Source organism: Microbacterium galbum (assembly GCF_032464915.1).
In the GTDB taxonomy this organism is placed as follows: Bacteria; Actinomycetota; Actinomycetes; order Actinomycetales; family Microbacteriaceae; genus Microbacterium; species Microbacterium galbum.
Genome location: NZ_JAWDIS010000003.1, coordinates 623,289 through 679,383 on the forward strand (window position 1 = coordinate 623,289; position 56,095 = coordinate 679,383).

The window sequence follows — 56,095 nt, forward strand, 5'->3', positions numbered from 1 at the left end:
GTCGCCCTTCTTGATGACCTGCGATCGCACCTCGGTCGGGGCGTCGCCGGCGGGGATGACGACACCCGGCTGACCGTCGGGCGCGCGCACGACGGAAGGCATGCCGGAGTCGGCGTTGTACTGATCGGCCCCGTCGGCCGCGGGCAGGAACACCTTGCGCACGTCGAAGACGAAGATCGCGCCGTCGCCCTCGGTGACGCCGAGCGCCTTCGCCCCGTCGGCCCCGAGGTCGGAGCCCGGGATCGCGACGGCCACGCGCGAGCCCTCGGCCACGCAGTTCAGCAGCGGAGCGATCGAGGGCACGGCCTGCGTCAGGCGCGGGAGCGGCGTCGCGGTCGCGAGATCGGCGTCGTACTTCGTGGCGACGAGCTGCTCGCCGGTCGCCGCGTCGAGCACGGTGACCTCGACCAGCGCGAGCTGCTTGTCGCTCGTGATGCGCTGCCCGTCGCCCGCGATGAGGGTGTCGGTGCCGGCCTGCTCCGGGAAGAAGGGCGAGCGCACCGTCACGGTGGGTGCAGAGCCGAGATCGCCGGTCGCCTCGACGACCGAGGCGACGCTCGCATCGGTGGGGGTCGGGCACGACGAGGCGGCGGATGCCGAGCACCCGACGAGGCCGAATCCGGCCAGAGCGGTCACGGCAACGAGAGCGGGAAGTCTGCGCACCGGAACAGTTTAGGTGCTCGCGCGGCTCTCGCCCGCCGCCCCACCCTGGTCACTCCGGCGCAGGGGCACCCTCCGTGGGCGCGGCCGCGCCCGCCACCGACTGGCGGACGCCCTCGGCGGACTTCTGCGCCTCGCGCACCCGCTTGCGCAGGTTCTTGTCGGTGATCTCACGATCGCCGACGGCGCCCGGCGTCCACAGCTCGACGTCCTCGTCGCCGTAGCTCGACTTCGACGCGCGGCGCTTGACCTCGGGCGGGATCGCGCCCGGCGCCAGACGACGGGCGGTGATGAGGAAGCCGGTGTGGGCGACCATGCGGTGGTCGGGGCGCACGGCGAGGCCCTCGACGTGCCACCCGCGGATCATCGTCTCGCTGGCATCCGGTTCGGTGAACAGGCCCGTCGCGCGGATGTACTCCGCGACACGGCTGAGCTGCGTCGCGGTGGCGATGTAGCAGAGCACGACGCCGCCGGGAGTCAGCGCGTCGGCCACGGCGTCGATGCACTCCCACGGCGCGAGCATGTCGAGCACGACGCGGTCGACGGAGGCCGGAGCCACGGCGTCCGGGAGGCTCTCGACGAGATCGCCGACGACGACCTCCCAAGTGGCGGGGTGCTCGCCGTGGAAGGTCTCGACGTTGGCGCGGGCCACCTCGGCGAACTCCTCGCGGCGCTCGAACGACAGCAGGCGACCGGCCGGGCCGATCGCTCGCAGCAGCCACAGCGAGAGGGCACCGGAGCCGACGCCGGCCTCCACGACCGTCGCGCCGGGGAACACGTCGGCCTGGGCCAGGATCTGCGCGGCGTCCTTGGGGTAGACGATCGCCGCTCCGCGCGGCATCGACATGACGAAGTCGCGCAGCAGGGGGCGCACGGCCAGGTAATCGTGGCCGGAGCTGTTGGTGACGACGCTGCCATCGGGCTGCCCGACCAGGAGCGAGTGCTTCAACACGCCGTTGTGGGTGTGGAGCTCTCCCGCCTCGCGCAGGGTGATCGTGTGCATGCGGCCCTTCGGTCCGGTCAGCTGCACGCGGTCGCCGATGCGGAAAGGTCCGCTCAGGTGGGGGGTCTCGCTCATGGGTTCACTCGCGTTTCGGGGAGTCGGGTCGGGGTGTGCGCATCGTGGAGGGCGCGGAGATCGGCGGCGGTCCGCCCCTCGAGGCTCGACCAGAGCGCGTGCGCTCCGACGCCATCGAGCGGGACCATCAGGGGGACGCCGAGCGAGACCGCGCCACTGGCGATCGCCGATCGCAGGCCGTTGGGGCTGTCTTCGATCGCGAGGGAGTCGCGGATGTCCACACCGAGGGCATCGGCCGCCTGCAGGTAGGGATCGGGGTGGGGCTTGGGCCGCTCGACGTCGTCGCCGGCGACGACCAGGTCGAAGGCGGGGAAGTCGATGAGGTCGGCGATCGACAGCGCCATGCGCCGCATCGACATCGTCACCAGTGCGGTCTTGACCCCGTGCGCCTTGAGGTCGGCGAGCAGCTCGCGCGCGCCCGGGCGGAACGGCACGCCCGTGCTCGCGAGCTGGCGCAGCACCTCGTCGGTCAGGTGAGCGATGATCTCGTCGACGCCCCACGGCACGCCGGCGTTCTGCAGCAGGCGCGCGGAGTCCTCGAGCGCGAGACCCACCATGCCCAGGGCCTGTTCGTGCGACCAGGTGCCCCCGAACCGCTCGACCAGCGGCACCTCGGCAGCCATCCAGTAGGGCTCCGTGTCGACGAGGGTGCCGTCCATGTCCCACAGGACCGCAGCGAGGGCGGAAGAAGTCATCGTTCCATCTTATGGAAGGTGCGGCTCCTCCCCCGCGCCCGCGGGGTCGCCCGGTCCGACCGCCTCCGCGCGGGTGCGCCTATCCTGGAACGAAGCCCCGACGGGGCAGAGGAGGTTGCGTGGACGCACTGGGTCGCCGGATCATCGTCGCCGCTTTCGACGGCTGGAACGACGCCGGAGAAGCCGCGTCCGCCGCGGCGGCGCTTCTGCGCGCCGACGCGGAGTACGAGGTCGTGCACACGGTCGACCCCGAGCTGTACTTCGACTACCAGTACACACGCCCCCAGATCGGATTGGATGCCGAGGGTCGGCGCACGCTCACCTGGCCCGAGGCCAAACTGCTGCGTCCGACCGAGCGGTCTGGCGATGCGGAGATCTGGCTGCTGGTCGGCGTGGAGCCCGCGCGCGCCTGGCAGGCGTTCGCGGCGGAGTTCATCGACGTCGCTCTGCGGGAGGACGTGACCGGCTTCGTCGCGCTCGGATCGATGATGTCCGACGTACCGCACACGCGCCCGATCTCGGTCTTCGCCGGCAGCGACAACGACGGCGTGCGGCAGTCGCTCGGACTCGAGCGGAGCCTCTACGAGGGGCCCGTCGGCATCCTGAGCGCGATCGGTCACGCCTCGGAGCAGGTCGGCATCCCGACCGCCAGCCTCTGGGCCAGCGTCCCGCATTACGTCGCGGGACACACCCCCTCTCCCAAGGCCACGCTCGCGCTGCTCGAGAAGCTGGAGGCGATCACCGGCATCACCGTTCCGCGCGGCGACCTCGAATCCGAGTCGCGCCAGTGGGAGGCGTCGATCGACGCCGCCGCGGCCGATGATGAGGAGATGAGCGACTACATCCGCCAGCTCGAGCAGACCCGCGACACCTGGGACTCTCCCGAGGCGTCGGGCGATGCCATCGCCCAGGAATTCGAGCGCTATCTGCGCCGCGGGGGCGAAGGTCCCTCCAAGCCCGGTCGCGACGACCCGCCGCGTCGCTAGCCTCCGTCGCGAAACACCCGGTCCCTTCGACACGCTCGGGGACCTCGCACCGACACACGGACCGAACCGAGGTGGCTGAGCCCGTCGAAGCCATCGGCACCCGCCTCGCCCGCATGTGACGACGGCGCCGTCCCGAAAGGGGCGGCGCCGTCGTCATGGCATCCCGGGATCAGCTGGTCATGACCGTCGACACCGCGGGGATGACGCCGGTCAGCAGCAGGGCGATGATGAGCAGACCCAGCGCGATGCGGTAGACCACGAACGGCAGGAAGCTGCCGCGCTTGAGGTACTGCATGAGGAAGGCGATCACGAGGTAGCCCACCACGAACGCGATGACCGTGGCGATCGCGGTCTCACCGAGGTTGTACGGGCCGGTGCCCTCGTCGAAGCTCTTGTAGAGCTCGAACAGACCACTCGCGAAGACGGCGGGCACCGCGAGCAGGAACGAGTACTCCGCGGCGGCGGTGCGCTTGTACCCGAGGGCGCGGCCGAGCGTGGTCGTCGCCCCCGAGCGCGAGACGCCGGGCACGAGGGCGAGCGCCTGCGCGAAACCGTAGGCGATGCCGTGCGGGTAGGTGAGGTCGTCGAGGTCGCGACGGCGCTTGCCGTAGTGGTCGGCGAGACCCAGCAGGATCCCGAAGACGATCAGCACGATCGCGGTGATCCACAGGCTCCGGAAGTTGTCGCGGATGAGGCTCTGCAGCAGCACGCCGAGCAGGGCGATCGGGATCGTGCCGAGGATGACGAGCCAGCCCATGCGGGCGTCGGGGTCGTTGCGCGGCACCTTGCCGCTGAGCGAGAGGAACCAGCGCGAGATGACGCGACCGATCTTCTTGCGGAAGTAGATCAGGACGGCGAGCTCGGTGCCGATCTGCGTGATGGCGGTGAACGTCGCGCCCGGGTCGGTCTGCGACGGCAGGAACTCCCCCACGATGCGCAGGTGCGCGCTGGAGGAGATGGGGAGGAACTCGGTCAGGCCCTGGACGAGCCCGAGGATGATGACCTCGAAGATATGCATGCGGTCCTTCAGTACGTCCGGAGGAGGTCGGCGAGAACACGTCGACCGAACTCGAGCGCGTCGACGGGGACGCGCTCGTCGACACCGTGGAACATCCCGGTGAAGTCGAGACCGGCGGGGAGTCGCAGCGGTGCGAATCCGTAACCGGAGATTCCGAGGGTCGACAGCGCCTTGTTGTCGGTGCCGCCTCCCATCAGGTACGGCACGACCGGCACGCCGGGGTCGTGACGGCCGAGCTGCGCGACCATGGCGTCGACGAGGTCGCCCGAGAAGGGCACCTCGAGGCCGATGTCCTGATGAACGATCTCGATCTCGACGCCGTCGCCGACGATGCGGCGGATATCGGCGAGGGCGGCCTCTTCCGTACCGGGCAGCACACGCACGTCGACGAGAGCCTCCGCGCGGTCGGGGATGACGTTGTGCTTGTACCCGGCGGTCAGGCCCGTGGGGTTGGTCGTGGTGCGCAACGTCGAGCGGATGAAGCTGGATGCCGCGCCCGTGCGCTTCGCGAGGGTGTCGGGATCGCCCCCGTCGTCACCCGTGATCTCGGCGAGGCCCGCCAGAAGCGCACTCGTGGTGTCGGTCAGCCGGATCGGCCACTCGGTGCGGCCGAGGGCAGCGACGGCCTCCGCGAGGCTCGTCACCGCGTTGTCGACGTGAAGCCCGCTACCGTGGCCGGCCCGGCCGCGGGCGACGAGCTTGATCCACATGAGGGCCTTCTCGCCGACCTGCAGCAGGTAGGCGCGCCGGTCACCGACGGAGATCGAATACCCGCCGACCTCGCTGATGGCCTCGGTGGCGCCGGCGAACCACTCGGGGCGGTCCTTGACGACGCGCGCCGATCCTTCGACGCCGCCGTTCTCCTCGTCGGCGAAGAACGTCACGATCACGTCGCGCTCGGGCTGCTCCCCCGCACGCAGCAGCTCGGCGACGGAGGTGAGGATCATGGCATCCATGTCCTTCATGTCGACCGCGCCGCGGCCCCACAGGATGCCGTCGCGGATCTCTCCCGCGAACGGATCGACGCTCCAGTCCTCGGCGACGGCGGGGACGACGTCGAGGTGTCCGTGCAGGATCAGCCCCGGCTTGTCGCGGTCGCGTCCCGGGACGCGGGCGCAGACGTTGGTGCGCCGCTCGACCGGCTCGTAGTAGGCCGTGTCGAGACCGAGACCCTCGAGGTAGGCCCCGACGTACTCGGCCGCCTCGCGTTCGCCGTTCGCGCGACCCCCGCCGTAGTTCGAGGTGTCGAAGCGGATGAGGTCGGATGCGATGCGGGCGACCTCGGGGACGTCGGTTTCGAGCTCGGGCATGCGCACTACGGTACCGGCGGCCGGGGCGCTCCCCCGACGCGCGTCGTCAGGAGACGAACGTGATGCGGGGTGATCTCCGGACCCGGACGCGCCCGGGCGTCACCGTCGGTTCGAGGCGGGGCCCGGGGCGTGGTAATGTCGTTCCTCGTTGCGAAAGCGACAAAACACCCAGATGCGCGGGTGGCGGAATAGGTAGACGCGCTAGCTTGAGGTGCTAGTGCCCGTATAGGGCGTGGGGGTTCAAGTCCCCCCTCGCGCACAGAATGAGAAAGACCCCCGGGGTTCATCCCCGGGGGTCTTCTTCGTTTTCACGCGAGGAGCAGGGCTGGCACCCCATGCCGTGACCGCGAGGAAACACCGGCGTGACATGGCGCGCCTAGCGTCGAGGCGTCCCCGGCAGATCGGATCACGCATGGCTCGCTTCCACGTCCCCACCATCGACATCTCGGCATGGGTGGGCCCCGGCTCGCTCGACGCCCGATCGGCGGTCGTGGCGGCGATCGACCACGCGTGCCGCACGGTGGGGTTCATGCAGATCGTGGGGCATGGCATCCCGAATGTCGTCCTCGACGACCTGCAGCGCGGTCTCGACGAGTTCTTCGCGCTGCCACTGGAGGCGAAGAAGAAGTACGTGCGCCCCGGCGGCGAGAACCGCGGGTACAGCCCGCCGAAGAGCGAATCGCTCAGCTACAGCCTGGGGGTCGACCCGGTCACCCGCATGAACGACTTCTTCGAGGCGTTCAATGTGGGCACGTCGTGGCGCGAGTACCCGGATACGACGGCGACCGTCGAGGACTACGCCGAGAACACCTGGCCCGACGACGCCGACGGCTTCGAAGCCGCCGTCACCGCCTACTACGGCGAGGCACGTCGGGTGGCGCAGACCCTCACCCGCATCTTCGCCGCCGCCCTGCGGGTGCCGGAGGAATTCTTCGGCGACGTCACCGACCACTCGATCGACGTCCTGCGCATGAACAACTACGCCCTGCCGCCCGGCTCGATCGAGCTGGGCGCCGAGCTGACCGGCATGGGCGAGCACACCGATTTCGGACTGGTGACGGTGCTGTGGGCGGATCGCGTCGCGGGCCTGCAGGTGCTGGGACTCGACGGGTCGTGGAACGACGTCTCACCCGCCGAGGGCGCCCTCCTGGTGAACCTGGGGGATGTGGCCGCCCGGCTGACCAACGACAAGTGGCTCTCGACGCTGCACCGAGTGAAGCCCCCGGTGATCGACGGCACCATCGAGCGGCGGCGGTCGGCGGCGTTCTTCCACGACGGCAACGCGGACGCCGTGATCGCCCCGCTCCCGAGCTTCGTCTCGGAGGAGGCGCCCGCGCTGTATGAACCGGTCACCGTGCGCGAGCACATCGCCGCGAAGCTCGCCGGTTCCCGCGCCGGACGCAAGAACGTGAGCGCGGTGCGCGAGGCCGCGCGGGTGGCGGCGGCAGGACGGGGCTGATCCCGGGGCCCGCGCGGAGCGGGCCTGCGCGGAGCGGGCCACGGCGGGGGCGGCGCGCGGCGGGCACGGCGGGGGCGGGGGCGGCGCGCGCGGCGGGCTGCGGCGACCGCGCGGGCGGCGCACCACGCATAAACGCCATTCTTGTGGGGAAACGCGCTGTCACCGCGTTTCCCCACACAGATGGCGTTTATGCGTGAGGGTGACGCCCCGCGCCCAGGTGACGCAGGTCAGGCCGCCGACACCCCGAACAGCAGACCCAGCACGTAGGTCACCGCGGCGGCGCCGAAGCCGATCGCGAGCTGACGCAGGCCGCGCTTCAGGGGCGAGGCGCCCGAGAGCAGACCGACCATCGCACCGGTGGCCATGAGCGCGATGCCGACGAGGCCGAGGGCGAGGGCGACGGCGCCGAAGCCGCTCATGCCGAAGATCCACGGCAGCACCGGAATGATCGCGCCCGAGGCGAAGAACAGGAAGCTCGACAGCGCCGCACCCCACGCGCTGCCGACGACGTCGTGCGAGGACTCCCCCGGGGCCGCGGCGACGGGCGCGCTGCCGGCCTGGGCGGCGGTGACGACCTCGCGCGCCTTGTCGAGGGCGGCGTCGGGATCCATGCCGCGCGTGCGGTACACGAGGGCGAGCTCGTTGGCATCCAGGTCGAGGTGGGGAAGGGCGGAGTCGGCGAAGTCGCTCTCCTCCGTGGCTTCGAGCAGCTCGCGCTGCGAGCGCACCGAGACGAACTCGCCCGCGCCCATCGACAAGGCGCCCGCGAGCAGGCCCGCGACGCCGCTGAACAGCACGAAGCTGGGTGCCACGCCGGTGGCGCCGACGCCCATCACGAGGGCGAGGTTGGAGACCAGGCCGTCGTTGGCGCCGAAGACGGCGGCGCGGAAGGTTCCGGAGAGGCGTCGACGCCCGCGTGCGGCGAGCCCGCGGACGACTTCGTGGTGCACGCGCTCGTCGGCGGCCATCGCGGCGGTGGCGTAGGGCTCGTCGGCGTAGGGCGATCGCGCCTCGGCGTTCTGCGCAAGGGCGAGCACGAAGATCGACCCGAAGCGGCGGGCCATCCACGCCAGCAGGCGCGTGCCGATCCCGGGCGACGGCAGGCGCTTCGGGGTCTCCCCCAGCAGGTCGATCCAGTGCTGCTCGTGTCGCCCCTCGGCCTCGGCGAGCTCGAGCAGGATGTCGCGCTCCTCGCCGGTGCGACGAGACGCCAGCTCGCGGTACACGCGGGCTTCAGCGCGTTCGTCGACGAGATAACGCGCCCAACGGCGACGGTCGCGGGCGGTGGGTGTGGCGGAGGTCGTCACGGGGGCTCCTTCGGGTCGTCCCCACCGTAGTGAGCGGGAATCCGACCCCCGGGCGCGTCGATCGATACTGACAGCATTTCGGGCTTCCGAAGCCCGGAACGACGCGGATGCCGAGGGGCGGATGCCAGCATTTCGGGGGCGCGAAAGCGGTCTCGCGAGACCCACGGCTCCTCCGGCGTCGAGACGGCACGTGGCTGACATCTCGGTTGCATGATGTCGCCGAGACGTCGGCGGGGTGCTGTCTCGTGCCCACGAGAGGGGGCGGATCCGGCGCGCGCCGCGGCGCGGCATCCGGTGGTCAGGAGCGCACGCGCTTGCGCAGCAGGTCGATGCGCGCCTGCAGCTGCGCCACCGTGGCGTGCGAGACGGCGGGTCCGCCGCACAGGCGCCGGAGCTCGGCGTGCACGAGTCCGTGCGGCTCCCCGGTCTGACGGGCGTAGAGCCCGACCATCGTGTTCAACAGCTGACGCTGCTCCTTGAGCGTGCGGTGCAGGGGACCGGGAAGACCCCCCTCGTCGACCGACGGCGGCTCGACGCCGTTCTCCTTCTCGTGCGCCTCGCGCGTGGAGCGGTGGCGCGACTGACGCGTGGCACGCGACATCAGCACCTCGTGCACCTGCTCGGGTTCGAGGAGCCCGGGGATGCCGAGGAACTCCTCCTCCTCGATCGTCCCGGGCACGGCCAGCTGACCGAACTCCTGCCCGTCGAACATCACGCGATCGAAGTGCGCGAGGGAGCCCAGGGCCTGGTACTCGAACTCCTGCTCGAGCGCGTCGGAGGCTTTGTCCTCGCGCTCGGCGGCATCCATCATGTCTTCTTCGGCGTTCCACTGGTCGTCCGCGTCGCTGTCGCGGTCGAGGGCGTGCTCGCGCTGCGCCTCCATCTCACCGGCGAGCGCGAGCAGCTGCGGGACGTTCGGGAGGAACACGCTCGCCGTCTCACCCCGGCGGCGGGCGCGGACGAAACGGCCGATGGCCTGCGCGAAGAAGAGCGGCGTCGAGGCGCTCGTGGCGTAGACGCCGACGGCGAGGCGCGGAACGTCGACGCCCTCCGACACCATACGGACGGCGACCATCCACCGGCTCGTGCCCTTCGAGAACGTCTCGATGCGGCCCGAGGCCTCCGCCTCGTCGGAGAGGACGACGGTGACCTTCTCGCCGCTGATGTCTTCGAGGATGGCGGCGTAGGCGCGCGCGGCGGTCTGGTCGGTCGCGATGACCAGGCCCCCGGCATCCGGGACCGTCTCGCGCACCTCGGTGAGGCGACGGTCGGCGGAGCGGAGGACCGCGGGGATCCAGTCGCCGTTGGGGTCGAGCGCGGTGCGCCAGGCCTGCGAGGTGATGTCCTTGGTGTTGTCCTGGCCGAGCTGGGCCTCCATCTCCTCACCCGCCTTGGTGCGCCAGCGCATCTGCCCGGCATAGACGAGGAAGAAGACCGGCCGGACGACGCCGTCCTCGAGGGCGCGCTTGTAGCCGTAGGCGTAGTCGGTGCGCGAGAGACGGATGCCCTTGGCGTTGGGGTGGTACTCCACGAACGGGATGGGCGCGGTGTCGCTGCGGAACGGCGTGCCCGACAGCAGCAGGCGCCGGGTGGCGCGGTTGTACGCCTCGCGCAGGGCGTCGCCCCAGCTCAGCGCGTCACCCCCGTGGTGCACCTCGTCGAGGATGACGAGGGTTCTGGCATCCATCGTCAGGCGCTGGTGCACCTCGGCCTTGACCGCCACCTGGGCGTACGTGACCGCGACGCCGTGGTACTGCCGCGAGGGCGTGGCGTGCCGGTTCGAGAAGTACGGATCGAGACGGATGCCGACCCGCGCGGCCGCCTCGGCCCACTGGGTCTTGAGGTGCTCGGTGGGGGCGACGACGACGATGCGGTCGACGACGCGCCGCCGCATGAGCTCGGACGCGAGACGCAGGGCGAAGGTCGTCTTGCCGGCGCCGGGGGTGGCCGCGGCGAGGAAGTCGCGGGGGCCCTTGCCCTCGCCGTCGGGTCCGTCGAGGCCGAAGTAGAGGTCGAGCGCCTCGGCCTGCCAGGCGCGCAGACGCTGGGCGGTCCCCCACGGCGCACGCTGCGGGAACGACGGCGAGAGGTGCTCGGCGGCGAAGGAGCCGAAGTGAGGCTCCGTGCTGTCGACGGCTCCGTCGAACGCCGGGTCGGGCGTCGCCCCCGGAGCGGGGTCGTCGGCGACGGGCGCGGTGGCGTGCGAGGGTTCGATCGGGGCGGATGCCGTGGAGGCGGCGTCGGGGGTCGTGACAGCGGGCGCGTGCGCGGCGACGGCGGGGGCGTGCGCGGCGGGGGCGGGGCTCGCGGCCGGGCCGGGACTCGCCACGGGACCGGGGCTCGCGACGGGACCGGGGCTCGCCACGGGACCGGGACTCGCGACCGGGCCGGGACTCGCCACGGGACCGGGACTCGCGACCGGGCCGGGACTCGCCACGGGACCGGGACTCGCGATGCGCGGTGCCGGGATCGTGGCATCCGCGTGGGAGAGGTTCGGGGTGCGGGCTTCTTCTTCCAGCATCGAACCTCCATCCCTCGCGAGCGCGAACATCAACGATAGGCGACCTCGGCGCACGACATGCCCGGGCCGAGAACGGATCCGTCCCACCACCGGCCATAAACGCGATCCGTGCGCAGAAACGCGTCGACGCAGCGTTTATGCGCACGAATCGCGTTCATCGGAGTCACGGTGGGGCCCGTCGCGAGCGGCCGTGGCGGCGACCACGGCGTCCCCCCGGCGCGCGCCCTCGCGCTCCGGGCGCGCGCGCCTTCGCGCTCCGGGCGCGCGCGCCTTCCCGCCCCACCGGCGCGCGGCTGCCGTCGGCCCGGTGGGATGTTCCGGCCGGTGGAGCGCACGTCGCCGGCATCCCTCCTTGCTGTGTCGGAGGCCGGGGGTACCGTGGAGGACGGAGGTTTCGATGACACTCGATCCGCACTCGCCCCGCACCTCGCCTACGCCCGACAACGCCGGCCCGCATCCGTGGCGCCGCTTCGTCGCCCTGGGTGACTCGTTCACCGAGGGCATCGGCGACCCGTTGCCCGACGGCGGCCACCGCGGATGGGCCGATCGCGTCGCCGAGGTACTCGGCGCGCAGGTCGACGACTTCGCCTACGCCAACCTCGCCGTGCGCGGCAAGCTCATCGCGCAGATCGTGGCCGACCAGATCGAGCCCGCCCTGGCGCTCCAGCCCGACCTCATCACGATCTCGGCGGGCGGCAACGACGTGATCCGCCCGGGCAGCGACCCCGACGCGGTCTCGCGCCAGCTCGAGGACGCCGTGGCGCGCCTGCGCAGCGGTGGGGCGACGGTCGTGGTGTTCACGGCGATCGACACCGAGTTCACCCCGGTGTTCCGCGGCATCCGGGGCAAGGTCGCGATCTACAACGAGAACATCCGCTCGATCGCCGATCGGTACGACTGCGTCGTCGCCGACCAGTGGGGGCTCAAAGAGGTGCAGGACATGCGCTTCTTCGACGACGACCGTCTGCACTACAACGCCCTCGGTCACCACGAGGTCGCTCGCATGGTGCTGCGCGCGCTGAACGTCCCCAACGACCTCGAGCCGCTGCAGGCCGAGACCCAGGCGATCATGACCTGGCGCGCCGCTCGCGAGAAGGACTTCGTGTGGGCGCGCGAGTACCTCGTGCCCTGGGTCCTGCGACGGCTGCGTCACCAGTCATCGGGCGATCACATCCTGCCCAAACGTCCGGAGCCGCTCCCCGTGGTCACCCTCGCCCCGGGGCCGGATGCCGCGGGCCCGCGGCAGACGCAGGTCTGACGCCGTGCGCACTCTTCCCGACGCGGTCACCGCGCTGCTGAGAGCAGCAGACGCCGACACGCTCCTGCGCGACGCCGACGCCCTCGCCGACACGCTCGCAGACGCCGGGTGGGCTCCCGACGTCGAAAGCGGTCGCTTCAGCGCCGACGGGTGGGACGTCGTGTCGTCGGCCTGGCCGCCGAACGTGTCGGTGTTCCGCGACGGCGACCTGCTCGACGTGCGCCGCGACGCGCTCTCGATCGTCGCGACGCTGCACGCCGAACCGCACCGCTGGGTCTTCGACACCGAGGGTCCGGACTGGTCGGGCTGGAGCGCCGACGACCCGCGGTGGGACGACGAGCCGGTCGACTGGCTCCTCTGGCGTGGGCAGGGCGTCGTCGTGCAGCTGTTCACCGCGCCCGCCATGACCGCCGGGCCTGGCACGCTCCCGCCCCACCTGCACCTCGCGATCGAGCGCGATGACTCTCCGTCCGAGGGCCTGCCGCGCGACGAGGCGCGAGACCGCCGCGTGGCATCCGAGGGAAGCGTCGTCGAACGGTGGTTCCTGGTGGGTGAGCACGACCTGCCCGACGAGATGCTCGCCGCGCTCGAGGGCGACCCGGATCAACGCGTCAGCGCCGCCGCCGTCTCGGAGCGCCACATGCGCGCGGGACGGTTCGACGACCCGACCGGCTGAGCCGACGGGCGGTCTTCGGTCTCAGCCGCGGTGCCCGCGCCCCAGCTCCCACAGCGCGACGGCGCTGGCGGCGGCGACGTTCAACGAGTCCACTCCCCCGGCCATCGGGATCGTCACGACCGTGTCGGCGGCGGCGAGCGCGCTGCGGCTCAGTCCATCGCCCTCGGCGCCGAGCAGCAGGGCTACGCGCTCGTGCCCCGCGGCCGAGAACGCGTCGAGCGTCACCGCGTCGTCCGACAGCGCGAGGGCGGCCAGGTGGAAGCCGGCGTCGTGCAGGAGGGGGGTGGCCTCCGTCCACTCGGGGAGCCGCGTCCACGGCACCTGGAAGACCGTGCCCATGCTCACGCGGACGCTGCGCCGGTACAGCGGGTCCGCGCATCGCGGCGTGACGAGCACGGCATCCGCCCCGAGTGCGGCGGCCGACCGGAACGCCGCCCCGATGTTGGTGTGGTCGACGATGTCCTCGAGCACGACGACGAGCCGCGCGTCCTTCACCACGTCGGCCACGGATGCCAGCGGAGGCCGATGCATGGAGGCCAGCAGCCCGCGGTGCACGGTGTACCCGGTGACCTGCTCGGCGATCTCGGAGGGGACGACGTAGACCTCGGCATCTTCCCCCACCAGGGCGAGGGCGTCGGAGAGGAACTTCTCCTGCACGAGGACCGAGCGCGGACGGTGACCGGCGCGGAGCGCCCTGTCGAGGACCTTGGACGATTCCGCGATGTACAGGCCACCCTCGGGCTCGCTCACGCGGCGCAGCGACACGTCGGTGAGGTCGCGGTAGTCGGCGAGACGCGGGTCGTCGGCGGAGTCGAGCGGGATGACGGGCATCGTCCCATCGTGCCAGCACCGCCCCCTTCTCCTCCTGTCGGGGTCCGATCCCCGAGCGCGCGAGAAACGCGGCACCCGCGGTCGCTCCGTCGGTGGCTCGGGAGCTCGAGGCCGCGGCGCCGGCCGAGCCCGGCGGGGATCACGAGCGCGTGAGCCGGTGTCGGCGCCCCGCCATAGACTCGACTCGACGGAGGTGCGCATGACCGACACGACGGAGGATGCCGGGTTCTCGGCATCCATCGATCGGGCTGTCGAGGTGCTCGCCGGCCGCCGGGTGGCCGTGTTGACCGGCGCCGGGGTCTCCACCGACTCGGGCATCCCTGACTACCGCGGCAAGGGCGCCCCCACGCGCACGCCGATGACGGCGCAGCAGTTCCTCGCGAGCGCCGAGGCGCGCCGGCGCTACTGGGTCGGTAGCCATCTCGGGTGGAAGGTGTTCGCGGCGGCCGAGCCCAACGGCGGTCACCGGGCCCTCGCGGCGCTCGAGGCCGCAGGGGTGGCCAACGGCGTCGTGACGCAGAACGTCGACGGTCTGCACGTGCGGGCGGGCAGCGGCCGGGTCGTCGAGCTGCACGGGACCATGCGCCGGGTGGGGTGCCTGCACTGCGGGCAGGTGTTCGACCGCCGCGATCTCGCCGAGCGCGTCGAAGCCGACAACCCGTGGATCACCCTCCCCGAGAACGTCGAGCTCGGACCCGACGGCGACGTGACGCCGGCGTCCGCCGACGGGTTCGTCGTCCCCGTCTGCTCCGTGTGCGGCGGCACGCTCAAACCCGACGTCGTCTTCTTCGGCGAGTACATCCCGGTCGAGAGGTTCCGCGAGGCCGAGCAGCTCGTGCACACCAGCGACGCCCTCGTGGTGGCCGGGTCATCGCTCGTGGTGAACTCCGGCATCCGGCTCGTGGAGCGGGCGCGCCGCAAGCGCCTGCCGGTGGTCATCGTCAACCGCGGCGAGACGCGGGCCGATCAGCGCGCGAGCGTGAAGATCGACGGCAGCACGACCGAGGTGCTCCAGGCGTTCGCCGCACGGCTGCCGGGCCTGCTCTGACGCCGACGCGCCGCGGACCCGCCCGTCGCCTCCGGACTCCCGGAACCCTCACCGCGTGCCGACGGTTAGGCTCGGACGGTGACGATCCTGACTCTTGTGCGACACGGTGAGACGGCCTGGAACTACGGGGGCCGCATCCAGGGCTCGACCGACATCCCCCTGAACGACACAGGTCGCATCCAGGCGCAGGGCATCGCCGAGACGCTCGCCGCCGAGTACGCCGGACGCGACGTCGTCGTCGTCTCGAGCGACCTGTCGCGCGCCGCCGAGACGGCCGACGTCATCGCCGCCGCCCTGGGTACCACGGTGAGCCGACGGATGCCGGGACTCCAGGAGCGCTCCTACGGCGAGGCCGAGGGGATGGACGCCCCCACCTTCTACGACACCTACGGACCGTGGCACGCCGCCGACGTGCCCGGCGCAGAAGCCTGGCCGGTCGTGCGCGAGCGCGCCCTCGCCGCGATCGCCGAGGTGGTGGCATCCACCCCCGCCGACGTCGACGTGATCGCCGTCGCGCACGGCGCGCTGATCCGCGAGGTCATCATGCACGCCACCGACGGGCAGTTCCCCCGCGAGGGCGAGCGGCTGCCGAACTGCTCGGCGACGACGTTCCGCCTCGACGGCGACGCGTGGGAGATGCTCGCGTACGCGGGCGTCGCGGGCTAGGCCGGACCGCATCACGGGGGCGGCGACCGGAGGTCGCTGAGCCCGTCGAAGGGACCGGGATCCGCACACCCCGGTGGCTTCGACACGCTCAGCCGTCTGACGCGCGACCGCAGGTCTCAGGGCCCGCCCAGGGGACCGCGGGCTTCGACAGGCCCAGCCACCTCCCCGTCGAACGTCGCTCAGCCCGCCCGCGCGACCAGCGCGCGCGCGTGGCGGAGGATCGGTTCGTCGATCATGCGCCCCTCGAAGCGGAACGCGCCGCCCTCGGCCTCCGCGAGCACGCCGTGCGCCCAGCGCAACTGCTCCGGCGTCGGCGCGTACGCCGCACGGATGGTCTCGACCTGGCCCGGGTGGATGCACGCGGTGGCCGCGAACCCCGAGGCCGCGGCATCCTGAGCTTCGGCGGAGAGACCCTCGAGGTCGCCGATGTCGACGTGCACCGCGTCGATCGCACGTTTGCCGGCAGCTCCCGCGGCGAGCAGGACCCGGGCGCGGGCGAGGCGCGCGACGTCGCGGTAGGTGGCGTCGGCGAATCGGCTCGAGGTGCCGCCGAGGCTCGCGACGAGGTCTTCGGCGCCCCACATGAGCGCGACGACCTGCGGGACGGCGGCGAGCTGGTCCGCGTGCACGACCCCGCGCGCGGTCTCGCACAGGGCGACGACGTCGTAGCCCTCGAGGGGGGCGAGGGATGCCGGGTCCTCGGCCTTGGCGACCATCACGGTGCGCACGCGCGTCTGCGCGAGAGCGGCGAGATCGCGCGCGAACTCCGGCGTCTCGGGGCCGTTGACCCGCACGATGACGCGGTCGGGGTCGGGATCGGCGGCGATCATCGCCTCGCGAGCGGCGGGCTTGGCGTCCGGGGCGACGGCGTCCTCGAGGTCGAGGATCGCGGCATCCGCTCGGTCGACGGCCTTGGTCAGCCGCTCGGGGCGGTCGCCGGGTACGAACAGCAGAGCGGGCCCCAGGGCGAAAGGTCGCGTCGCCGCGCGTGAGTCGGGGTGCACGCCGCTCACGCCACCGCCTCCTGCGCCCACACCAGCACCGTGCGCGTCGCGGTCGCCACGACCTCGTCGTTCTGCGAGCGACCGGTGTGCGCCATGACGACGACCCCCTGACCCGGGCGGGATGCCGACGGCCGCACCGAGACGATCTCGGTCTCGGCCGTGAGGGTGTCGCCGACGAACAGCGGAGCGGGGAAGCTCACATCGGTGAGACCGAGCTGCGCGACGAGCGTTCCCTGCGTGAGCTGCCCGACCGACAGCCCGACGAGCGTCGACAGGGTCCACATCGAGTTCACGAGCGGCCGTCCGAAGGGCTGCGACGAGGCGTAGGCGGCGTCGAGGTGCAGCGCCTGCGGGTTCATCGTGAGTGTGGTGAAGAGGACGTTGTCGGCGTCGGTCACCGTCCGGCCGGGTCGGTGCGCGTACCTTTCCCCCACGACGAATTCCTCCAGATACAGGCCCCGCTGCTCGATCATGCGGCCACGGTACCGGTGAGTCCCAGCGCGCGCGAGATCACCATGAGCTGCACCTCGGTGGTGCCCTCGCCGATCTCGAGGATCTTCGAGTCGCGGTAGTGCCGCGCGACGGGGTACTCGTTCATGAAACCGTTGCCGCCGAACACCTGCGTCGCGTCCCGTGCGTTGGCCATCGCGGCGTCGCTCGCCGTCATCTTGGCGACGGCGGCGTCCACCGAGAAGGGCTTTCCGGCGTCGCACAGGCGGGCGGCATGCACCCACGCCAGGCGGGCCGTGTGCACGCGCGCGTGCATGCGCGCCAGCAGGAACTGCATGCTTTGCCGCGTCGAGAGGCGCTCGCCGAAGACCGTGCGGCTGCGGGCGTAGTCGACGGCGGCTTCGAGGCACCCCTCCGCCGCGCCCGTGGCGAGGGCGGCGATCGCGACCCGGCCCTCGTCGAGCGTGCGCAGGAAGTTCTTGAAGCCCTGGCCGCGCTCACCGAGCAGATTCGCGGCGGGGACCCGCACCCCGTCGAAGGTGAGGGGGTGGGTGTCACTGGCGTTCCAGCCGACCTTGTCGTACGCGGGGCCCACGGTGAAGCCGGGTGTGCCGTTCGGGACGATGATCGTCGAGATCTCGGGGCGATCGCCCGTGCGACCGGTCACCGCGGTGACCGTGACGAAGCGGGTGATGTCGGTGCCGGAGTTGGTGATGAACTGCTTCGAGCCGTCGATCACCCATTCCTCGCCCTCGAGACGCGCGGTGGTGCGCGTGGCGCCGGCGTCACTGCCCGCCTCGGCCTCGGTCAGGCCGAACCCGGCGAGCGCGCGCCCCGCGACGAGGTCGGGGAGGTACTGCGCCTTCTGCTCGGCGGTGCCGTAGCGGTAGATCGGCATGGCACCCAGGCCCACGCCCGCCTCGAGCGTGATCGCCATCGACTGGTCGACGCGCGCGACGCCCTCGATCGCGACGCAGAGGCTCGCGTAGTCGCCGCCCTGTCCGCCGACCTCCTCGGGGAACGGGAGGCCGAACAGGCCGAGCTCGCCCATCTGCTCGACGATGTCGAGGGGAAGCTCGTGCGCGCGATCGGCCTCGTACGAGCGCGGCGCGATCACCTCGTCGGCGAACTCGCGCACCATCGCGCTCAGCTCGCGCTCGTCGTCGGTGAAGGCCTGCTGGCTGTCGATGCTCACGGGTGGGTCTCCTTGTGGGATGGGATGGGGGTGGACGCCGGGGATGCGGCGGAGGAGGAGGCGGAGCCCGTCGACAGCCCCGAGGCCGAGGGGGTACCGGTCCCTTCGACAGGCTCAGGGACCTCGGGATCAGGGACCTCGGAGGCGGGGATCTCGGACTCGACGACCTGCGGAGACGGGCTCACCGTCGCGACCACCGCGTCGCGGGCGACCTGGGTGCCGCGGGTGACGTGCAGGCGCAGCACCCCGGGGTGGGGTGCGGTGACGGTGTGCTCCATCTTCATGGCCTCGATGGTGACGAGTCGGGCGCCCGCTTCGACGGCGTCTCCGTCCGCGCCGTGCACCGCGACGACGGTGCCGGGCAGCGGGGCGACGAGCTCGGGATCGACGGCGCCGGGTACGCGTCCCGCGCTCGCGCGGCGGCGCGCGGCGGCGTCCCGACGCGAGACGACCCGCAGGCGATGGGCCGCGCCCTCGGCGTGCGCCCAGTACTCGATCGGCCCGCCCACGACCCGCGCATCACCGGCGGCAGGCGATGCCGTGTGCACGCGCCCCGCGTCATCCTGCAGCCAGACCGTCCGATGCGCCTGCGCTCCCCCGGCGCGCCACGCCCCGACGCGGCCCCAGACCGAGCCCTCGGCCGGAGCGGCGGCATCCACGACCCGCTGCGCGACCGCGGCGAGCGCAGCCGGTGACGGTTCCGGAGACTCGGGCGTGCCTCTGCGATCGAGCACGCCCGTGTCGAGGTCGCCGGCGCGCACCGCCGGTTCGGCCAGGAGTGCGCGGAGGTCGGCGATGTTGGTGTCGACGCCGAGCACGACGGTCTCGGCGAGGGCGGCGTCGAGGCGCGCCAGGGCGGTCTCACGGTCGGGGCCGTGGGCGATGACCTTGGCGATCATGGGGTCGTACAGAGAGCTGATCACGCTCCCCGTCTCGACGGCACTGTCGACGCGGGCGGGTCCCGGATGCCACGCGGTCACCGTCCCGGTGGCGGGGAGGTATCCGCGAGCCGGGGTCTCGGCGTACACGCGCGCCTCGATCGCGTGCCCGTCGAGTCGGATCTCGGGCAGGTCGAGGGCATGGCCTGCGGCGACGCGCAGCTGCTGTTCGACGAGGTCGATCCCGGTGACCATCTCGGTCACGGGGTGCTCCACCTGCAGGCGCGTGTTCATCTCGATGAAGAAGGGCTCGTCGATCCGGTCGCCGGCGACGAGGAACTCGACCGTCCCGGCGCCCAGGTAGCCGACGCTGCGGGCGGCGGCCACCGCGGCTTCTCCGAGGCGCGTGCGCGTCGCGGCATCCACCACGGGTGAGGGCGCCTCCTCGACGACCTTCTGATGACGTCGCTGCAGGGTGCACTCGCGCTCACCGAGGGAGATCGTCGTGCCGTGCGCGTCGGCGAGCACCTGCACCTCGATGTGCCGCGGGCGCTCCAGCAGCCGCTCGAGCAGCAGGGTGTCGTCGCCGAACGCGGCGGCGGCGACCCGACGGGCCGTGGCGAGCGCATCGGCCAGGTCGGCGGGGCCGGTGGCGACCGTCATCCCCTTCCCGCCGCCGCCGGCGGAGGGCTTCACGAGGAGCGGATACCCGGCGCGGTCGGACGCGGCGGCGATCTCGTCGTCGCTCAACCCCGCCGCCGAGAAGCCCGGCACGATCGGCACTCCATGCGCGGCGACGTACTCCTTGGCGCGGATCTTGTCGCCCATGACCTCGAGCGCCTCGACACCGGGGCCCACGAACACGACACCGGCCGCGGTGCACGCGCGGGCGAAGCCGGCGTTCTCGCTGAGGAAGCCGTAGCCGGGGTGCACGGCATCCGCTCCGCTGGACACGGCGGCGTCGACCACGGCATCGACGTCGAGATACGACGGCACCCGCACCGCGCGGTCGGCTTCTCGCACGTGGGGGGAACCGGCATCTGCGTCGGTGTACACCGCCACGGAACGGATGCCGAGGCGTCGGAGCGTGCGGAACACGCGGCGGGCGATCTCACCGCGGTTGGCGACGAGGACGGAGGAGAAAGGAGGATTCTCCGGCCGGGGGGTGGTGACGTCAGGGGTGCGGAGATCGGGGCTGGTGAAAGCAGGAATGCTCATGGTCACATCCGGAAGAGGCCGAAGCCCCGGTCGGCCAGGGGGACGCGGCTGACGACGTCGAGAGCGAGCCCCAGCATCGTGCGCGTGTCGACGGGATCGATCACGCCGTCGTCCCAGAGGCGCGCGGTGGCGTAGTACGGGTCGCCCTGCTCGTCGTAGCGGGCGCGGATCGGGTCTTCGAACGCCCGCTGCTCGGCATCCGTCCACTCCATGCCTCGTGCGGCGCGCTGGTCGCGCTGGACGGTGGAGAGGACGGATGCCGCTTGAGCTCCGCCCATGACCGAGATCCGGCTCGCGGGCCAGCTCCACAGGAACCGCGGGTCGTACGCGCGGCCGCACATGGCGTAGTTGCCGGCTCCGTACGACCCGCCGACGAGGACGGTGAGCTTGGGCACGCGCGTGGTGGCGACGGCGGTGACCATCTTGGCGCCGTCTTTCGCGATGCCTCCGGCCTCGGCATCCCGCCCCACCATGAACCCGGTGATGTTCTGGAGGAACAGCAGGGGGATGCCGCGCTGGTCGGCGAGTTCGATGAAGTGCGCCGCCTTGAGGGCCGACTCGCTGAAGAGCACGCCGTCGTTCGCGATGATGCCGACCGGATGCCCGTGCAGGCGGGCGAAGGTCGTGATGACGCTCTCGCCGTACAGCGCCTTGAACTCGTGCAGGGAGTCGGCGTCGACCAGGGTGTCGATGATCGCGCGCATGTCGACGGGCTGCGCGACGTCGACCGGGACGATGTCGTAGAGATCCTCCGGCGCGCGCGACGGATCCCGCGGGGCGTCGATCTCCCACACCGAAGGCGGGGTGGGGGGCAGGGTCGCGATGATGTCGCGCACGATCTCGAGCGCGTGCTCGTCGTCGTCGGCGAGGTGGTCGACCACGCCCGAGCGGCGCGCGTGCAGATCGCCCCCGCCGAGCTGCTCGGCGGTGACGTCCTCGCCGATCGCGGCTTTGACCAGGGGCGGTCCGCCGAGGAAGACCGTGCCCTGGCCCCGCACGATCACGCTCTCGTCGCTCATCGCCGGCACGTACGCCCCACCCGCCGTGCACGAGCCCATGACCGCGGCGATCTGCGGGACACCGCGCGCCGACAACTGCGCCTGGTTGCGGAAGATGCGGCCGAAGTGCTCGCGGTCGGGGAACACCTCGTCCTGCATCGGCAGGAAGGCGCCACCCGAGTCGACGAGGTAGACGCACGGCAGGCGGTTCTCGAGCGCGATCTCCTGCGCGCGCAGGTGCTTCTTCACGGTGAGGGGGAAGTAGGCGCCGCCCTTCACCGTCGCGTCGTTGGCGACCACCATGACGTGGCGCCCGTGCACGAGACCGATGCCGGCGACGACCCCCGCGGCCGGAGCGCCGCCGTCGTAGAGCCCGTGGGCGGCGAGAGGGGCGACCTCGAGGAACGGGCTGCCTTCGTCGAGCAGGCGGTCGATGCGGTCTCGTGCGAGGAGCTTGCCGCGGGCCGAGTGGCGTTCCCGGGCGGCCTCGGATCCCCCGCGGGCGGTGCGCGCGAGGGTGGCGCGGAGCTCGGCGGCGAGATCGCGCTGCGTGGTGGCGGCGCCTCGGGCACCGCGGTCGGCGCGCCGACGTGCGTCGACCGCAGGCGGTGCGGCTGAGACCTCCGCGGGTGCGGGTTCCGCGGTCGCGGTCGCTGCGGAGGAGTCCGGTGCTGTGCTCATGGCGGCTTTCCGTTCCGGTGGCCGCGTCGTCGACAGCCCCGTCGATTTCAGTTAATGTTGACTAACTGAGTACCCAGGCTAACCCGAGCGGATGCCGATGACAAGACCTCTCGACCCCTCCCGCGCCGCGGCCGCCGACGACACGGCGACTCCCCCGGCGGCAGCCCGCACCACGGCCCCGTCCACGGCGCGCGACCGCGCCAAGGCCGAGCGCCGGGCGGCGCTGCTCGCCGCGGCCGCACGGTTGTTCGCCGAGCGGGGATTCGACGGGGTGACCCTCGGCGACATCGGCGAGGCCGCCGGCGTCAGCGGGCCCGCGGTCTACCGCCACGTCGCGAGCAAGCAGGCACTGCTCGGCGCGATCCTCGTCGACGTCAGCGAGCGCCTCCTCACCGGCGGACGCGCCGTCGCGGCCGCGCACCGTCCCGCGCCCGCCGCCGACCGGCGTGTCGCCGGCGTCTCCCGCCGTTCTGCCCGCCCGGCATCCGGGATCCTCGCCGCCCTCGTCGATTTCCACGTCGCGTTCGCGCTCGCCGAGGCCGACGTCATCCGCGTGCAGGACCGCGACCTCGACCGCCTCGCGCCCGACGACCGCCGCGCGGTACGCCGCCTGCAGAACGCGTACGTCGAGGTGTGGACCGACGCGCTGGCGTCCCCGGATTCGCACGCGCGGGACCGGCGCGCGCAGACCCCGGATGCCGAGTCCCCCGCCGAACGTCGGGTGCGCGCCCTCGCGTGCTTCGGCCTCATCAACTCAACCCCGCACAGCGTGCGGGGCGTGCCCGCATCGCGCGTGCGCCCGACGCTCACGCGCATGGCGCTGGCCGCACTGACGGCCTGAGCGCGCTCGCCCCTCCGGGATCGCGCGTCCACGACGGCGGAAGCCCCCATCACCCTCTCCGGGTGTTCCGCACGCTCGAGCGCGCGCGGCCCGCGCGGAGAACCGGGCGCCGCCGCCTGACGGCGCCCGGAACCTTCACCGCAGCAGCATCGCCCGTCCGGGCTCGCGCAGCACGCCCGCGACGTCGGTGAGGAATCGCGCGGCCTCGGCCCCGTCCACGACGCGGTGGTCGAACGACAGGCTGAGGGTGAGCACGTCGCGCAGGGCGATCTCGCCGTGGTGCTCCCACGGCGTGCGCCGCACGGCGCCGACGGCGAGGATCCCGGCCTCCCCCGGATTGAGGATCGGCGTCCCGGCATCCACCCCGAAGACTCCGACGTTGGTGATCGAGAACGTCCCGCCCGTCATGTCGGCCGGGGCCGTGCGGCCGGCGCGCGCCGTGCCGGCCAGTTCGGCGATCGCGTCGGCGAGGTCGACGAGCGGGAGGCGCTCGGCATCCCGCACGATCGGCACGACGAGACCACGATCCGTCGCGGCCGCGATGCCGAGATTCACGTAGTGGTGCTCGAGGATCTCGCCGGCGGCCTCGTCCCACCGCGCGTTCAGCGCCGGTGTGCGCCCGAGGGCGAGGCACACGGCCTTGGCGACGACGGCCAGCACGCCGATCCGATGCCCGTCGAGGGCGCGGTCGGTCTTGAGGGATGCCAGCAGCTCGGTCGTGGCGGTGACGTCGACCGTGAGGAAGGTCGTCGCGTGCGGCGCCGTGAAGGCGCTCTGCACCATCGCCGCGGCGGTGTGCTTGCGCACGCCGCGGATGGGCGTCCGGGTGACCCGCTCGCCGGGATCCGGGCGAGCGGCGGTGGAGGCGGGTGCGGCCGGGGGGACCGTCGACGCGGAGACGGAGCGAGCGACGGATGCCACCGGCACCCGTGCCGCGTACTCCTCGACGTGCGCGCGCGTCACCGCCTCCCCGGGGTGGGCGGCCGCGACGAGGACGAGATCGACCCCGAGGTCCTTCGCGAGCTTGCGCACCGGAGGCGTCGAGCGAGGACGCTCGAGCGGCAGGTCGATGGGACCCGTGCGCACCGCATCATGGGGCGCCGCCTCGCGGACCGCCGTGTCGGCGTCGAGGGTCGCCGTGCCGGCGGCGGCCCGGGCGCGGCGCTTCGGCCGACTGCCCGAGGCCGGCGCGGCCCCGTAACCGACCAGGTTGGGCGTCGCCCGCTCGGCCTCGGCCGCTGCCGCCACCGCGGGAGGCGCCGCGGACTCGTCCGCGTCCTCGCGTTCCGTCGCCGACGCACGCTCCGTCCGTGTCGCGGCCGGCGCCGGGTCGTCGGCATCCGTCCCGCCCACGGCGAACGACACCAGCGGGGAGCCGACGGCCACCACATCGCCGGCGGCCGCGTGCAGGCCCTGCACGGTTCCGGCGTAGGGCGAGGGGATCTCCACGACGGCCTTGGCCGTCTCGACCTCGGCGATCGTCTGGTTCAACGTCACCACATCGCCCTCGGCGACGAGCCACGCGACGATCTCAGCCTCGGGCAGCCCCTCGCCGAGGTCGGGGAGCAGGAACTCGGCGATCATCGCGCACCCCCGCCCACGATCGAAGCGTGCGAGCCGCCGGATGCGGTTCCCGGCGCATCGCGCTCGAGCACCCGGTCGACGGCGTGCAGCACGCGGTCGAGATCGGGCACGTGGTGCTTCTCGAGCTTCGACGGCGGATACGGGATGTCGTGACCGGTCACGCGCTGGGGAGGCGCCTCGAGGTACTCGAAGCACTGCTCGGTGATGCTCGCGATCAGCTCCGCGCCCATCCCCGCCTGACGTGCGGCCTCGTGCGTCACGACGACGCGCCCGGTCTTGCGCACGGATGCCGCGACGGTGTTCATGTCGATCGGCGAGAGCGAGCGCAGGTCGATGACCTCGAGCGAGACACCCTCGTCCTCCGCGGCGAGGGCGGCGTCGAGGGCCGTGCGCACCTGGGCACCGTAGGTGACGATCGTCGCGTCGGTGCCTTCGCGGGCGACGCGCGCGAGGTGCAGGGGCGGCGCGTCGGCGAGATCGGCGTCCAGGTCGACCTCGCCCTTCGAGTGGTAGAGGCGCTTGGGTTCGAAGAAGACGACGGGATCATCGGATGCCACCGCCTGCTGCAGCATCACGTAGGCGTCCTGCGGGGTGCTGGGGGCGACCACGCGCAGTCCCGCGGTGTGGGCGAAGTACGCCTCGGGCGACTCGGAGTGGTGCTCGGCCGCGCCGACTCCCCCGGCCCACGGGATGCGGATCACCAGCGGCATCCGGATCCGACCGTTGCTGCGGTAGTGCAGTTTCGCGACCTGGCAGACGATCTGGTCGAAGGCCGGGTAGACGAAGCCGTCGAACTGGATCTCGACGACCGGGCGGTAGCCGCGCAGGGCGAGGCCGACGGCTGTGCCGACGATGCCCGCCTCCGCGAGCGGGGTGTCGACGACCCGCTGTGCACCGAAGCGCTGCTGCAGGCCGTCGGTGACGCGGAACACGCCGCCCAGGGCGCCGATGTCCTCGCCCATGAGGAGGACCTTCTCGTCGCGCTCGAGGGCTTTCGCCAGGCCCGCGTTGATCGCGGAACCGAGGGTCAGCGCGGTCACTTCTCGAACCCCGCGAGGTACGCGACGTACTCCGCCTTCTGCCGCTCCAGGCCGGGGTGCGGCTCGGCGTACACGTGGTCGAACATCGTCTCGGGCGAACGGGTGGTCGCGCCGATGCACGCGGCGCGCACGTCGGCGGCGAGGGCGTCGGCGGCGCGGGCCACCTCGTCGAGGGCGGAGTCGTCGAGCACACCCTCGGCACGAAGGTAGGCCTCCAACCGGGCGATCGGGTCGCGCTGCGACCACGCCTCGACCTCGGCGGCGTCACGGTAGCGCGTGGGGTCGTCGCTCGTGGTGTGCGGGCCCATGCGATAGGTCACCGCCTCGATGAAGGAGGGGCCTTCGCCGCGACGCGCACGGTCGAGGGCCCACCGCATCGCGGCGACGCACGCGAGGGCGTCGTTGCCGTCGATGCGCATGCTCGGGATGCCGAACCCCGGCGCCCGACCCGCGATCGGGTACTTCGCCTGCACGGTGACGGGCTCGCTGATCGCCCACTGGTTGTTGGAGCAGACGAAGACGACGGGGGCGCGGAACGACGAGGCGAAGATCATCGCCTCGTTGACGTCGCCCTGGCTGGTGGCGCCGTCGCCGTAGTACGCCACGGCCACGTCGGTCGAGCCGTCGCGCTGCGCGCCCATGGCCCAGCCGGTCGCGTGCAGCGACTGGGCGCCGATGATGATCTGCGGGGGCGCCGCGTTGATCGTGGTGTGATCGTAGGCGGAGTGCTCCTCACCGCGCCAGGCGAGCACGTAGTCGGCGGGCTGGGCGCCGCGGCCGAGCAGCACGCCGTGCTCGCGGTAGCTGGGGAAGACGAAATCGCCGGGGGCGAGGGCGTGCGCGGTGCCGACCTGCACGGCCTCCTGGCCGCGGCACGGGGCCCACAGGGCGAGCTGACCCTGACGCTGCAGGGCGACGCCCTCGGCGTCGAGGCGACGCGTGAGGACCATGTCGCGGTGGAGGGCGCGCAGCTCGTGCGGCGAGAGGTCGGCGATCCACGGGTCGAGCTCGGCATCCGGGATCCGCGAGCCGTCGGGCTCGAGCAGGCGCGAGACGTCGTCGACGTCGCCGCGGGTGCCGGTGGATCCGCGGTCGGCGGCTCCCTGCTCCGGCGTGGTCTGGGTGTACGTCATCGTCATCCCTCCAGGTGCGGCCCGGGGCTCCTCGTGAGAGCCGGGGCGGTCCGGGCGTCGGCAACTCCGCCGACGAGGCCGACCGTACGCGCGGAATGCACCCCGCTCAAGACCTCGCCGTCATATTGAGCAAGGTGCCCATTGCGGAGGGCGGTGACACTGCTAATGTTTCGCACCATGAGCAAGCTCGACGCGGTCGACCTCGACCTCCTCCGCGCCCTGTCCGCCGACCCGCGCGCCACCGTCGTCGCGCTCGCCGAGAAGCTCGGCCTCTCGCGCAACACCGTGCAGGCCCGCATGAGCCGCCTCGAACGCGGCGGCGTGTTCCTGTCGTTCGAGCGCACGCTGTCGGCCGAGGCGCTCGGTTTCCCGATCGAGGCGTTCCTGCAGGTGACGGTGCGTCAGGCCGAGCTCCCCGCGATCCGCGAGGAGCTCGCGAAAGTCCCCGAGGTGCTGCAGGCCCACGGCCTCAGCGGCCAGGTCGACCTGCTCGTGCGCGTCGCGTGCCGCGATACGCAGCACCTGTTCGACACCGACGCGCGCATCCTCGCGATCGAGGGCGTCGAGCGCACCGAGACCTCGCTCGTGATGGGCGAGGTCATCGGCTATCGCGTGGGGCCGCTGATGCAGCTGGCGCGCGAGGAGATCTGACCCGCCCCTGCGCTCCTCGCAGCACCCCAGGTTCCGGACCCCGTCGGAGGGACCGGAACCCGCGACGGCTCACGGCGCCGGCACCACCGGGATGCTCGCCGTCTCGGTCGCCGGCTCGGCCGGGTTCCCGGCATCCAGTCGCACCAGCACCACCCCGACGAGGATCAACGCGCCGCCCACGAACTGGATCGGCGCGGGCGTCTCGCCCAGCAGCAGCCACGCGAAGCCGAGTGCGAACAGCACCTCGCTGAGGCCGACGAACGACGCCAGACGCGATCCGATGAGCGGCACCGCGATCACCCCGAGGGCGTAGCCGAGGGTGGTCGCCACCGCGCCGACCCACAGCAGCGGCAGGATGCCGGGAACCTGCAGCCCCGCGAGCGACACCGTGATCGAGGGCGCGGCGAAGGGGAGCACGCCCACCCCCACGAGGATGCCCATGAGCAGCGTCCCGGTGAGCAGGCCGCCGGAGGCGAGGGCGAGGGGTGGGAGGTCGTCGCCCGCGCGGCCGGCGATCATGAAGTACGCGGCTGCGCAGACGGCGGCGCACAGGGCGAAGAGCGTGCCGAGCAGGTCGAATCGCGCCCCGCTGATGTCGACGACCAGGACGAGTCCGGCCATCGCGACGACCGAGCCGATGAGCACGGCCTTCGACGGCGCGCGGCGGGTGCGCGCCCAGACGGCGATCACGATGAGCACCGGGGCGATGTACTGGATCAGCAGCGCCACGGCCACCGGCATCCTCTGCATCGCGGCGAAGTAGAACAGCTGGCAGCCGGCGACCGCGGTCAGGCCGAACGACACGATGAGCAGGCCGTGGCGCCGGAGGAACCCTCGCTGACGCCGGATCGCCGTGATGAGCGCGGGCGAGAGCAGGAGAGCCGCGACGCCCATGCGGACGAGCAGCACGGCCCCGAGCGACCATCCTCCGTCGAGGAGCGGTTTGACGAAGGGGCCGCTGGACGAGAAGGCCAGCGCCGAAGCGACGGCGATGAGCAGCCCCGTGACGGCGCCGGAGCCGTGGCGGACGGGACGGGGAAGGGTGACGGACGACGTGGTCATGCGGGCCTGCTGTCAGGAGTCAAGAGTGAGTACACTCGTGACAGTACGACCTGAGAATGTCAGGAGTCAACATGGTCTTCATCCGTGACACCGAACTGGTGCTGCGCGCGACCGTCGAACTGGTCAACACCCTGCCCCACACCGAGGTGAGCGGGGTCGACACCCTCACGACGATGGCCGAGCTCGACGACTTCGCCGAGCGGCACACCTACACCGGTTCGCGCGCCCGCGACGAGCGCGAGCTGGCCGCCGTGCGCGGCATCCGGCGCCGCATCCAAGCACTGTGGAACGTCGATCGCGATGACGCGGTGCCCCTCGTGAACGCGATGCTGCGCGACGGACGCGCCCTCCCCCAGCTCGTGCGGCACGACGAGTTCGACTGGCACATCCACGCCTCCGAGGCGTCGGACCACCTCGCCCAGCGCATGCTCGTCGAGACGGCCATGGCGTTCGTCGACGTCATCCGCGCCGACGAGTACGCCCGCATCCGCGTGTGCGACGCCGACGACTGCGACGGCGTGTACGTCGACTTCTCGAAGAACGGCTCGAAGCGCTACTGCGACTCCGGCAACTGCGGCAACCGCATGAACGTTAACGCGTATCGGAAGCGGAAGGCGGAGACGGCGTAGTGAGGTTCTGGCGCGGCAGAGCTCGCGTCACTCGTCGCCGAGGAACGTCCGGATCGCGGATGCCGCCGCCTGCGGCGTCTCGTAATGGACGAGGTGCCCGACCTCGGGGATCTCCACCAACTCCGCATCGGGGAAGAGGGTGGCGAGGTGCCGCTCGGCCTCGATCGGAGTGATGTCGTCCTTCTCGGCCGCGATCAGGAGCGTCGGCTGCGCGATGTGCGGCGCGAACTCGCGGACGTCGTGCGAGACGCTCGTCACGAACGCCTCGTGCAGCACGTCGCGGTCGGCGAAGCGGGAGAAGTACTCGTCGTGCTGCTCGTGCACGAAGCGCCGCAGCTCCGGGTCGCGCGTCTTGGCCATGGCGTTGCTCATCACCCGCACGATGAGACCGTTGCGCAGCAGCCCCTCGCCGAGAGCGCGCGGGAGCTTCGCTCCGGCGAGGTAGTAGAAGACGGCGAGTCGCGTGAGGATGCCGCGCGGCCCCTCCAGCGCGGGCGCGCCGATCGGGTTGACGAGGATGAGCCGGGGCGTCGCGAGCCCGTCGGCCACGGCGGCGGCCGACACGATCGACCCGAACGAGTGCCCGAGCACCACCGCGCCGGGCGCGACCGCCTCGACGAACGCCCGCAACCACTGCGCATACGTCTCGAGATCGTGCGCGCGACCCGCCAGCGGCGCCGTCTCACCAAAGCCGGGCAGGTCGGGTGAGATGACCCGGATGCCGCGCAGGTGCGCCACGACGGGGTCGAGTCCGTGATGCTCGCCGCGGAACCCGTGCACCGCGACGATCGTCGTCGAAGCGGCCTCGTCTCCGTAGACCCAGTAGGCCGTGGTGCCGCCGAGGACGGCGGTCTCGCGGCGCTCCACGGCGATCTCGGCGAGGCGCTCGGCGTAGGGATTCGGCATGGGTCGAGTCTACGAGGGGGTCCCGACACCGCCGGGCGCGATCCTCCCCCACCACGTCCCGGCACCGTCGGCCGCGATCCTTCCTGTCGCGCCTCGTCATCCGGGACGCGCGTCGACGCGAACGCCGCCCCCGGCGCTTCCCGCCGCGCCCGGCGTTCAGGACGCGCGCCCGGCGCTCACGCCGCCGCCTGGCATCCGGGACCTCCTCCCCGCACCCTTCTGCGCGCCTCGCCGTCCATGTCGGAACCTCGTTCTACGGTGACCCCATGACCCTGTGGCAGGCCGAGCCGCTCCCCCTCTTCCAGACGCCCGAGTGGGCGCGCCTGATCGGCGTGTTCGATCTCGAGACCACCGGCGTGGACGTCGAGAGAGATCGCATCGTGACCGCCCACGTGGGCGTGCTCGACGTCGACGGCAACGTCATCGACGCCCGCGTCTGGCTCGCCGACCCGGGCATCGAGATCCCCGCCGGAGCCGCGGCCATCCACGGCATCACCACGGAGCGGGCTCGCGCCGACGGAGCCCCCGCCCCGCGCGTGGTGGCCGAGGTCGTCGAAGCCCTCGCCGCGCTGTTCGCCGCCGGCATCCCGGTGGTGGCCTACAACGCTCCGTACGACTTCTCGCTGCTCAAGAACGAAGCCGTTCGCCACGGCGTCGCGCCGATCCACGCGCCCTCACCCGTGATCGACCCCCTCGTGGTCGACAAGACCTACGACACGTACCGTCGCGGCAAGCGCACCCTGTCGGTCGTCGCCGAGCACTACGCCGTCCCGCTCGAATCCGCTCACGAAGCCTGCGCCGACGCGGTCGCCGCCGGGCGCCTGGCCCTGGCTCTCGCCGAGAAGTTCGGACCGTGGATGCCGCAGACCCTCGACGAGCTGCACACCCGCCAGATCGCGTGGGCCCGCGCGCAGGCCGCGAGCCTGACCGAGTACTTCGTGAAGATCGGCCGCCTGGATGCCGCCGCTCCGCCGCTCGACGGGGCGTGGCCGATCCGCTGAGAAGCGGGCGACGCCGGATCGATCACGCAGGAGGGCCCACGGGGGCCGGGCTGCGACCGGCCTCACGGGCGGCGGGCGCCTTCCGCACCACGATCCGACACCGCCGGACCCCGACACCGATTGGGATCGCACGACGCCTCCCCCGATCCCGACGCGGGCGACGGACGACATCGCACACGGCGACCGGAGTGGCGGCGCCTCCCCCGGGCCCGACGCGGTATCTGCTTGTCGAAGGTTCCCCACCGCGCGCTCACCGGTCCGGCATCCGCTCAGCGCGGGACCCGACCACGCATTCGCCGCGAGGTTCCGGCCCTTCGCGGCGATGTCGGAGGCCCCCGATAGCGTTTCGACATGGACACCTCCGTTCCTCTCGCCGACCGGCCCTCGCCGGCTCCGCGGTCGTGGGACGGGGTTCCGTGGCCTGCCGACGACGAGCTCGACGACGAGGTCGCGTGGGCCCGCCTGCTCGATCTCGGCGCGGCGAGTCACCGCCATGATGCGTTCTCCGCCGACGACGTGTTCTCCTCTGTTCACGTCCGGCCCGAGGGGGCCGCGGCTGACGGCGAGGCGGCTGACGATGACGCGACTGACGATGACGCCGCGACCGCCTCGGCATCCGATCTCGACGCAATCCTCGGGCATCTCGAGCTGATCGCCGCCGAGCGTCACCGTCTTGCGGCCGAGGAGGGTCGCCTCATCGCGACCGTCCTGCGCGACGCCGCCGCCGACCCGACGCCCTGGGTCGGCCCCGACCCGACCCTCGACTACACGTGGAGCGATGCGCGCGGCCGCACCGCCGGCGCGGTGCGACGCGACCGCGTCGATCTCGCGCAGCGGGCGGCGGCCGCCGAGATGGCGGTGCGTCTGCGCCTCTCGGAGCAGACCGTCCGCACGCGCGCCACGCACGTCGAGGCGCTTCGAGAACGCTGCCCTCGGCTGTGGGACGCGTTCGCCGCCGGACGGACGTCCGAACGCCACGCCGTCGAGGCGGCCCGGCTCGCGACCTCCCTCCCTCACGACGAGACGGCGTGGAGGGCGTTCGACGACGGCGCCGCCGAGACCGCGATGAGGCTGACGCCCACGAAGTTCGCCGTCGCCGCGCGCGCTGTTCGCGAGCGCGTGCATGCCGAGTCGATCGATGCCCGCCATCGCCGCGCAGCGCGCGATCGCGGGGTGTGGATGGCGCCGGAACTCGACGGGATGGCCTCGCTCACCGCCTTCCTCCCGGCAGAGAGGGCACGCAGCATCATGACGCGCCTCGACGGCGCCGCTCGGCATCTGCACGCTGCGCCGGATGAGGAGCGCACGCTGGCGCAGCTGCGCGCCGACGTTCTCGCCGACCTCGTGACGGTCTCGAGTGCTGACCTGGCCGCGACCGGCCGCTCGGACGCTCCCGTACCCAAAGGCGAGGGCACGCCCCGTGCCGAGACCACTCCCCGAGGCGACTCCGCGTCCCGAGTGGGCGCCGCGCCCACGTCCACAACAACGCGAACACACGCCGCTTCCCCCACGGTCGTCGTCACCGTCCCCGCGCTGACCCTCCTCGGGGCTGACGATCGCCCCGCCATCCTCGATGGCTACGGACCCATCGACCTCGACACCGCGCGCCGTCTGGCCGGCGAAGCGAGCTCCTGGGTGCGCCTTCTGACGCACCCCGTCACCGGCGCACCGCTCGTCCTCGACCGTCAGACGTACCGCGTCCCCACGGCCCTCCGACGCTGGCTGGGCGTGACGTCGCCGACCTGCGTCTTCCCCGGCTGCAACCGCTTAGCGCGCGACTGCGACCTGGACCATCTCAGCGCGTGGGCCGACGGCGGCTCTACGGATGCCGATAATCTCGCACCGGAGTGCCGACACCATCACCGCCTCCGGCACGAGACGCGGTGGACGCCGACCCACGATCCCGTCACCGGCGACCTGCAGTGGACGTCGCCGCTCGGCGGCACGTACGACACCGATCCGCCGCCGTTCTGAGCGCCGGGCGGGCGTCGTGCTCGCCCGCCCCGCCCATCACCGCCCCGCCCCATCACCGACGCGCACCACCTCCGCCCCACCCGCCTCGGCCCCGCACCTCGAACCCGGCTGACGTCGCCGCAATGCCACACTGTTCCCGTGACCTGCCGCATTGCGACCGTCCAGATGGAAGCCGTCCCGGGTGACGTCGACGCGAACGTCGCTCTCATCGCCCGCCTCGTGGGCGACGCCGCGGCGGGGGATGCAGACCTGGCCCTCTTCCCCGAAGCCGCCGTCACCGGGTACGACGACCTCGCTTTCGCCGACCCCCTTCCCGCGCTCGGCCCGGGCGGGTGGTGGGCCCCCGTGCAAAAGGCCGTCGACCGCACCGGCGTCATCGCCGTCGTCAACACCGCCCTCGAGCGGGAGGGGTGCCGCACCCTCAGCGACGTGATCCTCTCCCCCGGTCGCGACCCCCTCGCTGCCTACGCCAAGCAGCACCTGCACGACAGCGAACGCCCCCTCTTCGCTCCCGGCGATCACGGTGCCTCGTTCGTCCTGCACGGCCTCCGCTTCGCGCTCTCGGTCTGCTACGACGCGAACTTCCCCGAGCACGCGGCCGCCGCGGGCCGAGCCGGGGCGCACGTCTACCTCAACAGCGGCGCGTACTTCCCCGGGGGCGAGCACCGCCGCGATCTCCACTACGCCTCACGCGCCCTCGACAACGGCATGTACGTGGTGTTCAGCGGCCTCGTGGGTGGTCCGCACGCCTTCATCGGCGGCTCCGCCGTCTTCGATCCGCTCGGCCGGCGCATCGCCGCGGTCGGCGAGGCCGAGCACGTCGCGTTCGCCGACCTCGACGCGGAGGTCGTCCGCGAAACCCGCGAGCGCCAACGGATGTGGGCGGATCATCGCGACGAGCTGGGTCCCCACCGACCTCTGGGGTCGTTCCGCCCGACCGACGCGGCGCACTGATCGGTGAGGCGCCCCGTCGCGCCGGGCACGGGCGACCCCATCCGCGCTCGAGATGATGCCGTCACTGCCTCCACATGACGCATGCCTCGCCCGCTCAGGCGCGGGAGCTCGTCGACCTCGCCGAGGTCACATCGATCGTCCGCGTCACCAGAGAAGACCGCCTGCTCTTCGACGTGTACACCCCCGACGCGGCGCGGCTGGAGGAGGTGGTCGAGCGCTCGCGCGGCTCGGCCCAGTGACGACGTCCCCCGTCCTCAGCACTCACCCGCCGAAACCCCTCCTGCCCGCGAAGGGCGAGTGAGGGCGACCGCGCCCCGGTGACGATGTCCCCCATCCTCAGCACCGACCCGCCGAAGCCCCTCCTGCCCGAGAAGCGCGGGTGAGGGCGACCGCGCCCCGGTCACCTCCGGCTCCGGGAAAGACGAAAGCCCCCCGTCCTGAAGGACGAGGGGCTTCGACGCGGAACCGCTGCGGATCAACGACCGCCGAAGTTCTTGAAGCGCTGGTTGAACTTCTCGACGCGACCGGCCGAGTCCATGATGCGCTGCTTGCCCGTGTAGAACGGGTGCGAGGCCGACGAGATCTCCACGTCGATGACGGGGTACTCCACGCCGTCGAGCTCGATCGTCTTGTCGCTCGAGACGGTCGAACGGGTGAGGAAGGTGTCGCCCGAACCGAGGTCGCGGAACACGACGGCCTTGTACGTGGGGTGGATGTCAGTCTGCATGGGAGGTCCTTTGAGAAGTGGTGCCCTGGATTCTGCCAGGACGTCAAAGTCTGCGGCGCCGGAGGCACCAACGGAAGAGTCTACCAGGCCCGAGCCGAAGCCGACGCCGAGAGGCCCCGCCGCCCGGGATCACACCGCGCGAGCGGCGTACCGACCGGCGTCGTGCGTAAGGGTGATGTCGAGTCCGAACGTCGCCGAGAGGTTCTCGGCCGTGAGGGCCTCTTCGAGGGGTCCGGATGCCACGACCTCGCCGTCGCGCAGCAGCAGCACGTGCGTGAACCCGATGGGGATCTCCTCGACGTGGTGCGTGACCATGACCATCGCGGGTGTCGTCGGCGCCTGCGCGTAGCCCGACAGCAGGCTCAGCAGCTCTTCGCGCGCCCCCAGGTCGAGGCTCGCGGTCGGCTCGTCGAGCAGCAGCAGCTCCGGATCGGTCATGACGGCGCGGGCGATCTGCACGCGCTTCTGCTCGCCGTCGCTGAGCGTTCCGAAGGTGCGGTCGGCGAGGTGGTCGAGCTTCCACTCGGCCAGCACGCGCAGCGCGCGTCGCTCGTCGATGTCGTCGTAGTCCTCGCGCCAGCGCCCGACGACCGAGAAGGCCGCGGTCAGCACGACGTCGAGCACGGTCTCCTCCGGCGGCACGCGTCGCGCCATCGCCGACGAGGCGAAGCCGATACGCGGACGCAACTCGAAGACGTCGGTCCGCCCGAGTCGCTCGCCGAGGATGGTCACGGCACCCGACGTGGGGTGCAGCAGCGTGTCGGCGAGCTGCAGAACGGTGGTCTTGCCGGCGCCGTTCGGCCCGAGCACGACCCAGCGCTCGTCATCCGACACCGTCCAGTCGAGGTGGGACACGATGTCCCGCGCGTTCCGGCGGACGACGACGTCGGAGAACTCGAGCACCTGAGGCATGCAGCTAGCCTAACGGGCGCGACGACACCACCCGGATGCCACACGGCCGACGTGCAGAGCTACCGCGACGCCCCCGCGACCTCGGCGTACAGCGCCGCGGTCTCCTGCGCGATCGCGCCCCAGCTGAAGGCGTCGACGGCGCGCTGGCGCCCCGCCTCGCCGAACGCGCGGGCGGTCTCGGCATCCGCCACGACCTCCGTGAGCACGCGGGCGAGGTCGTCGACGAAGCGGTCGGGGTCGACGGGCGTGCCGGTGCCGTCCTGCACCTGGTCGATCGGCACGAGACGACCGGTCACGCCGTCGACGACGACCTCGGGGATGCCGCCGGTCGCGGTGCCCACCACGGCCGCTCCGCACGCCATCGCCTCGAGGTTCACGATGCCGAGCGGCTCGTACACCGAGGGGCACACGAACGTCGTCGCCGCGGTGAGGATGGCGCACAGCTCGTCGCGTGGAAGCAGACGCTCGATCCACACCACGCCGTCGCGGGTCGCCTGCAGGCCGCGCACGAGCTCCTGCACCTCGGCCATGATCTGCGGGGTGTCGGGGGCGCCCGCGCACAGGATCACCTGCACGTCCTGCGGCAGTTGCTCCACCGCGCGCAGCAGGTACGGCAGACCCTTCTGCCGTGTGATGCGCCCGACGAAGACGATGGAGGGACGCGACGGATCGATCCCGACCGATTCCAGGAACGCGTCGTTCGTCACCGGATGCCACGCCTCGGTGTCGATGCCGTTGTAGATGACCCGCACCTTGGCGGGATCGAGCGACGGGTAGCTGCGCAGGATGTCGTCGCGCATCCCCGAACTCACCGCGACGACCGCCGCGGCCCCCTCGTACGCCGTCTTCTCGATGTAGCTCGACACGGCGTAGCCGCCGCCGAGCTGCTCGGCCTTCCAGGGCCGCAACGGCTCGAGGCTGTGGGCGGTCACGACGTGCGGGATCCCGTGGAGGAGGGATGCCAGGTGCCCGGCGAAGTTCGCGTACCAGGTGTGCGAGTGCACGACGTCGGCGCCGGCGACGTCGGTGACGATCTCGAGGTCGGTGCCGAGGGTCTGGATCGCGCCGTTCGCGGAGACGAGCTCGGCGGGGACGCCGTAGGACGTCGTGTCGGCCGCGTCGCGCTCCGCGCCGAACGCGCGGACCTGCACCTCGGTGCCCTCGGCGCGCAGCGCCTTGACCAGCTCCGTGGCGTGGACCCCGGCTCCCCCGTAGATCTCCGGCGGGTACTCCTTGGTCACGATGTCGACGCGCATGAGACGAACCGTAGTACAGCGGAAGGCACGCCGACGACGTGTTCCGGCATCCTGTTCCGCCCCCTAGTGTGGTGCCATGCCTGCAGCGCCGAAGGTCTTCGGAATCATCCTCGCCGGCGGCGAGGGAAAGCGACTCATGCCCCTGACGGCGGATCGCGCCAAACCCGCCGTCCCCTTCGGCGGCCAGTACCGCCTCATCGACTTCGCCATCTCGAACCTCATCAATTCGGGCCTGCGCCAGCTCGTCGTGCTCACGCAGTACAAGTCGCACAGCCTCGACCGCCACATCTCTCAGACGTGGCGCATGTCGCCCATGCTCGGCGCGTACGTGGCATCCGTCCCCGCCCAGCAGCGCCTCGGCAAGCGGTGGTTCTCGGGCTCCGCCGACGCGATCCTGCAGTCGATGAACCTCATCCGCGACGAGAAGCCCGACATCGTCGTCGTCATCGGCGCCGACCACGTGTACCGCATGGACTTCAAGCAGATGCTCGACGCCCACATCGCCTCGGATGCGCGCGCGACGGTCGCCGGCATCCGTCAGCCGATCTCGCTCGCGAACCAGTTCGGCGTGATCGACACCGATCCGAGCGACCCCACGAAGATCCGCGCGTTCCTCGAGAAGCCGCAGAACCCCGAGGGGCTGGCCGACTCGCCGCACGAGGTGCTCGCCTCGATGGGCAACTACATCTTCGACGCCGACGCGCTCGTCGAAGCCGTCACCCACGACGGCGAGCTGCCGACCTCGGCCCACGACATGGGCGGCGACATCGTTCCGTACTTCGTCAACCGCGGCGAGGCGGCCGTGTACGACTTCCAGCGCAACGACGTGCCCGGGTCCACCCCGCGCGATCAGTCGTACTGGCGCGACGTGGGCACGATCGAGTCGTTCTACGACGCGCACATGGACCTGATCTCGACCCTGCCCATCTTCAACCTCTACAACACCGACTGGCCGATCTACTCGCAGACCTTCAACGCCCCGCCGGCGAAGTTCGTGCGCGACTCGGTCGGACGCATCGGCAACGCGATCGACTCGATCGTGTCGCTCGGCTCGGTGCTGTCGGGAACCCACCTCGAACGCAGCGTGGTCGGCCCGTGGGCGCTCGCCGGCGGAGGCTCGACGATCACCGACTCGGTGCTCTTCGACAGCGTGCAGGTCGGCGCGGGCGCTCGCATCCATCGCGCGATCCTTGACAAGAACGTCGTTCTCGAGCCGGGGGCGACCATCGGCGTCGACCGCGAACGCGACCTCGCCCGAGGGTTCACGGTGACCGAGACGGGGATCACCGTCGTCGGCAAGGACGTGCACGTCCACGCCTGACCCTCGCAACGAGAGAGGGCGGTGACCACCACGGTCGCCGCCCTCTCTCGTTGCGGGTCTCTCAGACGCCGACGCGCGCGAACGCGTCGCGCGAGATGCCCTTCTCGAGCACGGCCTTCGACCACTCGCGCGCACTGTGGAGGCTGTGGTCGCGGTAGTTGCCGCAGCTGAAGGCGTCGGTCCCGGGGACGTCGTCCCACGTGACGTCGTCGGCGATCGCCCGCAGCGAGTCGGTGATGGCGCTCGCCAGCGCCTCCACGTCGGGCTCGCCCCACATGATCACGTGGAAGCCGGTGCGGCAGCCGAAGGGCGAGATGTCGATGAGACCGTCGATGCGGTCGCGGACGAGGCTCGCGAGCAGGTGCTCGATGGTGTGCAGGCCGCCGGTCGGGATCTCCTGCTCGTTGGGCTGCACGAGACGCAGATCGAAGTTGCTGATGACGTCGCCGCGGGGGCCCGACTCCGTGCCGATCAGGCGGACGTAGGGCGCCAGCACGGCGGTGTGGTCCAGGGTGAAGCTTTCGACGTCGGCCATGGGAGGTCCCTTCTGAGGAGGCGGCGGAAGCTTCCAGCCTACGGCCGCCGTCCGTGGCCGGACCCGACCGTGACGCCGTGCGACAGCCGGCGCCCGCGGGCCGCTACGCCACGCGCTAGGGTCGAGCGCGTGACTTCGACCGCTCGCTTCCTCGTCGTGCTGGATGCCGATTCGACCCTCATCCGCAACGAGGTCATCGAACTCCTCGCCGACGAGGCGGGTCGCGGCGACGAGGTCGCCGCCGCCACCGAAGCGGCCATGCGCGGCGAGGTGGACTTCGCCACGAGCCTCCGCTCCCGTGTGAAGGCGCTCGCGGGCGTGTCGACCGACGCGTTCGCCCGGGCGGTCGCCCGCATCGAACCGACCCCGGGTGTGCACGACCTCGTCGCCGCCGTGCACGAGCGGGGTGGCGTGGTCGGTGTGGTCTCGGGCGGCTTCCACGAGGTGCTCGACACCGTCGCCCCCGGCCTGGGCGTCGACGTCTGGCGCGCGAACCGTCTCGTCGCGGCCGACGGTGCGCTCACCGGCGAGGTCGACGGCGAGATCGTGGATGCCACCGCCAAAGCCGAGACGCTCCGCCGCTGGGCCGACGAGCACGGCGTCCCCCTGCGACTGACGTTCGCGATCGGCGACGGCGCGAACGACCTGGAGATGATGAAGGTCGCGGGCCTCGGTCTCGCCTTCAACGCCAAGCCCGCCGTGCGCGAGCGCGCCGACCTCGTCGTGGGCGACGTCGACCTGGCGCAGGTCATCGCCGTCCTCCCCCGCTGAGCGCAACGGCATCCGAGGGGCATCCCCCGCACCGCGGGCCGCGAGACGTCGTGCCGTGACCCCGCGCCGACGCCGCCCCTGGCCGACGTCGGAGGGGCGTCCTACGCTGCCGTCATGGACGTCATCCTCGTACCCGGTCTCTGGCTCGATGCGTCGTCGTGGGATGCGGTGCTGCCCGCGCTCCGCCGCGCGGGCCACCGCCCCCTTCCCCTCACCCTGCCCGGTCCGGCCGTCGGCGACCTCGTCGTCGATGACTGGGTCGACGCGGTGGTCTCCGAGATCGACCGGCTCGACGCCCCGGTGGTCCTCGTCGGCCACTCCGGCGGCGGCAACGTCGTGTGGGGGGCCGCCGATCGTCGCCCCGAGCGCGTCCGACGGATCGTGCTCGTCGACACCGTCGTCCCGCCACCGGGCGCGATGATCTCGGAGTTCCCGATCGAAGACGGCGTCGTCCCCTTCCCGGGGTGGGAGTTCTTCGACGACGACGACGTCTCCGACCTCGACGAGGACACCCGCCGCCGCACGGCCGCGCAGGTGGTCGACGTGCCCGGGCGCGTGCCGAGTTCATCCCTGACCCTCACCGACGAGCGTCGCTACGACATCCCCGTCACGGTGCTCTCCGGCCGCCTCGACGCCGAGACGCTTCCGCGCATGCTCGCCGACTGGGACGCCTTCGCGCGGGAGTTCGCCCGCGTACGCGACACCGAGGTGGTCCACCTCGACTCCGGCCACTGGCCGCAGTTCTCGCAGCCCGAACGATTCGCACAGCGCCTCGCCGCCGCCGTGCGGTGAGCACGGTCACGCAGCACCTCACCGCCGTGCGGTGAGCACGGTCGCGCTGCGTCTCTCAGGGGCGCCGCGCGAGGGGCATCCGGTGCGTGCGGACGGTCAGTGCCCCATGCCCAGGCCGCCGTCGACCGGGATGACGGCGCCCGAGATGTAGGCCGCATCGTCCCCGGCCAGCCAGGTGACGACGCCCGCGACCTCGTCGGGCGAGGCGAACCGACCCGCGGGGATGTTCTTCTTGTACTCCGCCTGCGTGTCGGCGGGCAGCTCCGCCGTCATGTCGGTCTCGATGAAGCCGGGAGCGACGACGTTCGCCGTGATCCCGCGGCCGCCGAGCTCGCGGGTGAGCGAGCGGGCGAAGCCGACGAGCGCGCTCTTCGACGCGGCGTAGTTGATCTGCCCGGCCGAGCCGTAGAGCCCCACGACGCTGGAGATCAGGATGACGCGGCCCCAGCGCGCCTTCAGCATGCCCTTCGACGCGCGCTTGACGACGCGGAACGCCCCACCGAGGTTGGTGGAGACGACGCTGTCGAAATCGTCCTCGCTCATGCGCAGCAGCAGCGTGTCCTTGGTGACGCCGGCGTTCGCCACGACCACCGCGATCGGACCGAGCTCGGCCTCGACCTGCGAGAAGGCGGCATCGACGGCTGCCGCGTCCGTCACGTCGGCGCGCACGGTCAACGTCCCCTCGGGGCCCTCGCCCGAGCGGGCGGTGACGGCGACCTTCCACCCCTCGGCGACGAAGCGTTCGGCGATGGCGCGACCGATCCCCCGGTTCCCTCCGGTGACGACGACGACGCGGTCCTGAGACATGGCGGAACTCCTGGGCTTGCGAGAGACGGAACCGCCTCAGCCTATCGACAGCGCCCTGTCGACAGCGTCGCGCGTCGACCGCGCGCCCTCTCCCCGACAGCCGCGGCCCCGACCGCGCCGTGTTGCCGGCGGCGCCGCGCCGTCGTGCCGGCAGCGTCGCGGGGTTTGACACGGGCCGAGCGCCGCTGAAACGCTGGATGGAGCGCGACGAAAGGGATCACCGTGAGCGACGACCGCACCCCCGCCCCGAAACAGCCCGAGCAGGCTACGGGGGCCGGCACGCCCGTTCCCGACGCGTCGGGATCGCCCTACGCGCCGCGCGACGACGCGTCGGACCGCGACGCGACCCCGCGCACGGATGCGGATGAGAGCCGTACCGACGTGGACACCCCGGCACACGACACGGCTTCGGCGTACGGCGAGTCCGCCCCGGCCGCCTCGTACGACACCCCCGACGCCGCCGCCCCCGCGTACGGTGCGGCGCCCTCCGGCACTCCCGCGTACCCCGCTGCCGCCTCCGGCGAGCCCGCCACCCCGCCCTACGACACCCCCGGCACCGCGAGCTCCACGTACGGCGCCCCCGCCTACGGCGCTCCCGCGTACGGCGCCCCGGCCTACGGCGGGTCGGCGTACGGAACGGCCTCGTACGGGTACGGCACCGCGCCCACCCGCACGAACCCCCTCGCAATCGTGTCCCTCGTGGCATCCCTCGTCGGGATCTTCGTCATCCCCGTCATCGGGCAGATCGTGGGCATCGTCACCGGGCACATCTCGCTCAAGCAGATCAAGGCGTCGGGCGAGCGCGGACGCGGCATGGGCCTCGCGGGTCTGCTGATCGGCTACATCAGCCTCGGGCTCGGAGCGCTGATCGTCATCGGCTTCGTCATCCTGGTCGCGGTCACCGCCGGGTCGTCCGGCTCGCGCTACGGCGTCTGACCGCTCGCGTCCGTGTTCGGCGCGATGGATCCTCCGACGTTCCGCCTTCGCTTGCCATGACATCGAGAAGACCATCGCTCGAACGCGCCGACCCCCGTCCGCGCGGGCGTACCCTGAGACCACTGTGAAGACCAACCGCGCCGCCCAGTCAGCGACGTCGCTCCCCAAGGCTCCCCGGGAGGACGCCGACAGCCGTTTCGCCAAATACATGGTGATGATGGGGATCCGCATCGCGTGCTTCATCGCGATGGCCGTCGTCACGCCCTACGGCTGGTACACCTTCGTCTTCGCTGCGGGCGCCATCTTTCTCCCCTACCTCGCGGTCATCGTCGCCAACGTCGGTCAGGACGCGGCCGACACCACCGCGATCAGCCCCGAGCGCGCGATCGAGGCGCCCCGCCCCGCACCCGCTCCTGCCGCAGCCGCGCCCGACGGCCCCGTCGTCATCCGCATCGCCGAGACCCCGCGCCTCGGCGCGCCCCGCGACGAACGCCCGTGAGCGACGCGCCCGAGAGCGACGTGCCCGCCGGCGACGCTCCCCTCGCCGACGCGGCCGCCGAGTGCTCCCGGGCGGGATGCCGCGACACCGCCAGGTGGGCGATCCGCTGGCGCAATCCGCGGATCCACAGCGTCGACCGCCGCAAGATCTGGGTCGCGTGCGACGAGCACGTCGCCTACCTGCGGGAGTTCCTCACCGCGCGCGACTTCCCCGTCGAGGTCGCTGCGCTCGCGGCCGAATCGGTCTGAGCGCCCGTGCGACGTACGCTGGATGACGTGGCTGCACGACCCGGAGTGAGCGCGCGGGACGCGCGCGAGGACGGAGCGTCTGCGTGAGCGCCCGCGAGATGCCCGCCTTCGCCCGCTGGGCGATGTACGTCGGCGTCGCGATCCTCTTCGCCATCGCGTGCGCCTTCCTCTCGAACTGGCAGTTCTCCCGCAACGCGGAGCGCAGCGAGCAGCTGCAGCTCGTCGCCGACAACTACGACGCGCCCGCCGTCGCCCTCGGCGACCTCCTCGCCCCCGGTGCCGACCTCACCCCGTCCGACGAGTGGCGCCCCGTGCGCTTGGAGGGGCAGTACCTCGCCGACGAGCAGCTCCTGGTCCGCAACCGCGCGCACGGGGGCTCGGCCGCCTACGAGCAGCTCGTCCCCTTCCGTCTGACCGACGGACGCGTCTTCCTCGTCGACCGCGGCTGGCTCCCTCCCGGCAATCGCCAGGCCGATCCCGACGAGATCCCCGCCCCGCCGTCCGGGAACGTGGTCGTGGAAGTGCGCCTTCGCCCCGGCGAGGCGGCACCGACGTCGGGCCGCACCGCGGAGGCCGGTCAGGTGCCGACGATCAACCTCGGGCTCGTCGCCGCGCAGACGGGACCACTCGAGCAGGGCGCGTACGGCCTTCTCATGTCGGAGTCCCCCGCCCCGGCCACGGCCCCCCTGCCCATCGATCCGCCGAGCAACGATCCGGGACCCTACCTGTCGTACGCGATCCAGTGGATCCTCTTCGCCGTCATGGGCTTCGGCTTCATCACGTACGTCATCATCAACGAGCGCAAGCTCCGCCGGGAGGAAGCCGACGACGACGAGCTTCCCGAGAGCGTCCCCTCAGCGGCGACCTCGGCGGCGACGCCCGATCGACGCCGCGTCGACCCCGTGGCCCTCCACCGCTCGCGCAAGCGCCCGAAGGACCGCGACGCCGACGACGAGGACGCCCTGCTCGACGCCCGTTGAGCGCGAGCGGATGCCGCAGGTCACGGCATCCGGGATCAACTCCTCTCAGGCGAGCGTGATGAGGTCCGCGTAGTCGCGGCCCCAGATGTCTTCCACGCCGTCGGGCAGAATGAGCACGCGCTCGGGGTTGAGCGCTTCGACGGCACCCTCGTCGTGCGAGACGAGAACGACGGCGCCCTCGTAGTGCGCGAGAGCGCCGAGGATCTCCTCGCGCGAGGCGGGGTCGAGGTTGTTGGTGGGCTCGTCGAGCAGCAGCATGTTCGCCGACGAGACGACGAGCGTCGCGAGCGAGAGACGCGTTTTCTCGCCGCCCGAGAGGACGCCCGCGGGCTTCAGCACGTCGTCGCCGACGAACAGGAACGACCCCAGCACCTTGCGCGCCTCGGTCGCCGTGATGTGCGGCGCCGACGACATCATGTTCTCGAGCACCGAGCGGTTGACGTCGAGGTTCTCGTGCTCCTGCGCGTAGTAGCCGATCTTCAGGCCGTGGCCGGGCTCGAGCTGCCCGGTGTCGGGCTGGTCGACGCCCGCGAGGATGCGCAGCAGGGTCGTCTTTCCCGCACCGTTGAGTCCCAGGATGACGACGCGCGAGCCGCGGTCGATCGCGAGGTCGACGTCGGTGAAGATCTCCAGCGACCCATACGACTTCGACAGGCCTGAGGCCATGAGCGGCGTCTTGCCGCACGGCGCGGGCTTGGGGAAGCGGAGCTTGGCGACCCGTTCGTCCTGGCGCACGTCGTCGAGGCCCGACAGCATCTTCTCGGCGCGCGCGACCATCTGGTGCGCGGCCGCGGCCTTCGAGGCCTTCGCGCCGAACCGGGCAGCCTGCAGCTGCAGCGCCGTGGCCTTCTTCTCGACGTTGGCGCGCTCCTTCTTGCGGCGCTCCTCGTCGGCCACCCGCTGGCGCAGGTAGTTCTTCCAGTTCATGTTGTAGACGTCGATGACCTGGCGGTTGGCGTCGAGGTAGAACACGCGGTTCACGGTCTCGCCGACGAGTTCGACGTCGTGCGAGATGACGATGAGGCCGCCCTTGTACCCCTTGAGGAACTCGCGCAGCCACACGACGCTGTCGGCGTCGAGGTGGTTGGTCGGCTCGTCGAGGATCATCGTCTGCGCGTCCGAGAACAGGATGCGCGCGAGCTCGATGCGGCGCCGCTGACCACCCGAGAGGGTCTTCAGCGGCTGGTCGAGGATGCGGTCGGGAAGCGAGAGGTTGTGGGCGATGGATGCCGCTTCGGCCTCCGCCGCATACCCGCCGGCGGCCTCGAACTGCTCGGTGAGGCGCGCGTACTTCTTCATCGCCTTGGCGGCCACCGCGGCATCGTCGTCGCCCATCGCCATCGAGGCCTCGTGCATGCCGAGAGCGAGCGAGCCGAGACCGCGCGCGTCGAGGATGCGCGTGCGCGCGAGCATCTCGGGGTCGCCCGAGCGCGGGTCCTGCGGGAGATAGCCCAGCTCACCCGAGCGGTCGACGCCACCGTTCGAGGGCAGCAGATCGCCGGCGAGCACCTTGGTGAGGGTGGTCTTGCCGGCACCGTTGCGCCCGACGAGGCCGATCTTGTCGCCGTCGGAGACGCGGAACGCCACGTCGGACATGAGCACGCGGGCGCCCACGCGGATCTCGAGGTCGTGCACGGCGAGCACAGCGAACGTCCGTTCAGTCGGGGAAGGGTGAGTGGCCGAGAGAGGCCAGCCACCCAGTATACGGCGCACCTCGTGCGAGCCCGCCGACAACGCTGCTCCTCCGCGGTCTGCGCGAGCGGATCACCGACACCGAGGGTCGTCGAACGCCCCGGATGCCGTTGTCTCGGCGTCGAGACGACGGCCCGGGCGATCGGCATCCGGGTTTGCAATCTCACCCGACGCCTGACCTAAACTAAGCCTATCCTTACCTAACACGCAGGAGGCTCTTCGTGTCCCGATTCCGCGCTCTGGCGGCCCTCGCCGTCGGTTCCGCCCTCGTCCTCACCGGCTGCGCCGGTACCTCCGCCGCCCCGGGCGAGGAGCAAGCCGCGTCCGGGGATGCCGGATTCCCCGTCACGATCGAGAACGTCTTCGGCGAAACCACGATCGACGCCAAGCCCGAGCGCGTCGTCACCGTCGACTGGGGCAACCAGGACGTCGCACTGGCCCTCGGGGTCGTCCCGGTCGCGATGCCCAAGATCATCTACGGCGACGAGGACGGCGACGGACTCCTCCCCTGGACGAAGGACAAGCTGGCCGAGCTCGGCGCGGAGACGCCCGTTCTCATGGACGAGTCGAACGGCTACGACTACGAAGCCATCGCCGACGCCCAGCCCGACGTCATCCTGGCCGCCTACTCGGGTATGACGCAGGAGCAGTACGACACGCTGAGCAAGATCGCACCGGTGGTCACCTATCAGGGTGTCGCCTGGGGCACGACCTGGCAGGAGATGACGGCCCTCGACGGCACCGCGCTCGGACTGAAGGACGAGGCCGACGCGCTCGTCGCCGAGAAGGAGCAGCACATCAGCACCGAGGCGGCGAAGTTCCCCGCCCTCGCGGACAAGAAGTCGCTGCTGACGTACTTCGACCCGACGAACCTGTCGACGCTCGGCTTCTACAGCACGCTCGACCCGCGCATGGGATACCTGCAGGAGCTCGGCCTCGCTCCCTCGTCGTACGTGTCCGAGGAGTCCTCCGCGTCGGAGACGTTCTGGTTCACGCCCAGCACCGAACAGATCGAGAAGTTCTCCGACGTCGACCTGATGGTCGCGTACGGCAGCGACGACATGATCGCGGCGATGCAGGCCGACCCGCTGCTGTCGAAGGTGCCCGCCGTGCAGAACGGCGCGATCGCCGTGATCGAGAGCGGGTCGACCCTGTCGTCGGCCATCACCCCGACCCCGCTCAACATCGGCACGACCTACGGCGACGACTACATCGCACTGGTGGGCGCGGCCGCCGAGAAGGCCGCGTCCTGATGCAGGTCCTCCGTCCGTCGGCGCGATGACCGCTCTCGCTCCGACCGTCACCGCCCCCGGCGGCGCACCCGTGCGTCACTGGGGGCGGCGACGCGTCGTCGGTGTCACCGCTCTCGTCGTGCTCCTCGTCGTCGCGGTGATCCTGTCCGTCACCTTCGGCGCGCGCGACGTCACGGCCGCCGACGTCTGGGCCGGCCTCGGCGGCTCCACCGACACCGCCTCCAGCGCGGCTGTCGCCAAGCGCATCCCGCGCACCGTCCTCGCGATCCTCGTGGGCGCCGCCCTCGCCGTGTCGGGCACCGTCCTGCAGGGCGCCACCCGAAACCCCCTCGCCGATCCGCAGATCCTCGGGATCAACGGCGGCGCGGGGCTCGCCATCGTCACGGGCATCGCCTTCTTCGGCCTGAGCTCGCCCTCGATGTACATCTGGATCGGCATGCTCGGAGCCGGTGCCGCCGCCGTCCTCGTCTACGCGATCGGTTCACTCGGACGCGGAGGCGCCACGCCCCTGCGCCTGGCACTCGCCGGCGCGGTCACCGCCGTGGCGTTCAGCTCGCTCACGAGTGCGATCCTGCTTCCGCGCACCGATGTGCTGAACGTGTTCCGGTTCTGGCAGATCGGCGGCGTCGGGGGCGCGACCTTCGAGACCATCGGCCAGGTCGCGCCGTTCCTTCTCGTCGGGCTCCTCGTCTGCCTGGGCTCCGCCCCCGCCCTCAACACCCTCGCGCTGGGCGACGAGCTCGCCACCGGCCTCGGAGCCCGCGTGCGCACCGCCCGCCTCATCGCCACCGGCGGCGCCGTCGTCCTGTGCGGCGCCGCGACCGCGGTGGCCGGCCCCATCGGTTTCGTCGGGCTCGTCGTCCCGCACATGCTCCGCCTCATCGTCGGCGTCGACCACCGATGGCTGCTCCCCGTCTCGGCGCTGGGCGGGGCGACCCTGCTCACCCTCGCCGACGTGGTCGGACGCGTCGTCGCCCGCCCCGAGGAGATCGAGGTCGGCATCGTCACCGCGCTCGTCGGCGCCCCGTTCTTCATCGCCCTCGTCCGCCGACAGAAGATGAGGGCCCTGTGAGCGCGTCCCTGACCCACCCCGGTGCTCTGCCGCCCGCCGCGCCCGACACCCTGGCATCCGTCTCATCCGGTCGACGTCGTCGCCGCCGCCGCTGGGCGGCCGTCACCGGCACGCTCGCCGCTCTCGTCGTCGTGGCGTTCGTGCTCAGCCTCATGCTCGGGCAGACCTTCTACTCCCCGGCGGAGGTCTGGGGCGTCCTGACCGGCCAGCGCGTCGCGGGAGCCTCATTCACCGTCGGCGAGCTGCGCCTTCCGCGCGCGATGACCGGACTGCTGACCGGCCTGTGCTTCGGCATGGGCGGCGTCGTGTTCCAGACGATGCTGCGCAACGCGCTCGCGAGTCCCGACGTCATCGGCATCAACACCGGCGCCAGCGCCGCCGCGGTGATCGGCATCGTCGTGCTGGGCCTCGGCGAGACGGCGGTGTCGTTCCTGGCCATGGCCGCGGCTCTCGCGGCCGCGCTGATCATCTACCTCCTCGCCTACCGCGACGGCAGCTCGGGGGCGCGCCTCATCCTCATCGGCATCGGCGTGGCCGCCATGTGCCAGGCCGTGGTCTCGTACGTCATCGCGCGCGCCGCTCAATACGATCTCCCCGCCGCGATGCGCTGGATCACCGGCAATCTGAACGACGCCACCTGGGACCGCGCCCTGCCGGTGCTCTTCGCGGTCGTCGTGCTCGGCCCGGTGCTGGTCATCCTCTCCGGGCGCCTCGAGATCCTGCGCATGGGCGACGACACCGCCGCGGCGATCGGGCTCCCCGTCGAGCGCAGCCGCCTGCTGTTGATCGTCGCCGCGGTCGGGCTCCTCGCCTTCGGAACGGCGGCGGCGGGCCCCATCGCGTTCGTGTCGTTCCTGGCCGGTCCCATCGCGGTGCGCCTGCTCGGTCCGGTGGGCTCACCGATCGTGCCCGCGGGTCTCGTCGGCGCCCTGCTGGTGCTCGTCGCCGACTTCGCCGCGCAGTACGCCTTCGGCACCCGCCTTCCGGTCGGCGTCATCACCGGCGTGCTCGGCGCGCCGTACCTCATCTTCCTGCTCGTCCGCAGCAGCCGATCCGAAGGAACGTCGCTATGACTCTCCCTGGACAGCCGGTCCCTCCCCTCTCCCGCGTGGAAGGAACGTCACGATGACCGTCGAGCGCAGCCTGACCGCCGAGGGCGTCACCCTCGGATACGGAGACCGCACGATCGTCGACGCGCTCGACCTCTCCCTCCCGCCGGGAAAGGTGACGGCCATCGTCGGCGCCAACGCGTGCGGCAAGTCGACGCTGCTGAAGGCCATGGCCCGTCTGCTCTCCCCGACCACCGGCCAGGTGCTGCTGGACGGGAAGGCGATCCATCGGATGCCGACGAAGCAGGTCGCGCGCGTGCTGGGGCTGCTCCCCCAGTCACCGGTCGCTCCCGACGGCATCGCGGTGTCCGACCTCGTCAGTCGCGGTCGCCACCCGCACCAGGGCGCGCTGTCCCGCTGGACGCGCGCCGACGACGACGCCGTCGCGCGCGCGCTCGACGCCACCGACACCGCTCACCTCGCCGACCGGCACGTCGATCAGCTCAGCGGCGGACAGCGTCAACGCGTGTGGATCGCAATGGCCCTCGCGCAGGAGACCGATGTCCTGCTGCTGGACGAACCGACGACCTTCCTCGACATCAGCCACCAGATCGACGTGCTCGACCTGCTCACCGACCTCAACCGCGAACGCGGGACCACCGTCGCGATGGTGCTGCACGACCTCAACCTCGCCGCGCGGTACGCCGACCACCTCGTCGCGATGGCGGAGGGGCGTATCGTCGCCGCGGGCGACCCGGCCGAGGTGCTCACCGAAGCCACCGTGCAGGAGGTCTTCGGGCTGCGCAGTCGCGTCGTCCCCGATCCCCTCACGGGCCGCCCGATGATCGTGCCGATCGGGCGCCACCACACCCTGCACGAGACCGCGACGCCCTCGCGCTGACGCGACGGGACGCGGACGCGGGTTCGCGCGCGCGAAAGGGCCCGGACGGCATCCCCGTCCGGGCCCTTTCGTACGGGTCGCCTAGGCGGTCCGCTCGACCTGGCCCTCGCGCCAGTACCCCATGAACGCCACGCGCTTGCGATCGACGCCGTGCCCCTGGACGAGCAACCGTCGCAGGGTCTTCACCGTCTGCGACTCCCCCGCGATCCATGCGTAGAACTCCCCTTCGCCGTCTGCCGGGCTGTCCCACAGCAGGTCGACGTCGAGGTCGATGTCTTCGAGCTCCTGCGGGCGCGGCGCGGCGGCGCGCTCCAGCACCGCCCGGGATCCCGCGGCCCACGCCTCGACTGCCTCGATCAAGGCCTCGCCGTGCGGGCGGTCGTCGCGGGCGAGCCAGGTGACGGGCAGGGCGCCCGGGCCGACGGAGAGCGCGTCGTCGACCGTCGGCACCTCCACGAAGGCGTCGACGACGAAGCCGGGACCGAGTCCCTCGAGAATCGCGCAGATCGCCGGCGCCGCCGTTTCGTCACCCGCGAGCAGCAGACGCTGCGCCGTCCCCGGGTGGAAGTCGATGCCCTGCGCGGAATCGTCGCTGCGCGCATCGGGACCGACGACCAGGATGCTGTCACCCGCTATCGCCGACTCCGCCCAGGCACCGGCGGGGCCGGCGTCGTGGTGCAGCACGAAGTCGATGTCGAGCTCGAGCGCCGCGGGATCGATGCGCCGCACGGTGTAGGTGCGGAACGGCATCCGCTCGTCCTCCGGCAGGTCGCGCCACCGCGTGTACCACTCGCCGTTGTCGATGGCCTCGGGGTCGTGTTGCCCGATGTCGCAGAGGCGACCGTCGGCGCCGGGGAGGACGATCTTCACGCGCTGGTCGCGCCGATCGATGCCGAAGACCTCGAAATCCGGAGAGGTGAAGGTGATGCGGGCGAAGTGGGGCGACAGGCGGCGGGCGGACTTCACCACGGCGACGTACGGACGGTAAGCGGGGCGCGTGGCGGTCTTCACCCGATAAGGATATCCTTACCTATCCTCGGATGCCAGGCGCGCTGCCCCGGAAGCCTCGCCGGTGGACGACCACTGCCCGACGCGGCGCCCCGGGGCGGGGCCTGCGTGCACGACGCCCGCCGCCGTCAGGGTCGCGGCACCAGCGCCCCGACGCGTTCGATCGCTTCGCGCAGCACCTCCGGCGCGCACCCGACGTTGATGCGCACGTGGCCGATCCCCTCCGTGCCGAACAGCGGGCCGTGGTGCAACGCGACCTTGGCCTCGCGGCGGAGGAAAGGCGCGGGATTGTCGCCCCACCCGTAGGCCGACACGTCGACCCACGCGAGGAAGCCGGCCTCGGGAGCACGGTAGCGGGCCAGCGGGAGGTGCTCGGCGAGCAGGTCGGCGAGCAGTCGTCGGTTCTCGTCGAGAGCCGCCAGCAGGGAGTCGAGCCAGGGGTCGCTCTCCGCCGCGAACGCCGCCCGGTTGGCGATCACGCCGAACAACCCCGCGCGCCATTCGACCTCCCACGGCAGCGCGCGCACGACCTGCGCGGTCTCCTCCGCCCCGGTGACGATGACCGCGCACTTGAGCCCCGCGAGGTTGTAGGTTTTGCTCGCGCTCGTCACCGCGTACCCGACCGCGGCGGCCTCCGACCCGGCATCCAGGAACGGGGTGAACACCGCCGGCGCGTGCGTGAGCGGCGCGTGGATCTCGTCGCTGACGACGCTCGCGCCGTACCGCTGGGCGAGCCGTGCGAGCGCGGCCAGGCTGTCGCGCGTGTGCACCGTGCCCGTGGGATTGTGCGGGTTGCACAGCAGCACCGCGCGGGCCCCGGATGCCAGAGCGTCCTCGATCCCGCCGAGGTCGAGGCTCCATCGCTCCCCGTCGTCGACGAGGGGGACGCGCTCCACGACGGCCCCGGCCTCCTCGACCGTGTCGTAGAACGGCGGGTACACCGGCGGCGTCACGACGACGCGGTCGCCCGGCGACGTCACCGCGCGGAGCACCTCGACCACGCCCATCATCACGTCCCCCGTCCAGCGCACGCGTGCCGGATCGATCGTCCAGCCCCACCGCCGGTGGGCGTAGGCGGTGAAATCGAGATCGATGCCGGGGCGGGGCGGCGTGTACCCGGTGTCGCCGATCTCGACCGCACGCTGCAGCGCCGCGGTGATCGCGGGGGCGAGCGGGAAGTCGGTCTCGGCGACGAACATGGGGATGACGTCGTCGCCGTACGAGCGCCACTTCGTGCTGGAGCGCTGACGGAGGAGGTCCTGGGGCAGGGCCTGCAGGGGGGTGACGCTCATGCGAAAAGCCTAACGACGGCCCCGAGGGCCCGCAGCGCGCGCGTCAGACGACGACACACGGCGCAGGCCGGCAACGACGAAGGGCCGCGACGACGAACGCCCACCCCCGAAGGGATGGGCGTTCGAGAGTCGGGTCTCAGATCGCGAAACCGAGGGCGCGCATCATGTCGCGGCCGTCGTCGGTGATCCGCTCGGGGCCCCACGGCGGCATCCACACCCAGTTGATGCGGAAGCGGTCCACCACGTTGTCGAGGGCCTGAGCCGTCTGCTCTTCGAGCACGTCGGTCAGGGGGCACCCGGCCGAGGTGAGGGTCATGTGGATGACGAGCGCGTCGTTCTCGTCGTCCCACGCGAGGTCGTAGATGAGGCCGAGGTCGACGACGTTGATCCCCAGTTCGGGGTCCATGACGTCTTTCAGGGCCTCGGTGACCTCGTCGTACTTCTCGGGAGCGAGGGTTGCGGTCATGTAACGATCTTACGCGTCGATCGGCGTACCGGCCTCGAGGAAGCGGTCGTAGCCCTCTTCCTCGAGTCGGTCGGCGAGCTCGGGGCCGCCCTCTTCGACGATGCGGCCCTTGACCACCACGTGCACGAAGTCGGGACGGATGTAGCGCAGGATGCGCGTGTAGTGCGTGATGAGCAGCACACCGAGGTCGGTCTGCTCCTTCGCGCGGTTCACGCCCTCCGACACGATCTTCAGCGCGTCGACGTCGAGGCCCGAGTCGGTCTCGTCGAGCACCGCGATCTTCGGCTTGAGCAGCTCGAGCTGGAGGATCTCGTGGCGCTTCTTCTCACCGCCGGAGAAGCCCTCGTTGACGTTGCGCGAGGCGAACTTCGCGTCCATGCGCAGGTTCTCCATGGCGCCCTTGACGTCCTTGGTCCAGCTGCGGATCGCCGGCGCCTCGCCGTCGATGGCCGTCTTGGCCGTGCGCAGGAAGTTGGTGACCGTGACGCCGGGGATCTCGACGGGGTACTGCATCGCCAGGAAGAGACCGGCGCGAGCGCGCTCGTCGACGCTCATCTCGAGCACGTCCTCACCGTCGAGCGTGATCGAGCCGCTCGTGACGGTGTACTTCGGGTGACCGGCGATCGTGTACGCCAGGGTCGACTTGCCGGAGCCGTTGGGGCCCATGATGGCGTGGGTCTCACCGGTGCGCATGGTCAGCGTCACGCCGTTGAGGATCGGGGTCGTACCGTTCTCCGTCTCGACCGTCACGTGGAGGTCGCGGATCTCGAGGACAGACATGGTGTTCCTTACTCGTAAAGTCTCTGGTGTCGGCGCGGCTCAGGCCGTCGCCTTGGTGACGGACGGATCGATGAGCACGTCGTCTCCGTCGATCACGACCTCGTACACGGGAACCGGCTCGTAGGCCGGGAGGTTCAGCGGACGGCCGGTCTTCAGCGAGAACGCCGAGCCGTGAGCCCAGCACTCCAGCGTCTCGCCCTCGACGAAACCGTCGGACAGCGAGATGTCGCCGTGCGTGCAGACGTCTCCGATCGCGTGCACGTCGCCGTTGCCGTCGAGCACGACGGCCATCGCGACACCGTCGATCTGGACGCGACGCGCCTCGTCCTGCACGAGATCACTCAGGGCGCAGACGCGCGACGCGCTCACGCGGCGGTCCCCTCGGCCAGCTCGTGCTCGATCGCCTCGATGAGCTCGGTCTCGAGCTCGGGGATGCCGATGCGCTGCACGATCTCGCTGAGGAAGCCGAGCACGACCAGGCGGCGCGCCTCGTCCTCGGCGATGCCGCGGGCCTGCAGGTAGAACAGCTGCTCGTCGTCGAAACGACCCGTGGCGCTGGCGTGGCCGGCGCCCTGGATGTCGCCCGTCTCGATCTCGAGGTTCGGGATCGAATCCGCGCGCGCGCCGTCGGTGAGCACGAGGTTGCGGTTGGCCTCGTAGGAGTCGGTGCCCGTGGCATCCGGTCCGATCAGCACGTCGCCGATCCAGACGCTCCGGGCGCTCTCCCCCTGCAACGCGCCCTTGTAGAGCACGTCGCCGACGGTGTGCGGGCCCTTGTGGTGCAGGTACACCTGCGACTCGAGGTGCTGACCGGCGTCGGAGAACGACAGGCCGTACAGACGCCCCTCGGCGCCGAGGCCCGAGAGCTCGACCGAGGGGTTCACGCGCACGACGCCGCCGCCGAAGCTCACCACGACGTGCGTGAGCTTGGCGTCGCGGTCGACGCGCGCCTGGTGGGATGCCGCGTGCACCGCGTCGTCGTCCCACCGCTGCACCGAGACGACGGTGAGGTCGGCTCCGTCGCGCACGATGATCTCGACGTTCTGCGCGTGGGTCGCGGTGCCCTCGTGTCGCAGCACGACGGTGCCGCGCGAGTTCGGCTGCGCCTCGATGACGACATGAGCGTGCGCGAGGCCGCCGGTGCCGGTCAGACGCACCACGACGGGCTCATCGAGCTCGACGTTCGCGGGGATCCGCAGCAGAGGCGCCTCGGCCTCGTGCGTCCACGCGAGGGCGGCAGGGAGGTCCTCCGGGCGGAAGTGCTCGCCGCGCGGGGCGTCGCCCGCGGCGAGGCGCAGCTGCTCGACCGCGGCCGGCGCCTCGACGTCGACGGTGATGACGCCGGTCGGACCGGCCTCGTCGACGAAGAGCGGCGCGAGCCGGTCGATCGGGCTGAGCTTCCAGTTGACCTCGCGGCCCGTGGGGGTGCCGAAGTCGGCCGGGTCGAACGAGGTCTTCCGCTCCGAGCGCGTCTGCACCGGGACGACGGATGCCACGAGGGCTGCCGGGTCGATGTGACCCTCGGCGGCTGCGGGAGTTTCGGTCGCAGTCGTCACTTAACCAACACTGCCTTCCATGCCCATCTCGATGAGCTTGTTGAGTTCGAGCGCGTACTCCATCGGGAGCTCGCGGGCGATGGGCTCGATGAACCCGCGCACGATCATCGCCATGGCCTCGTCTTCGGGGAGGCCGCGCGACTGCAGGTAGAACAGCTGCTCCTCGCTGACCTTCGAGACGGTCGCCTCGTGGCCGAGCTGCACGTCGTCGACGCGGATGTCAATCGCGGGGTAGGTGTCGCTGCGCGAGATCGTGTCGACGAGCAGCGCATCGCAGCGCACGGTGTTGGCGGAGTGGTGCGCATTGGCATCCACTCGCACCTCACCGCGGTAACCGGCGCGACCGCCACCGCGGGCGATGGACTTCGACACGATCGACGACTGCGTGTACGGCGCCATGTGGATCATCTTCGCGCCGGCGTCCTGGTGCTGACCGGGACCGGCGAAGGCGACCGACAGGGTCTCGCCCTTGGCGTGCTCGCCCATGAGGTAGATGGAGGGGTACTTCATCGTCACCTTGGAGCCGATGTTGCCGTCGACCCATTCCATGGTCGCGCCCTCGTGGGCGACGGCGCGCTTGGTGACGAGGTTGTAGACGTTGTTCGACCAGTTCTGGATCGTCGTGTAGCGCACGCGGGCGTTCTTCTTCACGATGATCTCGACCACGGCCGAGTGCAGCGAGTCGCTCTTGTAGATCGGGGCGGTGCAGCCCTCGATGTAGTGGACGTAGCTGTCCTCGTCGGCGATGATCAGCGTCCGCTCGAACTGACCCATGTTCTCGGTGTTGATGCGGAAGTACGCCTGCAGCGGGATCTCGACGTGCACGCCCTTGGGGACGTAGACGAACGAGCCGCCCGACCACACGGCGGTGTTCAGCGCCGCGAACTTGTTGTCGCCGGCGGGGATGACCGTGCCGAAGTACTCCTCGAAGAACTCGGGGTGCTCACGCAGCGCCGTGTCGGTGTCCATGAAGATGACACCCTGCTGCTCGAGGTCCTCGCGGATCTGGTGGTACACCACCTCTGACTCGTACTGCGCGGCGACGCCGGCGACGAGGCGCTGACGCTCGGCCTCGGGGATGCCGAGCTTCTCGTACGTGTTGCGGATCTCCTCCGGGAGGTCCTCCCACGACTGCGCCTGCTTCTCGGTCGAGCGCACGAAGTACTTGATGTTGTCGAAGTCGATGTCGCTGAGGTCGGCGCCCCAGGTCGGCATGGGCTTCTTGCCGAAGAGCTGGTACCCCTTCAGACGGGTCTTCAGCATCCACTCCGGCTCGGACTTCAGCGAGGAGATGCCGCGCACGACGTCCTCGTTGATGCCGCGCTGCGCGACGGCGCCCGCGGCGTCGGTGTCGTGCCAGCCGAACTCGTATTGCCCCAGGCTCTCGAGCTCTGGTCGGTCGATGAGGACATCGGACATGGTGATCACTCTCCTTCTCGGGCCTCAACGGTGTCATCCGCCCCGACATTCCGGACTCCGGTCGAAGTCCCAGGTTCGCCGCTGGTGGGCCCGCTCGAAGGCGCTGGCTGC

At 71.5% G+C, this 56,095-nt stretch carries 55 protein-coding genes and 1 tRNA gene (1 of these 56 running past the window's edge); 25 read left to right on the forward strand and 31 right to left on the reverse strand.

All coding sequences use genetic code 11. The features are described from left to right. The 3 genes in view from RWH45_RS15755 to RWH45_RS15765 are tightly spaced (at most 49 nt apart) and all read right to left on the reverse strand, a layout consistent with a single transcriptional unit that may run on beyond the window. A protein-coding gene (locus tag RWH45_RS15755; RefSeq protein WP_315995806.1) for an FKBP-type peptidyl-prolyl cis-trans isomerase crosses the window boundary here: on the reverse strand, positions 1-663 show its 5' portion. The gene continues 285 nt to the left of window position 1, outside the view; the window shows 663 of its 948 coding nt (coding positions 1-663); the start codon lies at positions 661-663; the stop codon falls past the left edge of the window. Positions 664-712: 49 nt separating this feature from the next. Then, positions 713-1,738 carry a tRNA (adenine-N1)-methyltransferase gene (locus RWH45_RS15760; RefSeq protein ID WP_315995807.1) on the reverse strand — a complete coding sequence of 342 codons (1,026 nt, stop codon included), beginning with the start codon at positions 1,736-1,738 and terminating at the stop codon, positions 713-715. Next, positions 1,735-2,433: an HAD family hydrolase gene (locus tag RWH45_RS15765; protein ID WP_315995808.1), complete on the reverse strand. Its 699-nt coding sequence runs from the start codon at positions 2,431-2,433 to the stop codon at positions 1,735-1,737. Before RWH45_RS15765 ends, RWH45_RS15760 begins: the two co-directional genes overlap by 4 nt. A 119-nt stretch (positions 2,434-2,552) precedes the next feature. Here RWH45_RS15765 and RWH45_RS15770 point away from each other — a divergent pair, with 119 nt between their 5' ends. After that, positions 2,553-3,419, forward strand: coding sequence for a PAC2 family protein (locus RWH45_RS15770; protein ID WP_315995809.1), 867 nt, complete (start codon positions 2,553-2,555; stop codon positions 3,417-3,419). Positions 3,420-3,588: 169 nt separating this feature from the next. On the opposite strand, the gene RWH45_RS15775 is transcribed toward RWH45_RS15770, so the two are convergent. Both RWH45_RS15775 and RWH45_RS15780 read right to left on the reverse strand, forming a co-directional pair. Continuing rightward, entirely contained in the window at positions 3,589-4,437 is an 849-nt protein-coding gene (locus RWH45_RS15775; RefSeq protein WP_315995810.1) for an undecaprenyl-diphosphate phosphatase, read from the reverse strand. Positions 4,438-4,445: 8 nt separating this feature from the next. After that, positions 4,446-5,747 (reverse strand): M20/M25/M40 family metallo-hydrolase, encoded by a 1,302-nt coding sequence (locus RWH45_RS15780; RefSeq protein ID WP_315995811.1) that lies wholly within the window; start codon positions 5,745-5,747, stop codon positions 4,446-4,448. Between the two features lie 174 nt (positions 5,748-5,921). On the opposite strand from RWH45_RS15780, the gene RWH45_RS15785 reads away from it, so the two are divergent. Continuing rightward, a tRNA-Leu gene (locus tag RWH45_RS15785) sits at positions 5,922-6,006 on the forward strand. Between the two features lie 153 nt (positions 6,007-6,159). Beyond that, complete coding sequence (locus tag RWH45_RS15790; protein ID WP_315995812.1) at positions 6,160-7,206, forward strand: isopenicillin N synthase family dioxygenase; 1,047 nt, start codon at positions 6,160-6,162, stop codon at positions 7,204-7,206. A gap of 227 nt (positions 7,207-7,433) precedes the next feature. Here RWH45_RS15790 and RWH45_RS15795 read toward each other — a convergent pair whose 3' ends face one another. Beyond that, positions 7,434-8,513 (reverse strand): VIT1/CCC1 transporter family protein, encoded by a 1,080-nt coding sequence (locus RWH45_RS15795; protein ID WP_315995813.1) that lies wholly within the window; start codon positions 8,511-8,513, stop codon positions 7,434-7,436. A gap of 298 nt (positions 8,514-8,811) precedes the next feature. After that, complete coding sequence (locus tag RWH45_RS15800) at positions 8,812-11,034, reverse strand: DEAD/DEAH box helicase (RefSeq protein ID WP_315995814.1); 2,223 nt, start codon at positions 11,032-11,034, stop codon at positions 8,812-8,814. 397 nt (positions 11,035-11,431) lie between these two features. On the opposite strand from RWH45_RS15800, the gene RWH45_RS15805 reads away from it, so the two are divergent. Then, entirely contained in the window at positions 11,432-12,292 is an 861-nt protein-coding gene (locus tag RWH45_RS15805; protein WP_315995815.1) for an SGNH/GDSL hydrolase family protein, read from the forward strand. A gap of 4 nt (positions 12,293-12,296) precedes the next feature. Further along, a complete protein-coding gene (locus RWH45_RS15810) occupies positions 12,297-12,968 on the forward strand; it encodes a hypothetical protein (RefSeq protein ID WP_315995816.1) in 672 nt (223 codons plus the stop codon). 21 nt (positions 12,969-12,989) lie between these two features. Here RWH45_RS15810 and RWH45_RS15815 read toward each other — a convergent pair whose 3' ends face one another. Continuing rightward, the gene (locus RWH45_RS15815) at positions 12,990-13,799 is read right to left on the reverse strand and encodes a TrmH family RNA methyltransferase (protein WP_315995817.1); all 810 of its coding nucleotides are present in this window, start codon (positions 13,797-13,799) and stop codon (positions 12,990-12,992) included. Between the two features lie 199 nt (positions 13,800-13,998). On the opposite strand from RWH45_RS15815, the gene RWH45_RS15820 reads away from it, so the two are divergent. Together RWH45_RS15820 and RWH45_RS15825 are read left to right on the forward strand one after the other, a co-directional pair. Then, the gene (locus RWH45_RS15820) at positions 13,999-14,847 is read left to right on the forward strand and encodes a Sir2 family NAD-dependent protein deacetylase (RefSeq protein ID WP_315995818.1); all 849 of its coding nucleotides are present in this window, start codon (positions 13,999-14,001) and stop codon (positions 14,845-14,847) included. Between the two features lie 78 nt (positions 14,848-14,925). Continuing rightward, on the forward strand, positions 14,926-15,513 hold the full coding sequence (locus RWH45_RS15825; RefSeq protein WP_315995819.1) for a histidine phosphatase family protein: 588 nt from the start codon (positions 14,926-14,928) through the stop codon (positions 15,511-15,513). A 179-nt stretch (positions 15,514-15,692) separates the two neighbouring features. Here RWH45_RS15825 and RWH45_RS15830 read toward each other — a convergent pair whose 3' ends face one another. From RWH45_RS15830 to RWH45_RS15850, 5 genes are read right to left on the reverse strand one after another with little or no spacing between them, the layout of a single operon-like run. Next, positions 15,693-16,526, reverse strand: coding sequence for an HpcH/HpaI aldolase/citrate lyase family protein (locus RWH45_RS15830; protein ID WP_315995820.1), 834 nt, complete (start codon positions 16,524-16,526; stop codon positions 15,693-15,695). Beyond that, positions 16,523-16,990 (reverse strand): MaoC family dehydratase, encoded by a 468-nt coding sequence (locus RWH45_RS15835; protein ID WP_315995821.1) that lies wholly within the window; start codon positions 16,988-16,990, stop codon positions 16,523-16,525. Before RWH45_RS15835 ends, RWH45_RS15830 begins: the two co-directional genes overlap by 4 nt. After that, positions 16,987-18,162: an acyl-CoA dehydrogenase family protein gene (locus tag RWH45_RS15840; protein WP_315995822.1), complete on the reverse strand. Its 1,176-nt coding sequence runs from the start codon at positions 18,160-18,162 to the stop codon at positions 16,987-16,989. The genes RWH45_RS15835 and RWH45_RS15840 overlap by 4 nt, the downstream gene beginning before the upstream one ends. Continuing rightward, positions 18,159-20,258, reverse strand: a complete 2,100-nt coding sequence (locus RWH45_RS15845; RefSeq protein ID WP_315995823.1) for an ATP-binding protein — start codon at positions 20,256-20,258, stop codon at positions 18,159-18,161. The genes RWH45_RS15840 and RWH45_RS15845 overlap by 4 nt, the downstream gene beginning before the upstream one ends. 2 nt (positions 20,259-20,260) lie before the next feature. Further along, positions 20,261-21,937, reverse strand: coding sequence for a carboxyl transferase domain-containing protein (locus RWH45_RS15850; RefSeq protein ID WP_315995824.1), 1,677 nt, complete (start codon positions 21,935-21,937; stop codon positions 20,261-20,263). A gap of 97 nt (positions 21,938-22,034) precedes the next feature. Between RWH45_RS15850 and RWH45_RS15855 the strand changes: the two genes are divergently transcribed. Continuing rightward, on the forward strand, positions 22,035-22,778 hold the full coding sequence (locus tag RWH45_RS15855) for a TetR/AcrR family transcriptional regulator (RefSeq protein ID WP_315995825.1): 744 nt from the start codon (positions 22,035-22,037) through the stop codon (positions 22,776-22,778). 135 nt (positions 22,779-22,913) lie between these two features. Here the strand turns inward: RWH45_RS15855 and RWH45_RS15860 are convergent, their stop codons facing one another. Genes RWH45_RS15860 through pdhA form a run of 3 tightly spaced genes read right to left on the reverse strand, consistent with a single transcriptional unit; the run spans position 22,914 to position 26,535 of the window. Continuing rightward, positions 22,914-24,362 (reverse strand): dihydrolipoamide acetyltransferase family protein, encoded by a 1,449-nt coding sequence (locus RWH45_RS15860; protein ID WP_315995826.1) that lies wholly within the window; start codon positions 24,360-24,362, stop codon positions 22,914-22,916. Continuing rightward, the gene (locus tag RWH45_RS15865; RefSeq protein ID WP_315995827.1) at positions 24,359-25,402 is read right to left on the reverse strand and encodes an alpha-ketoacid dehydrogenase subunit beta; all 1,044 of its coding nucleotides are present in this window, start codon (positions 25,400-25,402) and stop codon (positions 24,359-24,361) included. The genes RWH45_RS15860 and RWH45_RS15865 overlap by 4 nt, the downstream gene beginning before the upstream one ends. Further along, entirely contained in the window at positions 25,399-26,535 is a 1,137-nt protein-coding gene (pdhA, locus tag RWH45_RS15870) for a pyruvate dehydrogenase (acetyl-transferring) E1 component subunit alpha (RefSeq protein WP_437127352.1), read from the reverse strand. The genes RWH45_RS15865 and pdhA overlap by 4 nt, the downstream gene beginning before the upstream one ends. Before the next feature lie 177 nt (positions 26,536-26,712). On the opposite strand from pdhA, the gene RWH45_RS15875 reads away from it, so the two are divergent. Further along, positions 26,713-27,186, forward strand: a complete 474-nt coding sequence (locus tag RWH45_RS15875; protein ID WP_136585763.1) for an Lrp/AsnC family transcriptional regulator — start codon at positions 26,713-26,715, stop codon at positions 27,184-27,186. Positions 27,187-27,255: 69 nt separating this feature from the next. Here the strand turns inward: RWH45_RS15875 and RWH45_RS15880 are convergent, their stop codons facing one another. Further along, on the reverse strand, positions 27,256-28,248 hold the full coding sequence (locus RWH45_RS15880) for an EamA family transporter (protein WP_315995829.1): 993 nt from the start codon (positions 28,246-28,248) through the stop codon (positions 27,256-27,258). A gap of 71 nt (positions 28,249-28,319) precedes the next feature. Here RWH45_RS15880 and RWH45_RS15885 point away from each other — a divergent pair, with 71 nt between their 5' ends. Further along, on the forward strand, positions 28,320-28,877 hold the full coding sequence (locus tag RWH45_RS15885) for a CGNR zinc finger domain-containing protein (protein WP_315995830.1): 558 nt from the start codon (positions 28,320-28,322) through the stop codon (positions 28,875-28,877). A 27-nt stretch (positions 28,878-28,904) separates the two neighbouring features. Here RWH45_RS15885 and RWH45_RS15890 read toward each other — a convergent pair whose 3' ends face one another. Then, the gene (locus tag RWH45_RS15890) at positions 28,905-29,783 is read right to left on the reverse strand and encodes an alpha/beta fold hydrolase (protein ID WP_315995831.1); all 879 of its coding nucleotides are present in this window, start codon (positions 29,781-29,783) and stop codon (positions 28,905-28,907) included. Positions 29,784-30,049: 266 nt separating this feature from the next. Here RWH45_RS15890 and RWH45_RS15895 point away from each other — a divergent pair, with 266 nt between their 5' ends. The 4 genes from RWH45_RS15895 (at position 30,050) to RWH45_RS15910 (ending at position 33,951) form a co-directional block, all read left to right on the forward strand. Further along, positions 30,050-30,784, forward strand: coding sequence for an exonuclease domain-containing protein (locus RWH45_RS15895; protein ID WP_315995832.1), 735 nt, complete (start codon positions 30,050-30,052; stop codon positions 30,782-30,784). Between the two features lie 351 nt (positions 30,785-31,135). Then, positions 31,136-32,758 carry an HNH endonuclease signature motif containing protein gene (locus RWH45_RS15900; protein ID WP_315995833.1) on the forward strand — a complete coding sequence of 541 codons (1,623 nt, stop codon included), beginning with the start codon at positions 31,136-31,138 and terminating at the stop codon, positions 32,756-32,758. 138 nt (positions 32,759-32,896) lie between these two features. Beyond that, a complete protein-coding gene (locus RWH45_RS15905; RefSeq protein ID WP_315995834.1) occupies positions 32,897-33,712 on the forward strand; it encodes a carbon-nitrogen hydrolase family protein in 816 nt (271 codons plus the stop codon). Positions 33,713-33,786: 74 nt separating this feature from the next. Beyond that, complete coding sequence (locus tag RWH45_RS15910) at positions 33,787-33,951, forward strand: hypothetical protein (RefSeq protein WP_315995835.1); 165 nt, start codon at positions 33,787-33,789, stop codon at positions 33,949-33,951. 236 nt (positions 33,952-34,187) lie between these two features. Here the strand turns inward: RWH45_RS15910 and RWH45_RS15915 are convergent, their stop codons facing one another. The 3 genes from RWH45_RS15915 to glgA all read right to left on the reverse strand — a co-directional run bounded on the left by RWH45_RS15915 (position 34,188) and on the right by glgA (position 36,607). Continuing rightward, positions 34,188-34,439 (reverse strand): type B 50S ribosomal protein L31, encoded by a 252-nt coding sequence (locus RWH45_RS15915; protein ID WP_055837630.1) that lies wholly within the window; start codon positions 34,437-34,439, stop codon positions 34,188-34,190. Between the two features lie 129 nt (positions 34,440-34,568). After that, positions 34,569-35,351, reverse strand: a complete 783-nt coding sequence (locus RWH45_RS15920) for an ABC transporter ATP-binding protein (RefSeq protein ID WP_315995836.1) — start codon at positions 35,349-35,351, stop codon at positions 34,569-34,571. A 59-nt stretch (positions 35,352-35,410) separates the two neighbouring features. After that, positions 35,411-36,607, reverse strand: coding sequence for a glycogen synthase (gene glgA, locus RWH45_RS15925; protein ID WP_315995837.1), 1,197 nt, complete (start codon positions 36,605-36,607; stop codon positions 35,411-35,413). A gap of 76 nt (positions 36,608-36,683) precedes the next feature. On the opposite strand from glgA, the gene glgC reads away from it, so the two are divergent. Continuing rightward, positions 36,684-37,928 (forward strand): glucose-1-phosphate adenylyltransferase, encoded by a 1,245-nt coding sequence (glgC, locus tag RWH45_RS15930; RefSeq protein WP_315995838.1) that lies wholly within the window; start codon positions 36,684-36,686, stop codon positions 37,926-37,928. A 61-nt stretch (positions 37,929-37,989) separates the two neighbouring features. Here glgC and RWH45_RS15935 read toward each other — a convergent pair whose 3' ends face one another. Then, positions 37,990-38,463: an S-ribosylhomocysteine lyase gene (locus RWH45_RS15935; protein ID WP_315995839.1), complete on the reverse strand. Its 474-nt coding sequence runs from the start codon at positions 38,461-38,463 to the stop codon at positions 37,990-37,992. 129 nt (positions 38,464-38,592) lie between these two features. Here RWH45_RS15935 and serB point away from each other — a divergent pair, with 129 nt between their 5' ends. Both serB and RWH45_RS15945 read left to right on the forward strand, forming a co-directional pair. Beyond that, positions 38,593-39,234 (forward strand): phosphoserine phosphatase SerB, encoded by a 642-nt coding sequence (gene serB / locus RWH45_RS15940; protein ID WP_315995840.1) that lies wholly within the window; start codon positions 38,593-38,595, stop codon positions 39,232-39,234. Between the two features lie 114 nt (positions 39,235-39,348). Further along, positions 39,349-40,026, forward strand: coding sequence for an alpha/beta fold hydrolase (locus RWH45_RS15945; protein ID WP_315995841.1), 678 nt, complete (start codon positions 39,349-39,351; stop codon positions 40,024-40,026). 96 nt (positions 40,027-40,122) lie between these two features. Here the strand turns inward: RWH45_RS15945 and fabG are convergent, their stop codons facing one another. Further along, positions 40,123-40,833, reverse strand: a complete 711-nt coding sequence (fabG, locus tag RWH45_RS15950; RefSeq protein WP_264630680.1) for a 3-oxoacyl-ACP reductase FabG — start codon at positions 40,831-40,833, stop codon at positions 40,123-40,125. Between the two features lie 222 nt (positions 40,834-41,055). Here fabG and RWH45_RS15955 point away from each other — a divergent pair, with 222 nt between their 5' ends. The 4 genes from RWH45_RS15955 (at position 41,056) to RWH45_RS15970 (ending at position 43,496) form a co-directional block, all read left to right on the forward strand. Continuing rightward, on the forward strand, positions 41,056-41,769 hold the full coding sequence (locus tag RWH45_RS15955) for a DUF4190 domain-containing protein (RefSeq protein WP_315995842.1): 714 nt from the start codon (positions 41,056-41,058) through the stop codon (positions 41,767-41,769). 124 nt (positions 41,770-41,893) lie between these two features. Then, complete coding sequence (locus tag RWH45_RS15960) at positions 41,894-42,268, forward strand: DUF3099 domain-containing protein (RefSeq protein WP_315995843.1); 375 nt, start codon at positions 41,894-41,896, stop codon at positions 42,266-42,268. A 20-nt stretch (positions 42,269-42,288) separates the two neighbouring features. Beyond that, positions 42,289-42,516 (forward strand): hypothetical protein, encoded by a 228-nt coding sequence (locus RWH45_RS15965; RefSeq protein ID WP_315995905.1) that lies wholly within the window; start codon positions 42,289-42,291, stop codon positions 42,514-42,516. A gap of 98 nt (positions 42,517-42,614) precedes the next feature. Further along, a complete protein-coding gene (locus tag RWH45_RS15970; RefSeq protein ID WP_315995906.1) occupies positions 42,615-43,496 on the forward strand; it encodes an SURF1 family cytochrome oxidase biogenesis protein in 882 nt (293 codons plus the stop codon). Positions 43,497-43,541: 45 nt separating this feature from the next. Here the strand turns inward: RWH45_RS15970 and RWH45_RS15975 are convergent, their stop codons facing one another. Next, positions 43,542-45,140, reverse strand: coding sequence for an ABC-F family ATP-binding cassette domain-containing protein (locus tag RWH45_RS15975; protein ID WP_136585782.1), 1,599 nt, complete (start codon positions 45,138-45,140; stop codon positions 43,542-43,544). Between the two features lie 269 nt (positions 45,141-45,409). Between RWH45_RS15975 and RWH45_RS15980 the strand changes: the two genes are divergently transcribed. From RWH45_RS15980 to RWH45_RS15995, 4 genes are read left to right on the forward strand one after another with little or no spacing between them, the layout of a single operon-like run. After that, on the forward strand, positions 45,410-46,441 hold the full coding sequence (locus RWH45_RS15980; RefSeq protein WP_315995844.1) for an iron-siderophore ABC transporter substrate-binding protein: 1,032 nt from the start codon (positions 45,410-45,412) through the stop codon (positions 46,439-46,441). Between the two features lie 25 nt (positions 46,442-46,466). Beyond that, positions 46,467-47,513, forward strand: coding sequence for a FecCD family ABC transporter permease (locus tag RWH45_RS15985; RefSeq protein ID WP_315995845.1), 1,047 nt, complete (start codon positions 46,467-46,469; stop codon positions 47,511-47,513). After that, on the forward strand, positions 47,510-48,586 hold the full coding sequence (locus RWH45_RS15990; RefSeq protein WP_315995846.1) for a FecCD family ABC transporter permease: 1,077 nt from the start codon (positions 47,510-47,512) through the stop codon (positions 48,584-48,586). The genes RWH45_RS15985 and RWH45_RS15990 overlap by 4 nt, the downstream gene beginning before the upstream one ends. A gap of 52 nt (positions 48,587-48,638) precedes the next feature. Continuing rightward, a complete protein-coding gene (locus RWH45_RS15995; RefSeq protein ID WP_315995847.1) occupies positions 48,639-49,463 on the forward strand; it encodes an ABC transporter ATP-binding protein in 825 nt (274 codons plus the stop codon). 81 nt (positions 49,464-49,544) lie between these two features. Here RWH45_RS15995 and RWH45_RS16000 read toward each other — a convergent pair whose 3' ends face one another. The 7 genes from RWH45_RS16000 to sufB form a co-directional block, all read right to left on the reverse strand. Then, the gene (locus tag RWH45_RS16000) at positions 49,545-50,474 is read right to left on the reverse strand and encodes a siderophore-interacting protein (protein ID WP_315995848.1); all 930 of its coding nucleotides are present in this window, start codon (positions 50,472-50,474) and stop codon (positions 49,545-49,547) included. 125 nt (positions 50,475-50,599) lie between these two features. After that, on the reverse strand, positions 50,600-51,763 hold the full coding sequence (locus RWH45_RS16005) for a MalY/PatB family protein (RefSeq protein WP_315995849.1): 1,164 nt from the start codon (positions 51,761-51,763) through the stop codon (positions 50,600-50,602). Between the two features lie 136 nt (positions 51,764-51,899). Then, positions 51,900-52,229 (reverse strand): metal-sulfur cluster assembly factor, encoded by a 330-nt coding sequence (locus RWH45_RS16010; RefSeq protein ID WP_013586729.1) that lies wholly within the window; start codon positions 52,227-52,229, stop codon positions 51,900-51,902. Between the two features lie 9 nt (positions 52,230-52,238). After that, entirely contained in the window at positions 52,239-53,009 is a 771-nt protein-coding gene (gene sufC / locus RWH45_RS16015) for a Fe-S cluster assembly ATPase SufC (protein ID WP_058625386.1), read from the reverse strand. A gap of 39 nt (positions 53,010-53,048) precedes the next feature. Next, complete coding sequence (locus RWH45_RS16020; protein ID WP_315995850.1) at positions 53,049-53,378, reverse strand: non-heme iron oxygenase ferredoxin subunit; 330 nt, start codon at positions 53,376-53,378, stop codon at positions 53,049-53,051. Beyond that, positions 53,375-54,565 (reverse strand): Fe-S cluster assembly protein SufD, encoded by a 1,191-nt coding sequence (gene sufD, locus RWH45_RS16025; RefSeq protein ID WP_315995851.1) that lies wholly within the window; start codon positions 54,563-54,565, stop codon positions 53,375-53,377. Before sufD ends, RWH45_RS16020 begins: the two co-directional genes overlap by 4 nt. Then, entirely contained in the window at positions 54,566-55,984 is a 1,419-nt protein-coding gene (sufB, locus tag RWH45_RS16030) for a Fe-S cluster assembly protein SufB (RefSeq protein ID WP_315995852.1), read from the reverse strand. Between the last annotated feature and the right edge of the window lie 111 nt (positions 55,985-56,095).

Coding starts and splice junctions, on each gene's coding strand:
- RWH45_RS15760 (WP_315995807.1), bottom strand. CDS start 1,738: ATGAGCGAGACCCCCCACCTGAGCGGACCTTTCCGCATCGGCGACCGC.
- RWH45_RS15765 (WP_315995808.1), bottom strand. CDS start 2,433: ATGACTTCTTCCGCCCTCGCTGCGGTCCTGTGGGACATGGACGGCACC.
- RWH45_RS15775 (WP_315995810.1), bottom strand. CDS start 4,437: ATGCATATCTTCGAGGTCATCATCCTCGGGCTCGTCCAGGGCCTGACC.
- RWH45_RS15780 (WP_315995811.1), bottom strand. CDS start 5,747: ATGCCCGAGCTCGAAACCGACGTCCCCGAGGTCGCCCGCATCGCATCC.
- RWH45_RS15790 (WP_315995812.1), top strand. CDS start 6,160: ATGGCTCGCTTCCACGTCCCCACCATCGACATCTCGGCATGGGTGGGC.
- RWH45_RS15800 (WP_315995814.1), bottom strand. CDS start 11,034: ATGCTGGAAGAAGAAGCCCGCACCCCGAACCTCTCCCACGCGGATGCC.
- RWH45_RS15805 (WP_315995815.1), top strand. CDS start 11,432: ATGACACTCGATCCGCACTCGCCCCGCACCTCGCCTACGCCCGACAAC.
- RWH45_RS15815 (WP_315995817.1), bottom strand. CDS start 13,799: ATGCCCGTCATCCCGCTCGACTCCGCCGACGACCCGCGTCTCGCCGAC.
- RWH45_RS15820 (WP_315995818.1), top strand. CDS start 13,999: ATGACCGACACGACGGAGGATGCCGGGTTCTCGGCATCCATCGATCGG.
- RWH45_RS15835 (WP_315995821.1), bottom strand. CDS start 16,990: ATGATCGAGCAGCGGGGCCTGTATCTGGAGGAATTCGTCGTGGGGGAA.
- RWH45_RS15845 (WP_315995823.1), bottom strand. CDS start 20,258: ATGAGCATTCCTGCTTTCACCAGCCCCGATCTCCGCACCCCTGACGTC.
- RWH45_RS15850 (WP_315995824.1), bottom strand. CDS start 21,937: ATGAGCACAGCACCGGACTCCTCCGCAGCGACCGCGACCGCGGAACCC.
- RWH45_RS15855 (WP_315995825.1), top strand. CDS start 22,035: ATGACAAGACCTCTCGACCCCTCCCGCGCCGCGGCCGCCGACGACACG.
- RWH45_RS15860 (WP_315995826.1), bottom strand. CDS start 24,362: ATGATCGCCGAGTTCCTGCTCCCCGACCTCGGCGAGGGGCTGCCCGAG.
- pdhA (WP_437127352.1), bottom strand. CDS start 26,535: ATGACGTACACCCAGACCACGCCGGAGCAGGGAGCCGCCGACCGCGGA.
- RWH45_RS15875 (WP_136585763.1), top strand. CDS start 26,713: ATGAGCAAGCTCGACGCGGTCGACCTCGACCTCCTCCGCGCCCTGTCC.
- RWH45_RS15880 (WP_315995829.1), bottom strand. CDS start 28,248: ATGACCACGTCGTCCGTCACCCTTCCCCGTCCCGTCCGCCACGGCTCC.
- RWH45_RS15885 (WP_315995830.1), top strand. CDS start 28,320: ATGGTCTTCATCCGTGACACCGAACTGGTGCTGCGCGCGACCGTCGAA.
- RWH45_RS15890 (WP_315995831.1), bottom strand. CDS start 29,783: ATGCCGAATCCCTACGCCGAGCGCCTCGCCGAGATCGCCGTGGAGCGC.
- RWH45_RS15895 (WP_315995832.1), top strand. CDS start 30,050: ATGACCCTGTGGCAGGCCGAGCCGCTCCCCCTCTTCCAGACGCCCGAG.
- RWH45_RS15900 (WP_315995833.1), top strand. CDS start 31,136: ATGGACACCTCCGTTCCTCTCGCCGACCGGCCCTCGCCGGCTCCGCGG.
- RWH45_RS15910 (WP_315995835.1), top strand. CDS start 33,787: ATGACGCATGCCTCGCCCGCTCAGGCGCGGGAGCTCGTCGACCTCGCC.
- RWH45_RS15915 (WP_055837630.1), bottom strand. CDS start 34,439: ATGCAGACTGACATCCACCCCACGTACAAGGCCGTCGTGTTCCGCGAC.
- RWH45_RS15920 (WP_315995836.1), bottom strand. CDS start 35,351: ATGCCTCAGGTGCTCGAGTTCTCCGACGTCGTCGTCCGCCGGAACGCG.
- glgA (WP_315995837.1), bottom strand. CDS start 36,607: ATGCGCGTCGACATCGTGACCAAGGAGTACCCGCCGGAGATCTACGGG.
- glgC (WP_315995838.1), top strand. CDS start 36,684: ATGCCTGCAGCGCCGAAGGTCTTCGGAATCATCCTCGCCGGCGGCGAG.
- RWH45_RS15935 (WP_315995839.1), bottom strand. CDS start 38,463: ATGGCCGACGTCGAAAGCTTCACCCTGGACCACACCGCCGTGCTGGCG.
- RWH45_RS15945 (WP_315995841.1), top strand. CDS start 39,349: ATGGACGTCATCCTCGTACCCGGTCTCTGGCTCGATGCGTCGTCGTGG.
- fabG (WP_264630680.1), bottom strand. CDS start 40,833: ATGTCTCAGGACCGCGTCGTCGTCGTCACCGGAGGGAACCGGGGGATC.
- RWH45_RS15970 (WP_315995906.1), top strand. CDS start 42,615: ATGCCCGCCTTCGCCCGCTGGGCGATGTACGTCGGCGTCGCGATCCTC.
- RWH45_RS15985 (WP_315995845.1), top strand. CDS start 46,467: ATGACCGCTCTCGCTCCGACCGTCACCGCCCCCGGCGGCGCACCCGTG.
- RWH45_RS15995 (WP_315995847.1), top strand. CDS start 48,639: ATGACCGTCGAGCGCAGCCTGACCGCCGAGGGCGTCACCCTCGGATAC.
- RWH45_RS16005 (WP_315995849.1), bottom strand. CDS start 51,763: ATGAGCGTCACCCCCCTGCAGGCCCTGCCCCAGGACCTCCTCCGTCAG.
- RWH45_RS16010 (WP_013586729.1), bottom strand. CDS start 52,229: ATGACCGCAACCCTCGCTCCCGAGAAGTACGACGAGGTCACCGAGGCC.
- sufC (WP_058625386.1), bottom strand. CDS start 53,009: ATGTCTGTCCTCGAGATCCGCGACCTCCACGTGACGGTCGAGACGGAG.
- sufB (WP_315995852.1), bottom strand. CDS start 55,984: ATGTCCGATGTCCTCATCGACCGACCAGAGCTCGAGAGCCTGGGGCAA.